Origin of the sequence: Lysinibacillus sphaericus (assembly GCF_015844675.1) — a bacterium.
GTDB lineage: Bacteria > Bacillota > Bacilli > Bacillales_A > Planococcaceae > Lysinibacillus > Lysinibacillus sphaericus_E.
In genome coordinates this window covers 1-57,671 of the sequence record NZ_LDGC01000039.1, presented here as the reverse complement: position 1 = coordinate 57,671, position 57,671 = coordinate 1, and the positions used below count along the sequence as shown (strand labels likewise).

The following is a 57,671-nucleotide window of genomic DNA, read 5'->3' as shown; positions in this document are numbered from 1 at the left end:
GGAGCGTTATCCTGAGCGTATATATGTTGTCAATGCGGACCAAAGGATTGATCGTGTTGTTGAAGATGTATGGTCATTAATACATGAAGCAATACAGTAAATGCATGAAGTTGTCTACCACAATGTGATATAATGGTAACAACTATAATCTTATTTTCATTCAGAAAATGTTTTCTGCGCGACAGTAGCGAATGTTATGAGATGAATGAAGAAGTAGTTTAATTTTAGTAGATGTTCCGAACACCTACTGAAACAGAGGAACTCTAACGTATGTCACGGAAAAGGTAACTAAAATCTATTTAGATGAATTTTATCGAAGGGGTGAGTGCGAATGAAGTTAGTCGTAGCTGTAGTGCAAGATCAGGATAGCAGCCGCTTATCGAATGCTTTAACGAAAAATCAGTTTCGCGCAACTAAATTAGCGAGTACTGGAGGATTTTTACGCTCCGGAAATACGACGTTTCTTATTGGAACGGAAGACTCTCTCATACCCAAAGTTTTAGATATTATTCGTGATAATTGTCGTGCACGAGAACAAATGGTTGCACCTGTATCGCCATTAGGCGGGAATACAGATTCCTATATACCTTATCCTGTGGAGGTAGAGGTAGGTGGAGCGACAGTTTTTGTATTACCAATTGAACAGTTCCACCATTTTTAAATTATTGCCACGTTAAATGGGAAGAAAAACACATTATAATTTAGCTTTTGTGTATTTGGTAAAGAAAGCAAGTGGGGGCGAAACAGCTTGAAGATTAATCAAGATATACGTGTCGGGTTAAATACTAATCGTAAAGAACCACTGCATAATAATAATCAAAATAACCGATTTGGAGATATGGTCGTCAAGCAAGGCACCAAATTGCAAACTGAACAGCTTACGCGATTGCTAGGGGATATTTCTACAGCAGGTGATCGTGTTGCAAGATCGCGTAATTTACGAGAGCTTGCTCGTTTTAAAATGCTTGTTAAACGATTCCTACAAGAAACAGTAGAGCATGGTATGGATTTAAAACAATCGCATTCATGGAATCGTTTTGGTGAAGGAAGACGCTTGAAAATTATTGAAACTATTGATACGCGTCTTGTGGAGCTTGCTCAAGATATTTTAGATGAAGAAAAGGAAGCAATTGATCTTCTCGATAAAATCGGAGAGATAAAAGGCTTATTAATTAATTTGTATATGTAAAACCCGTGTCTCGTTCTCTTGTAGGCGCGGGCTTTTTTCAAACTGAATGGTATGAACTCAATTCACGATGAAACTAATCTATCTGCTCTAAAACTGTAGATATTTCTGTACGAAAATTGGTTCATCACCAAAAGTTGTGGATGACTTTTATTAAAACGTCTACTATGTTAATAAGTTGATCTTCGTTACGACTGGGCGATTCCTTGGGCATTAGCGATATAGAGGAACGAAGGCTAAAATCATCACGTCCTGTGATAACGCCTTCGTGACCAACATCCTATTGGCCCGAGATCCTGGAGCGAGCGAAGCGGCACATCGGACCCCCCAATCGGGACGGAAATCAACCACACGTTTTGGTGATGATCTATAAAATTGAGCAATAGGAAACAATTATGCTATGAGTGTAATTGATATAGGAAGGAATTTAAATATATGGCCAAGAATGTTGAAGAGCTATTCGCACTGCAACCAGTCGTAATGAAGCAGCTTCAAACGATTTTTGACAAACATAGATTAGCACATGCATACATTTTTGATGGTGAAAAAGGGACAGGCAAAGTAGATATTATGCAGTTTTTTGTCAAATTAATGCTTTGTGAGCAACCAATGCAAAATGTTCCATGTGAAACATGTCGAAATTGCAGACGTGTTGATTCGGGTAATCATCCGAATATTCATCAAATTTATCCAGAGGGTCAATTTATAAAAATTGATCAAATACGTGAATTAATTGCAGAAATGAAGATGATGGGTGTTGAAGAGGGACGGAAGATTTATGTACTTCATCATGCAGACCGTCTCAATATTGCATCTGCAAACATGATTCTTAAATTTTTAGAGGAACCTGATGGTGAGGTAACTGCGATTTTATTAACGGAGCAAATGCAGTCAATTTTACCAACGATTCGCTCTCGCTGTCAGCATATTAAATTTCAAAAAATGCCTCGACATTTATTGTTAAAGCATTTACAAGATAATAATATTTCTTACTCGATGGCTTCTACAGTAAGCATGGTGACGAACGAGCTCGAAACAGCTATGATTTTAGCAAATGATGAGCAGTTTGCACATGCTCGAAAAACAGTGTTAAAATTAGTAGAGGCAATTCGTCAGAACGTACATGAAGCAATGCTTGTTGTACATGAAGAATGGTTGCCATTATTTAAAGAAAAAGGCGAGATGGAACAGGCATTAGATTTACTACTATTTGCTTACCGTGATATAGTGTCAATAAAAGCTAATCCCGAATCAGCTTGTACTTACCCAGACATGTTACAGACATTTAAAGAAGCGGCGTTACATTCGACTTATGAACGTCTATCTAGTCAAATGGAGTCTATTTTACAGGCACGTTCATCTTTACAGCGTAACATGAATAGGACGTTAATGATGGAGCAGTTAATGCTAAATCTGCAGGAGGGGTATACATTTGTATAATGTAGTGGGAGTCCGCTTTAAAAAAGCGGGTAAAATATATTATTTTGATCCAGCATCATATCTACTAGAGGACAGTCAATATGTTATTGTAGAGACAGCTCGCGGTGTAGAATATGGTAAAGTAGTTGTCCCTCAAAAGGTTGTTGAGGAAAATGATGTTGTTTTACCACTTAAACAAGTTCTACGACCAGCGGATGAACGTGATCGTATTCAAGTAGAGGAAAATGCCGCCGAATCAAAGCGTGCATTTGAACTAGCAAGTACAAAAATCATTGAGCATAATTTAGAAATGAAGCTCGTTGATGTTGAATATACATTTGATCGTAATAAAATCATCTTTTATTTTACGGCTGAAGGACGCGTTGATTTCAGAGATCTTGTAAAAGATCTAGCTTCCGTTTTTAGAACACGTATCGAACTTCGTCAAATTGGTGTACGTGATGAGGCGAAGTTGTTAGGTGGTATTGGTCCATGTGGCCGGATGCTTTGCTGCTCAACATTTTTAGGAGATTTTGAGCCTGTTTCTATTAAAATGGCTAAAGATCAAAACTTATCTTTAAATCCATCTAAAATTTCAGGTCTTTGCGGTCGTTTAATGTGCTGCTTGAAATATGAAAATGATGAATATGAGGAAGCGAAAGAGGGCATGCCAGACATCGGTGAATTAACGATGACACCAGATGGACGAGGTAAAGTTGTAGGTTTAAATGTACTGGAGAGACTCATTCAAGTATATTTACATGAGCAGGAGCGTACAGTCGAGTATACACTAGAAGAACTGCTAGCATGCGAAAAAAATCTTATATAAGATAGAGAACTGAATGAGGTGGCTTGGGTGAAGGACCGTAATTTCTTAGATACCGTTATGGAGTTCGAACAACAGCTCGAAGCAATGCAGGAGCAATTTGGTGCATTGAAACAATTTGTAGCGTTAATGATGGAGGAGCATAAGACACTCGAAACAGAAAATCATCACCTTCGTACACGTCTAGAAGAATTACTTTCTAATGAAAACTCTGAACAGACTACTGATGAGAAGAAAGAGAATCCGCTAGATATTGGCGAGGGATATGATAACCTAGCACGTTTGTACCACGAAGGCTTCCATGTTTGTCATGTTCATTTCGGAAGTTCACGTAAAGGTGAAGACTGTCTGTTTTGTCTATCATTTTTAAATAAACAAAATGTGTAATAGAAGGCTGATTCCCACTATGGTGGTGTCAGTCTTTTGTTTTGTATAGTAGGAGGAAGAAACATGGAAGAATGGTTGAAAGATGATGAACGGTTAGATTATTTATTAGCTGAGGATTTACGTATTATTCAAAGCCCCTCTGTATTTTCGTTTTCATTGGATGCAGTGCTACTTTCGAAATTTGTCAATGTCCCACACCATAAAGGAAAAATTATTGATTTATGCTCAGGAAATGGTGTAATCCCACTTTTTCTAAGTGCTAGAACAAAGGGGCATATTACAGGAGTAGAAATTCAACCACGCTTATTTGATATGGCTGAGCGAAGTATCCGTTACAATAAGTTGGAAGAGCAAATCCATATGGTCCTTGGTGATGTGAAAGAAATTCCTAAGGAGCTTGGTATTGAAAAGTATGATGTTGTAACATGTAATCCACCATATTTTTTAGCACATGAAGCTAGTGATAAAAATTTAAGTGAGCATTACGCTATTGCCCGTCATGAACTGTATTTAACGTTAGAGGAATCAATACAATCAGCAAGTAAATTATTAAAACAGGGCGGAAAGGCCGCTTTTGTTCATCGTCCTGGTCGATTGTTAGATATTGTTACGGCAATGCGAGCGAATCGTATAGAGCCTAAACGTATGCAACTTATTTACCCGAAAGAGGGTAAGGAGGCCAACACACTATTAATAGAAGGAATTAAGGACGGTAAACCGGATCTGAAAATATTACCACCCCTGTATGTGTATAATGCGGATAATGAATATACAGCAGAAGTGAGAGAAATTCTTTATGGAAAAGAACAGTAACCATTATTTTTATGTGTTAGAATGTGCCGACCAATCCTTTTACGCTGGTTACACGAATAATGTAGACAGGCGTGTCGCTGTACATAATGCTGGCAAGGGAGCAAAATATACGAGAGCACGAGGACCAGTGGAATGTATTTATGTTGAGGAATTCGATACGAAACAAGAGGCGATGCGTGCTGAATATGCTTTTAAACAGCTAACACGAACGCAGAAAATGAAATATATAGGGAGGGATGTATTATGAAATCTCAAAAAAGTACAATGCACGATCATACAGGTTGTTTATATTTAGTTGGAACGCCTATTGGTAACCTAGAGGATATGAGTGTGCGTGCGTTACGTATATTAAAGGAAGCAGATATTATTGCTGCTGAGGATACACGTAATACCAAAAAGCTTTGCAACTACTTTGATATAGCAACACCCCTGATCAGCTATCATGAACATAATATAGAGGTGGGGGGAGAGAAGCTATTAGCATTCTTACGTGAAGGAAAAACAGTTGCATTAGTTAGTGATGCTGGTCTACCGTGTATTTCCGATCCAGGTGCAGATATAGTCGAAAAAGCAATTGAGCAAGACTTTCCAGTTGTCCCGGTGCCAGGTCCCAATGCTGCAATATCAGCATTAATCGCCTCTGGATTAACACCGCAGCCATTTTTCTTTTATGGATTTTTAAATCGAGGAAAAAAGGAACGTCGACAGCAATTAGAGCAACTAAAAAAACGTCAGGAAACCATTTTGTTTTACGAGGCTCCTCACCGTTTAAAGGAAACCTTGAAAGATATGGAACTTATTCTTGGTAATCGTCGAATTGTATTAGCTCGCGAGTTAACTAAGAAATTCGAAGAGTTTTTACGTGGTACGTTGGCTGAAGCAGTGGAATGGTCACAAACAGAGGAAATTCGAGGAGAATTTTGTATTGTCCTTGAAGGAAATGAAAATGCTGAGGAAGAAAATGATGAACAAGCCTATTGGATGACAATGTCTATTGTTGAACATGTTGATTATATTATTGATCAAACTGGTGTTACATCAAAAGAAGCTATAAAAGAAGTAGCCAAACTACGTCAAGTAGCTAAGCGAGAAATCTATAATGAATACCATAGTTAATGTAAAGAAAGAGGTCGCCTTAATATAGGCACCTCTTTTTTGTATATCTAAATAGATAATTATAAAAATAGCTCATCACCAAAAAAATGGTTGATTTCCGTTCCGGCTGTGCGCTTTGTTGCTGACGCTTCGCTTTCGCACAGAGCAGAGCTTCCTGGCTCGCTCCCGGGTCTCGGGCCAATAGGATGTTGGTCACGAAGGCGTTATCACAGGACGTGATGATTTTAGCCTTCGTTCCTCTATATATCCCCAAGGAGTCGCCCAACCTCCACTCCAATCAACTTACATGGTATACGTTTTAACAAATATTATATCAAACCTTTAGTGATGGGCATTTAAACTATTTAATTGATAATAATTGTAAAAAATAGTACCCTTAACTATGAAAGGTCTGACATGGACATTATAAGGGACTTAAAAATTGGTTATATTATAGTTATCTTCTATTAAATAATAACGCCTCAGGGCGCAATTACGCTAAGGAGAAATTGATAAAAAATAAAACACCCAAATCACTGTGCTTGATTTAGGTGTGTAACAAATTATTTTTTTAAGTTAGATTGGATTTCATTCACTAACATTTCTGCGCCTTCTGGGCTTAAAATTAATTTACCGCCAACTAGACGGAAGTTATCATCAGAAACTTCACCTGTTACAGCACATGTCATGTTAGGCATATATTTTTTTAAGATGATTTTGTCGTCATCTACATAGATTTCTAAAGCGTCTTTTTCTGCAATACCTAATGTACGGCGTAATTCGATTGGAATTACTACACGACCTAATTCATCGACTTTACGAACGATTCCTGTTGATTTCATAATTATATTTCCTCCTAATGTTAAAAGTTATATTGGTATTTCGTCAAATTTCGACATAATTCCTTGTCTGATAGTTATCATACCAAGTAATGCCATAAACGTCAATTAATTAATACACTAATATTATTGTTTCGAAAAAATTTTTTGAGAAGAAAACAGATATTTTGGTTTTTTTAAAAGGTTTTTATTATATATTTTAATTTATAGTAAAAAAGCTTCTTATTTAAGACATTAAATGGATTGATTATATTATTCGACATTTTTCGCGCTTGAGAAAACTTTCAACCAATTATGCCTCGGCATAATTGCGTCCGGAATCGGCTAAAATCCTATATTAAGCTCCTCTCTGATTACGTGACACCCGCTGAAAGAAGTTGAAACGAATTTCGTACTTAGTTAGAATAGATAGTATACTGTGAAACAATGGAGGCAGTTCTAGTGAGCGAACAAAATAAAACATTCTATATAACAACCCCTATTTATTACCCAAGTGGGAAATTCCATATTGGTACAGCGTATACAACTGTAGCATCAGATACAATTGCACGTTATAAACGTTTACTCGGGTATGATGTACGTTTTTTAACTGGAATGGATGAGCATGGGCAAAAAATTCAAGAAAAAGCCGCTGAAGCGGGCAAGCATCCTCAAGAATACGTAAATGAAATTGCAGATGCTGCGAAAAAGCTTTGGGCATTAATGGACATTTCTTACGATGACTTTATTCAAACAACGCAGGAGCGTCATACGAAAACTGTCGAAAAGATTTTCCAAAAGTTTTTAGATAATGGTGATATTTATAAAGGTGAGTATGAAGGTTGGTACTGTACACCATGTGAATCATTTTTTACTGAGACACAATTAGTAGACGGTAACTGTCCAGACTGTGGTCGTTCAGTACACAAAGTTAAAGAGGAATCTTACTTCTTTAATATGAAGAAATACGCTGATCGTCTTTTAGCTTATTATGAAGAAAACCTTGATTTCATTGAGCCTGAATCTCGAAAAAATGAAATGATTAATAACTTTATTAAACCAGGGCTAGAAGATTTATCTGTTTCAAGAACATCATTTGATTGGGGCATTAAAGTTCCAGGAGATCCTAAACATGTAATTTATGTATGGGTAGATGCTTTAACTAACTATATAACATCATTAGGTTATCTATCAGAGGATGAAACATTATTCAATAAATATTGGCCGGCAGATGTACATGTAGTTGGTAAAGATATCGTTCGATTCCATACTATTTATTGGCCAATTTTCTTAATGGCACTAGATTTACCACTTCCTAAAAAAGTGTTTGCTCATGGATTTATTATGATGAAAGACGGTAAGATGTCTAAATCAAAGGGCAATGTTATTTATCCTGAAATGTTAATAGAGCGTTATGGTTTAGATGCAACGCGATATTTCCTATTACGTGAGTTACCATTCGGCTCTGATGGTGTATTTTCGCCAGAATCTTTTGTTGAACGTACAAACTTCGACTTAGCAAACGATTTAGGAAATTTATTGAATCGTACTATTTCAATGATTAATAAATATTTCGATGGCATTATTCCAACTGAAAATCTTCAATCGACAGAGTTTGACGCAGCTTTAAAAGAACAGGCTGAATCAGTTCGTATTAAATATGAAGAAAGTATGGAAAAAATGCAATTTAGTGTCGTATTAGCCGACTTATGGACGCTAGTTTCAAGAACAAATAAATATATAGATGAAACTCAACCGTGGGTGCTAGCTAAAGAGGAAACTGATAAGCCAAAATTAGGAGCTGTTATGCGAAATTTGGCGGAAAGTTTACACCAAATTGCTGTCATGTTACAGCCATTTATGACATCTACTCCTAAGCGAATTATTGAACAATTAGGGTTGGATGACAAATTCTTAGCATGGGAAACAATTGAAACATTCGGCAATACTATTCCAGCAAACATTAAAGTGGTAGAAAAAGGGATTCCGATTTTCCCTCGTCTAGAAAATGAAGTTGAAATTACGTATATTCGTGAGGAAATGCGTGGTTCAGTGAAAACTCCACAAGAAGAAGAATCAAAAGGTGAGCAGAAAGCTGCAGATATTCCAGAAATTCCTGAAATTACAATTGATGATTTTATGAAGGTGGATTTACGTGTAGCCACTGTAACAGCGTGTGAAACGATTCCGAAAGCAGACAAATTATTAAAGCTTCAAGTGGATCTTGGATATGAGCAACGACAAGTAGTTTCAGGTATTGCAAAGTTCTATTCTCCAGATGAATTAATTGGTCAAAAAGTGATTGTAGTTGCTAACTTAAAGCCAGTTAAATTACGTGGTGAATTATCGCAAGGAATGATTCTAGCTGGTGAAAAAGATGGAATTTTAAAATTAGCATCGGTGGATTCAAAACTAGAGAATGGCGCAAAAGTAAAGTAAACAATTTAAGGAAGGCCTGCTGAATAAAAAAAGTTCAGCAGGCTTTTAAAATCCATTTGAAAATGAGTAATTTATTATCTTGAAATAATTTATTTGCGGTAAAAATTAGATTTTTTTAGGTAAATAGTAACAAACGAAAGGTCTTTGGCTATGCGTAATGTTATAATACAAAATTGTTTGTAATAAATTTGTAACAGTTATGTAAAATACGAAATAATAATTTTTAATAAAATCTATGTTAGGAGAATGACGATGTTCATTGATACACATGTACACTTAAACGCAGATCAGTATGAAGAGGACTTACAAGAGGTTATAGATAGAGCTCTTGAGGCCAAGGTAGAAACGATGGTTGTTGTTGGTTTCGATCGCAAAACCATTGAAAAAACAATGCAACTAGTTGAGCAATATGATTTTGTTTATGGTGTTATAGGCTGGCACCCGGTGGACGCCATTGATTGTAGACAAGAGGATTTAGATTGGATTGAGGAATTAGCAGCACATCCAAAGATAGTGGGTATTGGTGAAACTGGGTTGGACTACTATTGGGATAAATCACCAAAAGATGTTCAACAAGCACTTTTCCGCAAGCAGATTCATTTGGCGCAAAAGTTGAATTTACCAATCATTATTCATAACAGAGATGCAACTGGGGATGTTATTCAAATTTTACGAGAAGAAAATGCAGCTTCCGTGGGAGGCGTTATGCATTGCTTTAGTGGCAGCGTGGAAACCGCACATGAATGTATTGCTATGAATTTTATGATCAGTCTTGGTGGACCGGTGACATTTAAAAACGCGCGAATGCCGAAAGAAGTGGCAACAGAAATACCAGTAGAGCATTTGATGATCGAAACAGACGCACCGTATTTAGCGCCCCATCCATATCGAGGAAAACGTAATGAACCAGCTTTCGTACCGTTAGTTGCAGAAGAAATTGCACGTTTAAAAGGTTTAACGATTGAGGAAATTGCACAGGTAACGACAACCAATGCGAAAAAATTTTTTAAGATTGACAATTAACTAGCTGAGACGCCTCCAATACTAGGTTTGTGGTTGGCTAAAAAGGCGATGTCAATTTTCTTAGAAATACATTCGGGTTGACAGTGCCAAATCTAGTACGTATAATCCAACCTTGTATATTAAGGAGGCGTTTTTTCATGTCAAATAATTCCATGAAAAACTTGTTCTTAGGATCATTGAGGAGTAAGCAAACAGTAATAAGCGTTATTTCACTTATTCTGTTTGTATCTGTAATTTCATTCGTACTTTATCAAGGTACTAAAAAAACCGTAACGCTTGATGCGAACGGTGAAGCAATCGAAGTAACAACACATGCCAAAACTGTAGAACAATTATTACAAGGTCAAAATATAGACGTAGCAGAGCATGACAAGATATCACCCTCTCTGAACACCAAAATTGTTAATGGATTAGCAATTTCATGGGAACAGGCAAAAGAAGTAACTATTTCAGTTGATGGAAATCAGTCAAAAGTTTGGACAACTGAAACACAAGTGAAAGACATTTTGAAAGAAGCGAATATTGAAGTATCAGAGCATGATTCTTTAAAACAAGGCATAGATACTGAAATAGGAGCAGACAACAAGATCGATATTCAAAAAGCGTTTCAAGTATCGCTTGTCGATGGCGTAAACAAAAGACAAGTATGGTCCACTTCGACTACGGTCGCTAACTTTTTAAAACAACAAGGAATTCAGCTAAATGAATTCGATCGTGTCGAGAATAACCTGAAGGACGTAATCGCTCCACAGAGTAAAATCACAGTAGTTCGCGTAGAAAAGGTTATCGATGTAGTGGAAGACTCTTTAGATTTCGCAATTGAAAAGAAGCAAGATGCTTCATTGCAAAAGGGAAAACAAAAAGTTGTAACAGCAGGCCAAAAAGGTTTAATGACTAAAACGTATGAAATCGTAAAAGAGAACGGCCAAGTTGTAGCTAAAAATCTACAATCTAAAAATGTTGTAAAAGAACCGCAGAAGCAAGTGATTGCAGTAGGTACTAAAACTGTAGTAGCTACTGTTGCTAGTGCATCGACTGCACCGACAGTTTCACGTGGTTCAACAGAGCCAGCTAGCGGTAAAGAATTTTATGTAACGGCAACTGCCTATACACCGTATTGTAATGGCTGCTCGGGGACATCTGCCACTGGCATTGATTTACGATCAAACTCTGGTTTGAAAGTAATTGCAGTAGACCCTTCTGTTATTAAGCTTGGCTCAAAAGTTTGGGTCGAAGGCTATGGAACAGCTATAGCAGGGGATACTGGTGGTGCAATTAAGGGTAATAAGATCGACATACTTGTACAAACGGAATCTCAAGCAAGTTCTTGGGGAGTTAGGAAAGTTCGTATAAAAGTATTAAATTAAAAAAAATGTAAAATTAATCAAAAATGTTTTTCACTTACTGGCTTTCCCGTTTTGACTGGCGGGAAAGCTTTTTTTATCTTTTTTCAGTATTTGTACTGGAGGATAAATATAGTCCTATCTACAGAAAGTAAGCTATAACATCAACTGCACGGTCTACTCGAAAGAGAAAGTACAAGCAATAGCATAAGATAAGTAGCCGTGTATTTCTGTACAATCATACAGTGCAGTTGTAAAATGGTCTGAAGATAAGGTAGAAAAGAGGGGCCTTTTTGCAAATAAAAGAATTCATCGTTGTTGAAGGGAAAGATGATACAACGGCTATTAAGCGAGCTGTACAAGCAGATACAATAGAAACAAATGGGTCGGCTATTTCAGAGGAAACACTAAAGAGAATTCAGCATGCACAGGATAAAAGAGGTGTTATTGTTTTTACTGACCCCGATTATCCAGGACGTCGAATTCGTGCCATTATCGAGGAGCATGTTAAAGGTGTAAAACACGCTTTTTTACCAAAAGCTAAAACAATTGCGAAAAACGGTAAAGGACTAGGCATAGAGCATGCAGCAGATGAAGATATTCGCGAGGCATTACGGCATGTCTATACCCCTAATGATGTTGAGCCAACCAATGATGACATTTCGCTCGAAGATTTAATGACGGCACGTTTAATTGGCCACCCACAGGCGAAAGCTCGTCGTGATCGTCTTGGAGAAATTTTGAATATTGGTACAACAAACGGTAAACAACTTTATAAAAGATTAAAAATGTTTCAAATCACAGAAAAGCAATTTGGTGCGGCAATCGCACAGGTAGATCAGGAGGAAAATGATGCATAAGGATATTGCAACACCAATTAGAACACAAGAAATCTTAAAAAAATATGGGTTTTCATTCAAAAAAAGCTTAGGTCAAAATTTTTTAGTAGATCCGAACATTTTACGAAATATTGTTAGTCACGCAAATTTAACTGAAAATAGTGGTGCAATCGAAGTTGGTCCTGGTATTGGAGCATTAACAGAGCATTTAGCGAGAAGTGCAAAAAAGGTTGTCTCTTTTGAAATTGATCAGCGATTATTACCTGTATTAGAAGACACACTTAGTCCATATAATAATGTTACGATTGTACATTCAGACATTTTAAAGGCGGATGTTGCTAAAGTAATTCAGGAAGAGATGCCAGGTATTGAGGATATTATGGTTGTAGCGAATTTACCTTATTATGTGACGACTCCGATTTTAATGAAATTACTTAATGATCGTCTGCCAATTCGCGGATTTGTTGTCATGATGCAAAAAGAGGTAGCAGAGCGTATTACGGCTAAACCTGGAACGAAAGAGTATGGTTCTTTATCAATTGCGATTCAATATTATGTGAAAGCTGATATTGCCATGACAGTGCCGAAAACTGTTTTTATGCCCCAGCCAAATGTGGATTCTGCAGTGATTCGTCTTATTAAACATGATGAACCTCCAGTAAAAGTAATTGATGAGGATTTTTTATTTGTTGTTACTCGTGCGTCGTTTGTACAAAGACGAAAAACAATTTTCAATAATTTACAATCGGGTTTACCAAATGGTAAGGTACACAAAGAAAAAATAATGGATGCTTTACAAGCAGTAAATATTGAACCAACACGTCGAGGAGAGACCTTAACCATTCAAGAGTTTGGAAAATTAGCCGATGCACTACACCCTACGTTTGCAAAGTAAAAAATTTTTGTTAACTTTTTTGAGTATACGTAAAAAAATATGGTCCTTTTATGAAAAATAAGTTGACAACGTTTATAATTGGCTGATAAAATATTATATTTTGTTGACATTTTTGGGCGTATCGCTTATACTAATAAATAGTGAGGTGTAAGCGAAAATGCCAAAAACTTTAGCGGACATTAAAAAGTCGTTGGATTGTCATTTGGGTAAACGTTTGCAGTTAAAAGCAAACGGAGGTCGCAAGAAAACGGTCGAGTGTGCAGGGGTATTGCGTGAGACATATCGCGCTATCTTTGTGGTTGAGCTTGATCAAGAAGACAATACGTGCAAGCGCGTATCGTATAGCTACACAGATATTTTAACTGAAGCAGTAGAGATTACATTTTTAGACGAAGCAAAGACTGCTATCGCAAAATAGTTTCTAGTACTTATTTCTATATTCTAAAACACTCATGTATGTTAAAAACTACATGAGTGTTTTGCGTTTTCTGGGACATACTAAAATCGTCAGTTGTAAAAGGAGGAGTTTATTATGCCTAGAAAGGGTATCATGTCACCTCGTTTAAAAGAAGAGATCGCTAAAGAGCTTGGATTTTATGATGTTGTGCAACGAGAAGGCTGGGGCGGCATTAAAGCTCGAGACGCCGGTAATATGGTCAAACGTGCCATCGAAATGGCTGAAAGAGCAAGTAATGAGCAAGAAAATAATAAGTAGCCTGAACTAGACTGCATATTAGAAGTCTCTCATCTCTATGGTGAGAGGAGTCACTTTTCAGCGGGTGTCCAGGCATCGTTGAAAGTGCCTGAGGTCCAACACCGTGTTTGCCTAATGCCTCCGGCGGACGCAATTATGCCGAGGCTTAATTGATCTTCAGCAGGGATGAAAGCTTCCTGTAGACACAACAACACAACTGACGAGAGAGAACCGTTACACCATTTAGGGGTATACGGTTCTTTTTTTCCATTTTCGCTTTCCCATTATGGTAAAATAAAATGAATTAAAAGATGAACAACAGATTTATCTTCATTCAGAAAATCTTTAATATAGCGAAAGTGAACGCCAGCTGCTGATATTTTGTAACCGAAGAATCCTACATTTAAGGTAGTGGGAGGTTCAAGTATCGACTGAATGACCTGGCGGTAATTGATAAGTGTAGCTATAAGGAGGAAGAAAGATGCTTTATGTAAAGGCGCCTGCAAAAATAAATTTAACATTAGATGTGCTTTATAAGAGACCAGATAATTATCATGAAGTAGAGATGGTCATGACGACTGTGGATTTAGCTGATCGTATCTGTTTAGAATCTCGAGAAGATGGTGTAATAGAAATAATTTCGACTGATAATTTCGTACCAAACGATCATCGGAATTTTGCTTATCAGGCAGCGCGTCTAGTTAAAGATACATACGGCATTGGACAAGGTGTATCCATTACTATAGAAAAGGAAATACCAATCGCAGCGGGATTAGCGGGTGGCAGTAGCGACGCAGCTGCTACACTGAAGGGTTTAAATGAGCTGTGGAATTTAGGGTTATCTATAGATGAGTTAGCTGAATTAGGTGCGAAAATTGGTTCAGATGTTTCGTTTTGTGTCTATGGTGGCACAGCATTAGCAACGGGGCGTGGAGAAAAAATTCAGGAATTGCCTGCACCACCAAACTGTTGGGTAGTTTTGGCTAAGCCTAAAATAGGTGTCTCTACTGCAGAAGTGTATGGAGGGCTAAAGGTTGAAGGGTTAGAACATCCAAATACGAAGCAAATGATTCGTTCTATTGAAACGGAAGATTATGAGCTACTATGTGCATCATTAGGAAATGTTTTGGAAACTGTAACATTTAAACTGCATCCAGAGGTAGTAATGTTAAAGGAACAGATGAAGCGCTTTGGAGCAGATGCAACATTAATGAGTGGAAGTGGTCCGACGGTGTTCGGTTTAGTGGATAGTGAAGCTCGAGTAAGTCGCATTTATAATGGTTTACGTGGTTTTTGCGAAGAAGTATATGCAGTTCGGATTTTAGGCGAGCGAAATACGCTTGCTTAAAACCGCAAATTTGTGTTAATTTTACCTATAAATATTCGTGTTTAGGAGAGGGTCGCATGAAATGGAAGCGTAGTGAACGACTAGTTGATATGACGTACTATTTACTAGAACATCCACATCAGCTGATCCCGCTAACTTATTTTTCTGAACTATATCAATCTGCAAAGTCCTCCATTAGTGAAGATTTGACGATTGTAAAAGAAACTTTCGAAGAAAAAGGAATCGGGTTATTGATGACAGTACCGGGCGCTGCAGGAGGAGTAAAGTATATTCCTAAAATGTCCGAAGCTGAGGTCCGTTTAGTTATTAATGATTTAAAAGCGGAGCTTGAGCATTCAGATCGTTTATTACCAGGCGGTTATTTATTTATGACGGATTTACTTGGCAATCCAGATTTAATTAATCGAGTTGGTAAGGTATTTGCATCCGCATTTGCTGATCAACAAATTGATGTCATAATGACTGTCGCTACAAAAGGTATTTCTATTGCCCATGCGATAGCAAGACATTTAAATGTACCGGTTGTTGTTGTCAGAAGAGATAGTAAAGTAACTGAAGGCTCTACAGTTAGCATCAACTATGTATCTGGTTCTTCCAGAAGAATTCAGACAATGGTATTATCAAAAAGAAGCATGAAGAGTGGACAACGAGTGCTTATTACTGACGACTTTATGAAGGTCGGCGGTACAATGAATGGCATGAAAAATCTATTAGAGGAGTTTGACTGTCAACTAGCTGGTATTGCAGTGCTTGTAGAGGCTGAGCATGCAGACGAAACTTTAGTAGATGATTATTATTCACTAGTGAAGCTTCATGAGGTCAATGAAAAAGACCGTACAATTGCATTAAGTGAAGGTAACTATTTTTCTAAAAGGGGAAATGACAAATGAAAGTAGTAGCAACAACAAATGCACCAGCAGCAATTGGACCATATTCACAAGGAATTATTGTAAATGGCATGTTTTATAGCTCAGGTCAGATTCCACTAACAGCAACAGGTGAATTAGTGGAAGGTGATATCACTGTTCAAACAAATCAAGTATTTGCTAATTTGAAAGCCGTTTTAGAAGCTGCCGGAGCATCTTTAGACAGCGTTGTTAAAACGACCGTTTTTATGAAGGATATGAACGACTTTGTTGCGATGAATGAAGTATATGCTAGCCATTTTGGAGATCATAAACCAGCACGTTCAGCAGTGGAAGTTGCGCGTCTTCCAAAAGATGTAAGTGTAGAAATTGAAGTTATTGCTATCGTTAAATAAGAAATATATTAAGCTCACTGAAAGAGAAATGATTAACTCTTTTAGTGGGCCTTTTTTATTCTCCGTTCTAAATTGTTTTTGTAGACGAAAGCAAAGTAATAGCAACAAATGCTTTCTGTGCGAAAGTGGAGCGTCAGGGTGACTGACAAACAATTGTCAAAAATTACGTAAATTAGAGAAAATTATACTAATAAGTATTCAAATTTTTTAGAAAATTTGATAGACTATAAAAAGGAAAATATTCGGTAATAAAGAATATTATATTTATATTTAGGCATCTAAGAAGAGAGGTGGTGAAAAAATGGAAGTTACTGATGTAAGGTTACGTCGTGTACAGACGGATGGTCGCATGCGTGCGATTGCTTCCATTACACTCGACAATGAGTTCGTAGTGCACGATATTCGTGTGATTGATGGCAATACAGGATTATTCGTTGCTATGCCAAGTAAACGGACGCCAGACGGTGAATTTAGAGATATTGCGCATCCTATTAATTCTACTACTCGTAATAAAATTCAAGAGATTATTTTAAACGAGTACCATAATTCAAGCGAGGAAGACGCGAATGAAAAGACAGAAGAATTAGAAGGAATTGGCGTATAGCAAAGGGAATAAGTGTAAATTAAACAACGCCAATTTATATTTATGATGAAAGTGAATAAAAAGAACTCTTCATATTTGGAGAGTTCTTTTTATTTTGAGAATAAGAGAAATCGAGCAGTTTTAAAGACATACATATTAACATTCGAGCATAAGGTGCATTTGATTTGGAAATTCATCTTTTTGTCAAGTCAACATGCCTTGAAAATAGATGGATTTTGCTATATAGTCATAAGAGAAAATGAGCGTATTGGAGGACTTACAGATGAGCAACATTTTTGCTGTCATTTTGGCTGCAGGTCAAGGTACACGTATGAAGTCCAAATTATATAAAGTGCTACATCCAGTATGTGGGAAACCAATGGTGCAACATGTGGTGGATCACATTCAAACGTTAGATGTGAAGCGCATTGTAACGGTTGTAGGACACGGTGCAGAAATGGTGAAACAACAGCTAGGCGATAAAAGCGAGTATGTTTTACAAGCTGAACAGTTAGGGACAGCTCATGCTGTACAACAGGCAGAGGCAATTTTAAGTAGCGAAGAAGGGACAACATTAGTTGTTTGTGGTGATACACCACTTATCCGCCCTGAAACGATGCAAGCTTTGTTCGAGCATCATCAAGCAAAGAAAGCCAAGGCAACAATTTTAACAGCTATTGCTGAAAATCCAACAGGCTACGGTCGCATTTTACGTGGCGACAATGGACAAGTGGAGCAAATTGTTGAACAAAAGGACGCTTCAGCTGAGCAACAACTAGTGAAAGAGATTAATACGGGCACATATTGCTTCGATAATAAGGCCTTATTTGAGACATTAAAACTTGTGAAAAACGACAATGCACAGGGGGAATATTATTTACCTGATGTCATTGAAATTTTACAAAAACAAGGCGAAGTCGTTGAAGCATATGTGACGGGAGATTTCGAAGAAACACTTGGTGTTAATGATCGTGTTGCTCTGTCTCAAGCAGAGGCGCTAATGCGTACAAGAATTAATGAAAAGCATATGCGTAATGGTGTCACAATTATTAATCCAGAAGCAACATACATCAGCGCTGAAGCAATGATTGGTCGTGATACTGTCATCCAACCAGGTTCTATGATTGAAGGTACAACTGTTATTGGTGAAGATTGTATAATCGGGCCAAACACACAAATCATTGATAGCCGTATCGGTGACCGAACAACAGTACATTCTTCTGTTGTACGTGAAAGCGCTGTAGCAGAAGACACAGCTATAGGACCGTTTGCAAATATTCGACCACTTTCTGATATAGGTAGCCATGTGAAAATTGGTAACTTTGTAGAAGTGAAGAAAAGTAAACTAGGTAATGACACGAAAGTATCCCACTTAAGCTATATTGGCGATGCTGAAATAGGAAGCAATGTCAATGTGGGCTGTGGTTCCATTACAGTAAACTATGATGGAAAAAACAAGTTCCAAACAATTATTGAAGATGATGTATTTGTAGGATGTAATACTAACTTAGTAGCGCCAGTGAAAGTTGGAAAAGGTTCATTTATTGCAGCAGGATCTACAATTACAAAAGAAGTTCCTGAGGATGCACTTGCAATTGCTCGTGCAAGACAAGAAAACAAACCGAATTATGTAAGCAAATTAAATTCAAAATAATTATCAACTAAACAGGAGGCCATCATGCCGTATCATTATGCAAACTCACAATTAAAAATATTTTCACTTAACTCTAACAATCCACTTGCTCAAGAAATTGCGCAAGAAATGGGTGTTGAATTAGGTAAATCTTCTGTTAAACACTTCAGCGATGGAGAAGTTCAAATTAGCATTGAAGAAAGTATTCGTGGTTGTGATGTGTTTATCGTGCAGTCTACTTCTGCACCTGTAAACGAACATTTAATGGAGCTTTTAATTATGGTAGATGCTGTAAAACGCGCATCTGCTCGTACAGTAAACGTTGTAATGCCTTACTATGGATATGCTCGTCAGGACCGTAAAGCAAAAGCACGTGAGCCAATTACAGCTAAATTAGTAGCAAACTTACTTGAAACAGCTGGTGCAACACGTGTTATCGTTTTAGATTTACACGCACCGCAAATCCAAGGTTTCTTCGATATTTTAATCGACCACTTGATGGCAGTACCTTTACTATCTGATTACTTCAAATCAAAAGGTATTCCAGAAGATCAAATCGTTGTTGTTTCACCAGACCATGGTGGTGTAACACGTGCTCGTAAAATGGCAGAACGTTTAAAAGCACCTATTGCAATTATTGACAAACGCCGTCCAAAACCAAACGTTGCAGAAGTAATGAACATTGTTGGTAATGTTGATGGTAAAGTGGCAATCTTGATTGATGATATTATTGACACTGCTGGTACAATTACAATCGGCGCAGACGCATTACGTGCAGCTGGCGCGAAAGAAGTTTATGCTTGTTGCTCTCACCCAGTACTATCAGGCCCAGCAATCGAGCGTATTGAAAACTCTTCGATTAAAGAATTAGTTGTAACAAATACAATCCAGCTTCCAGAAGAGAAAAAATCTCCAAAAATTACAGAGCTTTCAGTAGCTAAATTGATGGCAGATGCAATCTCTCGTGTCTATGAAAACAAATCTGTAAGTACTCTATTTGATTAATATATAAATAAGAGCCGAATTGTGGCTTATTAAGGACAAATCTACGTTTGCAAGTAGATTTGTCCTTTTTTCTAGGTTTACTTTGTTTGAATTTTCTTATAAAAGGGTATATGGTAGTTGTGACTTAATAATATTTACACTACTTTATGAAAAAAGTTTACTTCGCCTAAGGTTGGGATATTTTTTGTTAAAGCGTAAGTTATGAATAAGTTGATTGAAGTGGAGGCTGGGCGACTCCTTGGGGATTAGCGTCACAGATGAGACCCTGGAGCGAGCATCGCGAGTGAAGCGGCTCATCGGACGCCCCCCAGGAAAGCGCCCGGCTGGAACGGAAATCAACCCCACGTTATGGTGATGGGCTAAAACGGTAGTAAATATTATTATAGCCTTAACAAATGTCATTGAAAGTAGTGACATTTATAATAAGGCCTAAATAATTTTTCTTGGAAGGGGAAGTATAGATATGAGTACAGTATTAAGTGTTAAAAAGCGCGAAGCTGGGCACCGTTCGACATTAACCCAACTTAGAAAAGGGGGAGCCATTCCTGCAGTTATTTACGGCTATAAATTAGATTCTACCCCAATTTCTATTTCAGCGAAGGAATTCAGAAAATCCATTCAAAAGAATGGACAAAACGGTGTGTTTTCGGTGGATTTAGATGGAGAAAAAGTGAATGTTGTTGTATCAGAAATCCAACAATGCTCCATGAAAGATGAAGTGAATCATATTGACTTTTTAGCAATTAATATGTCCGAAGCGATAGAAGCTGAAGTGCCTATTAAACTTGTAGGGGAATCAGTTGGTGTTAGTGTGGGTGGTATATTAATGCAGCCTAACTTAGATGTGAAGATTAATGTAAAACCAGCAGATATACCAGAAGCTATTGAAGTAGATATTACTGAACTTAAAATTGGTGAAACAATTACAATAGCAGATATTCGAGATACGATTGATTTTGATATTATTAGTGAAGATGGCCATACATTGGTATCAATTATGGCTCCAGCAGTCGTTGAAGAATCGACGGTAGATAGTGAACAGGTACAAGAGTAAAAATATTTGTTAAGGAAAGGCTACTGGGAAGCTAAGCTTCTTCAGTAGCTTTTTTATTTAGCAAGAGCCTTAGCACATCATTCGTGCGTAGACTTCTTTTTAAGTCATAACCATTTCGTGATATATATATGGTTGAAGTGAGATTTTAATTAATATCAAGACGTTATTGAACTTTTACTTTCAAAAATTGTCCAAACTGCTTTCTGCGTGCATGATATGGTAAAATAATGACTATTAGATTTGAAAGAAGAGGGGTACTTATGAAAATTATCGTTGGTTTAGGAAATCCAGGTAAACCTTATGAGCATACAAGACATAATATTGGTTTCGATGTTATAGATGCATTAGCTGAAAAATGGGGTGCACCTTTAACTAATTCAAAGTTTAATGGTATGTATGCAACGGTACATCGTCCTGAAGGAAAGGTTCTACTTGTTAAACCTTTAACATATATGAATTTATCAGGGGAATGTGTTGGTCCTCTAATGAACTATTTTGATATTGATGTGGAAGATTTAATTGTTATTTATGATGATTTAGATTTAGAGACAGGTAAATTACGCCTGCGTCAAAAAGGTAGTGCAGGTGGACATAATGGTATTAAATCATTAATTCAGCATTTAAGTACACAAGAATTTAATCGCATACGAGTTGGGGTTAATCGTCCACCAGCAGGCATGAAGGTAGCAGATTACGTGTTATCAAAATTTTCAAAAGAAGATCAAGCTGTCGTTGGCGAAGCTGTTGAAAAGTGTGTAAATGCTGTAGAAGCATCTCTTTCGAATCCATTTCTTGATGTGATGAATCGCTTTAATGGATAATCGTGGATATTACAGTAGTTTAGGATGACGATTTAATTTATTTCAGCAAGTGTTTTTGTAACGAAAGCAAAGCGTCAGCTACAGGCCTAAGCACAAAGCTGACTCCCGATGCAATTATGCCGTGGTATACTCGGTGTTGTTTTTTTCTGCGACAACAGCTAACTAAATATATAGTATTAACCACAATGCAAAACTATTCTCTATTTCTAAAATGATCTCTAAGACAAAATTGGAAGTGCATAATCTTTTTTCGAAATGTCTATACTTTAAGTAGTAAGTTGCTTAAAGGAGGATGATTTGGAGATGTCAGTTCGATATCGATGTCGGCATTGTGAAGTAGAAATAGGGACGCTACCATTTGATGCAGATGATACAATTCGAAAACTACATATTTTCGAATTGGGTGAAGCGGATGATTATGTTGAGAAAGATCAACATGGACAAACGACGGTGCACTGCATTTGTGAGCAATGTGAGGATTCGCTGAAACAATATCCAGATTATCACGCTCTCAATAAATGGATTCAATAATTGGAAGGACGCTTTGGCGCACATTACGTGCGTCCAAAGCTTTTTCCGTTTAACTTCGCACAGGCTTAAGCTTAAAGCCAATTCCGGACGAAATTAAGCCAAGGTATAATGGATAAAATAAACAATAAAAATACGTATCATAGTACTAGATTACTAGTATTGGTGACGAGAATTATGCGTTGAAAGGAGCTTTTGACATTGGAAGTTTTACGACAGCTTGTGATGCAGGACAAACATATCACATCATTTTTACAGGAGATTCAGAGCGGTCATTCTGCAACACAGCTTATTACAGGGTTAACTGGAAGCGCACGCCCAGTAATGGTCGATGCTTTATTTGAATATGTAAAAAAACCTATTTATATTATATCTCCTAATCTATTGCAGGCTCAGAAAATGGCCGACGAGCTGGCGGGACTTTTAGGTGAGGAGCATGTTCATTATTATCCTGCCGATGAGTTTATTGCTGCTGATTTATCTGTTGCTTCCCCAGAGCTACGTGCTGAGCGTATCGCAACACTTGATCGTCTTGCTAGAGGTGAAAAAGCTGTTTATGTAATACCGGTTGCGGGCTTACGTAAAATGATGCAGCCTAAAGAGCATTGGCTACAGTATTTTTTACAAATAGCAGTAGGTGAGGATATTCAGATTGATGAATGGCTCCAAACGTTAGTAGAGATGGGGTACGTACGTAATTCGATGGTGACGACACCTGGAGAATTTGCGTTACGTGGTGGCATATTAGATATTTATCCTCCGTATTTAGAGTCACCGATTCGTATAGAATTATTTGATACGGAAGTGGACTCGATTCGAACATTTTCTGCGGACGATCAACGTTCTATTGATAAATTACAGAAGATTCGTATCCTCCCAGCGTCAGAAGTTATTTTGACAAAGGAAGAAAGAATGGCATTGGCAGGTCGTTTAGAAGCTGCATTAGCGACAAGCTTAAAGAAAGTCAAGAAGCAGGAGACGAAGGAGTTACTGTATCAACATATTCAATATGATATTGAATTGTTACAGCAAGGGAATTTACCGGACTATGTAAATAAATATGGTTCGTTATTGTATGAGAAAACAGCCTATTTAGGAGATTATTTTGTACACGACGGCATTGTGCTGTTTGATGAGCTCGGGCGCATTCAGGAGGTTATGGATGCATGGGAGCGTGAAGAAGATGAGTGGTTTTTATCTCTAATTGAAGAAGGGAAAATGGTGCATGATGTAAAGCCAGCATTTTCTTTAAAAGAGATTCTAGCAATGTTATCTCAGCAAAAACTATATTTCTCATTATTTTCGCGAACTTTTGCAGGTGTATCCTTTAATAAGACGACGAACTTTTCTTGCAAACCAATGCAACAATTTCATGGCCAAATGTCATTATTACAAAGCGAGGTTGAACGTTGGCTGCTCGGTAAATTTACTGTACTTATTATGGCGAGAGATAAAGACCGTGTTAAACGTATACAGCAAATGCTTGAGGAATATGATATTCATACGACAATTGGTCATCCGACAGAAGCGGGTATTTATATTGTGGATGGCTCGCTATCTAGTGGCTTTGAATTACCGTTACAGCGCTTGGTGGTAGTTACAGAGGATGAGCTTTTTAAACAGCAGGCGAAGAAAAAAGCGCGTCCTCAAAAAATGACGAACGCAGAACGTATTAAAAGCTATACAGAAATTAAACCTGGCGACTATGTTGTACATGTACATCACGGTATTGGGAAATATATTGGCTTAGAAACACTGGAGGTAAATGGTACACATAAAGATTACCTACACATTCGATATCGTGCAGATGATAAGTTGTATGTTCCAGTGGAGCAAATAGATTTAATCCAAAAATATGTAGCATCTGAAGACCGTGAACCGAAGCTACATAAATTAGGTGGAGCAGAGTGGAAAAAGGCTAAAGCTAAGGTATCCTCTGCTGTGCAAGATATTGCTGATGATTTAATTAAGCTGTATGCGAAACGTGAAGCAGAGAAGGGTCATGCATTTGCGATTGACAATGACGATCAGCGCAATTTTGAGGCTTCATTCGCTTATGAGGAAACAGAGGATCAGTTACGTTCAATTATCGAAGTGAAACGTGATATGGAACGTGAACGTCCTATGGATCGCCTTGTATGTGGAGACGTGGGATATGGTAAAACTGAGGTAGCGATTCGTGCTGCATTCAAAGCAATTCAGGACGGCAAGCAAGTAGCTTTCCTTGTACCGACAACGATTTTAGCGCAGCAACATTACGAAACGATACGTGAGAGATTCCAAGACTTTGCTATTAATGTAGGTCTCTTATCTCGTTTCCGTACAAAAAAAGAGCAAACAGCGACGTTAAAGGGCTTAAAAGAAGGGCAAGTTGATATTGTTATTGGAACGCATCGAATTTTATCTAAAGACTTATTATTCCAAGACCTTGGATTGCTTATTGTTGATGAAGAGCAACGTTTTGGTGTAACGCATAAGGAAAAAATTAAACAACTTAAGACGAATGTTGATGTATTAACACTAACGGCAACTCCGATTCCAAGAACACTTCATATGTCGATGGTAGGTGTTCGTGATTTATCGGTAATTGAAACGCCACCAGCTAACCGTTTCCCTGTACAAACCTATGTAATGGAGCATAGCGGTGCATTAGTGCGGGAAGCTATTGAGAGAGAAATGGCGCGTGGCGGGCAAGTATTCTACTTATACAATCGTGTAGAGGATATGGCTCGTAAAGTTGATGAAATTCAAACGCTTGTCCCCGAAGCACGTATCGGGCATGCGCATGGCAAAATGACGGAGTCAGAATTAGAATCTGTCATATTAGCCTTTTTAGAAGGTGCCTATGATGTGCTTGTAACAACAACGATTATTGAGACAGGTGTAGATATACCGAACGTTAATACATTGATTGTTCACGATGCTGATCGAATGGGCTTAGCGCAGCTTTATCAATTGCGTGGGCGTGTTGGGCGTTCTAATAGGGTAGCATATGCGTACTTTATGTATCAACGTGATAAAGTTCTTACAGATGTAGCTGAGCAACGATTACAGGCGATTAAAGAATTTACAGAGTTAGGTTCAGGATTTAAAATTGCTATGCGTGATTTATCTATTCGTGGTGCTGGGAATCTGCTAGGAGCGCAGCAACATGGCTTTATTGATTCTGTCGGTTTTGACTTGTATTCACAAATGCTACAAGAGGCGATTGCTGAGCGCCAAACTGGTGTGAAAAAAGAAGAGAAGCCTGACATCGAAATTTTATTGAGTATTGATGCGTATATTCCAGATGTATACATTCCTGATGGTTATCAAAAAATTCAAATGTATAAACGTATTAAAGCGATGGATCAAGTGGAGGAGTATGGCGAAATCACGGAGGAATTAGAGGATCGCTTCGGAGATATTCCAATGGAAACTGAGCGCTTACTGCGAATTGCGCGGATGAAGGTATGGGGCTTAGGTGCAGGCGTATTGTCGGTGAAAGAAAAGCAAAAAATTATCACAATATTGTTGTCTGAAGAGGGGACGGTACAAGTTGATGGCAGTAAAGTTGTTGAAGAATCCATGAAATTTGAACGAGCTGTTGGTTTTGGTATGGATGGTATGCAACTGAAATTAACGATTGATGAACGAAAATGTGGGAAATATCAACCCTTTGATATTTTAGAAGATATGATGCAGATTATTGCTAACGCAAAAAAACAAAAATGATAAAAAGCTGACCTTATCTAACTAGGATAATGGTCAGCTTTTTATTATAGAAAAACAAAACGGTTTAGGAGATCTTAATGAATGTTTACGCTGTTGCTGTGCTTACGTATAGAAAACTGTTGTTGTAGACGCTACGTTAGCACTAAGTTTACGCACAGAAAACCTTTGTTGCACGCAACGTTAGCGCTGACTCATACGCAGGAAACCCTTATTAGTTGCGATGTTAGGGCTACACTTACGCACTGAAAATATCCGATGCTGACGCTTCGTTTTCGCGCAATAAAAAATTCCTGTAAACCTACGTTAGCACTACACTTTTGCATAGAAAATATATGTTGTACACGCAACGTTAGCACTACACGTACGCACAAAAAATATTTGATGTTACTCCCTCGCTTTCGTACAGATACATTGCAGAAGTTTTGTTTTACCATTATTAACTTTGGGTGATATGCCAAAAGGTGCATGCAAATTGAAATTTTGACTGGACTGTAGATGGAGTGACTTCTCGGGTATCGTTTTTACAAATAAGACTGTCGATCTAGCCGATAGGAGCGAGGAGGTGAAAAGGATTAAATTGCGTGAAAATGCCTTTATAATAAAAATCCTTTTGACTCATTGACGCAATAATATAGGTTGGATTATTATTATTTCTTGTTAAAATTTTTTTATAAATTATTTATAAAAATTTGTTTTTGTGGTTAATCTAAGATAAGTTGATTGAAGTTAAAAATTCTACATGCTAAATATATTTGAAGTACAATAATTTAGGTTTTAAGGCCTTTTTGAAAAATATTGTTGGGTGTGAAATCCTTTTTCTTCAGTTTTTGCATAGATTGCTTCATAAAAAACCATACTAGAGTTGAAAAAAATTTTTATTGTAGCGAAAGCGAGGATTATGAATGAAGGCAACAGGAATTGTTCGTCGTATTGATGATTTAGGGCGTGTGGTTATTCCAAAAGAAATTCGTAGGACGCTACGTATTCGCGAGGGTGACCCGTTAGAAATTTATACAGACCGTGAAGGCGAAGTTATTTTAAAGAAATATTCTCCAATTAACGATTTAGGGGAATTTGCAAGAGAATATGTAGAAACATTATATGAAACATTAGGTACTCCAGCATTTGTAACTGACCGTGATGAAGTAATTGCTGTCGCAGGAATCGGTAAGAAAGAGTATATTAATCGTCGTATTACATCTTTTGCAGAAAGTTTTATGGAAGAGCGTTCAACAAAAATAGAAAAAATGGAAACAACTATCGAGATTGTTCCTGGACAATATGAGCAAGTGAAGTCTTATTGTGCAACACCTATTATGGTGAATGGTGATCCAATCGGTTGTATTATCGTTTTATCTAAGGTGCATTTTGTTGGTGAAGTTGAAGTGAAAGTTGCAGAAACAGCTGCTAACTTCTTAGCTAAACAAATGAATAGTTGATGAGAATTGAAAGTTATTGCGCTGACCTTTTTTAGGCTGAACAATAACTTTTTTTCGTACATAGTTTTAAGGTAATCCTACCTGCGCGCGTTAAACTTTTTAGATATGCTATACTATTGGCATTGTTAAAGAAGGAAAGAGGGCAATTTATGTCGGAACGTTTTGGCATGAAAAGCTACATGAAGGGCGCGGCCTTACTTACAATTGCTGCCCTTATTGTGAAGGTTCTTAGTGCAATTTATCGTGTGCCTTTTCAAAACCTTGTTGGTGATGAAGGATTTTATATTTATCAGCAAGTGTATCCAATTATATCTATTTTTGTCGTATGGACATCTAGTGGGTTTGCAGTAGCTATTTCTAAGATGCTTGCAGATAATGATTGTATTTTAGACCCGCTAGAGCGAAATCAAAAACGAAGCAGTATTATGCGTATTGTTTTTCGTTATTTAACAGTACTATCGTTGTTGTTTTTTGTTGTTTTATTTAGTGGGGCTGAAATTATTGCAAGGCTTATGGGAGATATGCAACTTGCTCCTTTAATACGGACAGGGTCATTTATTGCACTAGTCATGCCGGCTCTTGCTATTTTAAAGGGCGGCTTCCAATCTAGAGGTATTATGGAGCCAGTTGCTTATGCACAAGTCGTTGAACAAGCTGTGAGGGTATCCGTCATTATAGCGGGTACATTTATCATTATGAAGACGACAGAATCACTATATAGTGCTGGACAAATGGCTATAATAGGTACAGTTATTGGTGAAATTGTAGGTTTTATATTACTGGCGTTTATCTTTAAAAAACGTTTTGGTTTATTGAACGATAAGAAACAGTGGCGACGTATCGAAAGTTTTCCCATTATTAAAGAGGTCACATTGCTAAGTTTAAGTGTAAGCATGAGTGGCCTATTGTTACTTGGTTATCAGCTCGTTGATTCCTTTACAATTTATTCACTATTAGTAGAGGGTGGAATGGATCAGAAGGTCGCTAAGGTAACAAAAGGCGTTTATGATCGTGGGCAGCCGTTAGTGCAGCTCGGAGTTGTCATTGCTGCTTCTCTTTCACTGGCTATTGTACCGCTTGTCGCGCATATGTCTAAAAGACAGGAAGGCCGTAGTGCAATTCCGTTTATACAATTAACGTATAGAGCGTCTGTATTATTTGGGTGGGCAGCATCTTTAGGTTTAATACTAGTTATGCCTTATATTAACGCAATGCTCTTTAAAACAGATGCGCTGTCGGACGTACTTATGGTATATGTGTTACAAATCGTGCCTTTGTCGATTATTTTGACATTTACAGCTATTCTGCAAGGTTATGGGAAATTAAAAAAGCCAGCTTTATTTTTAATTGTAGGATTTATATTAAAAATAATATTGAATGTGCTGACAATTAGTTTATTTGGTGTATTAGGTGCTGCTATTGCTAATAATGTGGGTCTATTGTTTACTGCCCTCATGCTTGTCTTTTATTTAAAGAAAATAATTGCAATTCAATTAGCACCAGCTAGTTTTTATAATAAAGTTGGAATTACATCACTAAGCATGGCAGCTGTAGTGCTAGTTTGGCTACAGTTTATACCATCGTTATTAAGCCAATTTTTATCACCTCGATTTGTTGCAGTGGTAGCAGGTTTTACAGCTGTTAGTTTAGGGGCATTTGTAATGGTCACAATAATTGCTAAGTTACGTGTGCTAGGCGAAAAAGAGTGGTACTTACTACCATTTGGGCGCAAAATGGCAGTTTATCAATTATGGTTAAATCGGAAGAAGTAGGTGGATTTATTGAATACTTTAACAGTTATTGGTCTAGGTGCGGGTGATTTTAATCAGCTGCAAATGGGTGTCTATAAAAAATTAAAAGCGGCTAGAAAATTATATGTTCGTACAGTGGATCATCCGGTATTAGAAGAATTATCAGCTGAGGGCTTACAATTTGAAAGCTTTGACACGATCTATGAAAAACATAGCTCGTTCCAGCCTGTGTATGAAGAAATTGCAGAAACGCTTGTGGATGCTACTGTGATTGAAGATGTAATGTACGTTGTACCAGGACATCCACTTGTTGCGGAGCAGACTGTACAACTGCTGATTGCTGCTGCGGATGCGGGAAAAGTAAAATTAGTCATTGAAGGTGGACAAAGCTTCTTAGATCCAATATTTGGTGCGTTAAAGATCGACCCGATTGAGGGTTTTCAGCTGCTGGATGGCACTAGCTTTTCTATGCATGACATTAACATGCGTCAGCATATTTTAATTGCCCAAGTGTATGATACATTCAGTGCGTCAGAAGTAAAGCTTACGTTAATGGAGAAATATGATGACGAATACCCTGTTACAGTAGTTACTGCAGCAGGCTCAGCACAGGAAAAATTAGTGACGGTACCACTTTATGAGCTCGACCAAAGCGTTGAGGTGAACAATTTAACAACGGTATATGTGCCACCTGTGAAATCACAAGAGGAGGCTTTACGAGATTGGGCAACCTTCCGTCAAATTATTGCTGTTTTACGAGGTCCAAATGGTTGTCCGTGGGATCAAAAGCAAACGCATGAATCACTGAAAAAATATTTACTAGAAGAAGCGCACGAATATTTGGCGGCGGTAGATGCAGAGGATGACTTTGCGATGATCGAGGAGCTCGGAGATGTACTGTTACAAGTATTCCTTCATGCACAAATCGGAGAAGATCAGGGTTTCTTTACATTGGAAGATGTATTAGCTTCAATAAGTGAAAAAATGATTCGTCGACACCCGCACGTATTTGGAGATGTATCGGTAGAAGATGCAGAGGGTGTTGTAGCGAATTGGGAAGTTATAAAAGCAGAAGAAAAGGGTATAAGTGAAAAGCCACTATTGGAAGAGGAATACCGGGCGTCCTCCGCTCTACAAACTGCCTATAATTATCAAAAAAGAGCTGCGAAGGTTGGGTTTGATTGGCCCGATGTAGATGGAGCGTGGGACAAGTTTGCGGAGGAATGGCAGGAATTTCGTAATGAAGTGACGAAAGGTACAAGTGCGTCACGTCTAGATGAATTTGGAGATGTCTTGTTCACGCTTGTGAATTTAGCACGTTTCTACAAGTTAAATCCAGAAGAGGCTATGTTACATGCCAATGAGAAGTTTGCGAGACGCTTTGGTTATGTGGAGGAAAAGGTAAAGGAAAGTGGAAAGCCATTTTCTGATTATACATTAGAACAATTAGATGCTTTCTGGAATGAAGCGAAACAACTGGAAAAGGAGTAAAAGTATGCGATTAGATAAATTTTTAAAAGTATCACGGTTAATTAAACGTCGTACATTAGCAAAAGAAGTAGCGGATCAAGGCCGTATTACGATCAATGATAAGATCGCAAAGGCTAGTAGTGCTGTTAAAGCTGGAGACGAGCTAGCCATTCGTTTTGGACAAAAGATTGTGACAGCGCGTGTAGAAGAATTACGTGATACTGTGAAAAAAGAAGATGCCGCAAAAATGTTTACGATTTTGAAGGAAGAGCGTCTTGAAAAAATTGAGCCTGAATTTATTGATGACGAAGATTAAATCAATTATTCCTCTGATAAAAGTGTAGCAACTTTAATAAAGTTGTCATGCTTTTAAGGTTGTCCGCATAAAGTGAACAGAAGCTAGGACGACTAAAGGAGGAAGAAAATGACGCTACATCAAGAAAGTAATCGTTACACAATTCCATCTGGAGAGCATATTTTAACGATTCGTAATCGTAAAAGAATGGACATGACTTCTGTAAAATCAATTGAACGCTTTGATCAGGAAGAGTTTTTCATTAAGACGTCCCAAGGGCATTTGTTAATCCGTGGAGAAGAACTGCATATCGTTCATTTAGATGTTGACAAAGGGTTATTGACACTTGAAGGAACTGTAAAAACCTTACAGTATGACGAGGAGGAAAGTGGCTTCTCGAAAGGTTTCCTTCATAAGTTATTTGGATGATTGTTAGTGAACAATTTGTTCAACTATTAGTCATGGTTTTGAGCGGTATAGCAGTTGGATTCATTATTGATAGTGTAAGGCTTATTGTTTTTTCAACTCCAAAAAGGTCAAGCCTTCGAAGATGGATGATGGTATTTGAACTACTTACCTGGATTCTGCTTGGAGGCATGACATACTATTTATTATTTTGGCTAAAAGATGGCGCTTGGCGGGCTTATGACCCGCTAGCGCAAATAGCCGGAATTTTTTTGTATCAAACATTTTTTCAGACTTTTTTACGTTTCATCGCAAGGGTTTTGGTGAATATAACATGGAGACCTTTGTGGTTCATCATACGATTAATATTTGCTACCATTCGACAAATTTTTAATTTATTAATAAATATTGGAGCATTTGTTTTAAGACCTTTTGTCAAAATTTATTCGTATTTGTCCAACACTTTTTTTAAAAAATTTCGATTTATCAAGTATAATAAAAGACAACAATAACTTTCGGAGGTGCGGGCATGACTAAACGTCGTTCATCAAATGATCGCCAACAAAACTATACTAAGCTTGATAATGACTATGTCCGTAACACGGATAAAGCTATAAATCGTAAAATTGAAGGGCGGAAACGGAAAATGCGCCGCATTGCCTTTTTTGCGATTGTACCAGTCGTTATTATTGCCGTTCTCGGAAATATACTTTTGAATCAAAATGAAACGCTAGCTGCAAAAGAGCAGGAAAAGGTTGAAGCGAAGGAGCATCTTTCTGATTTGAAAGAAGAGCGAGATTCGCTAAATCTTAGAATTAAACAGTTAGAGGATCCTGAGTATATCGCAAAGTTACTACGCAAAGAGTATTTCCTTTCAGAAAAAGGTGAAGTAATTTTCATTATGCCGGATGAAAAAGATAAAAAAGGCGATGTACCAGAAAACAAAGATAAAAAAGATGATGTATCAGAAAAGAAAAGGTAAAAAAGACGACTGAAAAGCTATGTATTGTTGACACTCTTTTTTTGTTATATATAATGAAGAGAGAAACTTATTGTAGTAAAAAGTTTGATAAATTGATTACATGACTCAAAAGAGTCGCTTAATTTTTAAGGAGGAGCATTTTTTTTATGTCAATTGAAGTAGGCAGCAAGGTACAAGGTAAAGTAACAGGAATCACAAATTTTGGAGCATTCGTTGAGCTGCCAGATGGCAAAACAGGCTTAGTACACATCAGTGAAGTTGCTGACAATTATGTAAAAGATATCAATGAGCATCTAAAAGTTGGAGATGAAGTTGAAGTAAAAGTGATGAATGTTGAAGCGGACGGAAAGATCGGTCTTTCAATCCGTAAAGCAAAGCCTCAAGCAGAGAGACCAGAGCGTCCGGAGCGTCCAGAGCGTCCAGCACGTCCACGTCGCGATAATCGTAATGATCGTAACGAGCGCCATCAACCAAAAGAGAATTTTGAACAAAAAATGGCCCGTTTCTTAAAAGATAGTGATGAACGTCTAGCAACACTAAAACGTGCTACAGAATCAAAACGCGGTGGTCGCGGAGCTAGAAGAGGGTAGTTTGCTGACTGTTTTAATCGTAGAAAAAGTGTGTAAATAGAGTTGGGATTAGCTTATATTAAGCTAATCCCTTTTTTAATTATTTCTGTATACATTTCGTCTAGCCATAAGTCGTGATTACTTTTTAAATTCTTCAGTAAGTGTTTTCGTAGCGAAGGAAAAGAAATTTGTTGGCTAAAGCCTCCGAGGGTTGTAAGGATAAACGATTCTTACAACGTTGATGTCGGTCTCTTTTTCTTTTTGGGAGCAGGTACGGTTGCTTGTTCAGTAGGTGTTTCTGAAGACTTTTCGGTTGGATGAACAACCATTTTAACAAGTAAAAACACACCGTATACACTAACGGCTAGTCCAGTAAGGAGTAAAAGTATTTGTACAGCGAATGGTAAATTAATAAGAATGGATACGAGAATGATCATAGAGCCGCTTCCACAAATTAAAGCAGCTTTCGTTAATGAATTCAAAGGAAATAAACCTCCTAAATAACGCGCTTTTTTCATTATTAGTATGCCATATTTTCAAGTGCTTCACCATAACGTGGGGCTATTCTATTTCTACTGGGCGCTTTCCGATGAGTAGCAACAACAGATGTTTTTGTGCGAAAGCGAAGCGACAGCAACAACAGGGGCTTTGTCTGTGCGAAAGCGAAGCGACAGCAACAACAGCAATGGAGAGTTGTTCAAGAAGCCGTTATTATAGGATGGGATGTTTAGCCTTCGTTCCTCTAAATCTCATACTGTGAAAAATAAGTAAAGTGATATTGCTAATATGTTACTTTGTAGTTTGGAAGGCTGTTGTACTGTTACAACGACAAAAAAACAGGCGTCTCAGAAATAATTCTGAGACGCCTGTTTGAGATGACCCCTACGGGATTCGAACCCGTGTTACCGCCGTGAAAGGGCGGTGTCTTAACCACTTGACCAAGGGGCCTACTATGGTGGCGGCCGAGGGGATCGAACCCCCGACCTTACGGGTATGAACCGTACGCTCTAGCCAGCTGAGCTAGGCCGCCAATAAGATTATGGAGCGGAAGACGAGGTTCGAACTCGCGACCCCCACCTTGGCAAGGTGGTGTTCTACCACTGAACTACTTCCGCGTTTTAAACAATTTGTTTTAGCAACAAGTTATATAATACAAGCCTTTGTTACTAACGTCAAGTAATTCTTTGAAAAAAATTAATAAAAATATATGGTTTTTATTCATTAATTAAAGATTTGCTAATAAAAAGGGGGAGTATGATGGCTCATCACCATGATGCATGGTTGATTTCCGTTCCCTTATGCACTGCAATAGCTTATCTGTGACGCTAATCCCCAAGGAGTTACCTAGTCCCACCTTCGATCAACTTTATAATGAATGTCATCCACGACTTTTGGTGTTGAGCCCTTTTTATGGGAATTTTATCAAACTTTTTGTTCTTAAGTAGAAAAGTATCATCGACACTGCTGACTATCGTAATTATGACGAATAATGGAACGTTGATCGGTGAAAAAGAAAGGGTGAGAGGGCAATAGCCCGCTTGTGGCAAAGATTTTATAAAGTATCGTATACAACGAAAACGGAAATTAATTACCTAAATTTTCTGTTATTTAAAGCTTGACTTATAGAAAGCAGTGTTACTAATCTTGTACAGTTTATATTTTATGTAGAAATTGTTGCCATTTCTCGTATTTATGCATATGTATTCGTCGAAATGTTTATATTTTTTTCTGCCACCGTCAGACAATCTTTCCATACATAATTTTTTATAATAGCTCCAAAAGTGCAGAAAGGGGATAGTGAAATGACGAGTATTGAATGGTATAACACGGCAAATGTAGACGAACAAAAATTAGGAGTGAAAAAAAGGCAATTGTTAATAGGCTCTTTATTTTTTTTAACATCCTTCTTTTTAGCTCAGTCCGTTGTATTTGAAGCGGCCGTGCCTTTCTCGGTTCCTTTTTGGGCAATTATTCGAACGAAGTATAAGGAATACGCCAAGTATGTTTTGTTTGGTGGTCTGATAGGATGTTTTTTTCTGGGATTTGGGCAAGTCTTTATTTTAGCATTGCAAATCGTTATGTATGAATGTATCATGCGCTTCCGTTATTGGCAGTTGCCACAAAGTATAGCAGTCTCTTTGGCGGTACTGCTTGTGCAAATAATGTGGCAGGGAGTTATGCATCAAGGTTTACCGCCGGTGCTTGTGCAATTTTATGTAGGTTGTGAAGCGGCTTTAGCTCTTATTATGACGTTGTTTATGCAAGTATTGTTTGTCAATTCTTATGAATGGTTTACGAGTCATTGGACTTATGAGAAGTTGGGTTCTGGATTAGTTGTATTTGCTGCTATGCTTACAGGGATGCAAGCAGTTGTCATTAGCTATTTTTCACTCCCAATTTTTTTATTACAACTATTAATTTGCTTCGGTGCATTGGTAGGAAGTGTACCGTTAGCGACAGTTATCGGGGCAGTGCTCGGAACGCTTATTGGCATTGCAAAACTTTCGTTTACGGGAATGCTTTCTGTAGCCACGTTAACTGGATTGTGTGCAGGGATGGGGGCCCGCGTTGGAAGATTTGGTGTAGCAATTGGCAGTATTTTGCCGAGTGTGTTTTTTTTATTTTACGATGCAACATTGCCGTTAGATAGCGTTTATTTTACATCGATTGCAGTTGGGAGTATTGCTTTTCTATCCATTCCTAAAAAATATTCTGATAAGGTGCGGGACAAGCTGTTTCCTCAGCGTGAGGAGGTCTTACTTGCCCGTCAAAGTTGGTTAACGGAGCATGTTACGTTTAAATTAGAGCATTTTCAGCACTTTGTACAATTTATGAAGGAGCTTGTGTTTGAGCGCTTTATGACGGCCCCGATAGAAGAGGCGAAGGAAGTGTCGCCGATGAATACATGCCTAAGCTGTTTCCGCTTTGATCACTGTTGGGGAGCGCAAAATAACGGAATGGACAAGCTAATGACAGACTGGTTTCATATGAAAGGTGTTGGAAAGGATTCTGGTATGCATCGTGTAGAAGAACAAATACGTTATAAATGTGTGAAATCAACAAAAATTTTCGAAGAATTGGAAACAGAGCTGTACAGAGAGCGTATTAATGGTCAGTATTTTCATGGTAAGAAAATGATTGCCCTTCAGTTACGTGATATGAGCAATCATCTAAATCAGTTAATAGCGGAGATGAAAGAAGAGACTATTTCATTCGCTAGTGTGGAAAAGGACATTACTCGACGGTTAAAGGATGCACATATTGAATGTTTTCAACTAGATGTGTTAAGTAATAAGCCGGGAGCACGAAAAATTGTCTGCGCTTTAGCACCAGCACGCGTCAATTGGGAGGAAGACACAACATTAGCTGAACGGATGATATTGCCGATTTTATATGATATTTTTGAAGAACCATTTGAAATTGAAAAGGTAGTAGCAAGTGATATACCATTTCGTCATATTCAAGTAAGTTTTAGATCAGCTATTAGTTTTGAAGTAGAGTATGATATATATAGCATGTCTAAAGATGCGACGTTATATTCCGGTGATTCCCACGCATTATTTCAATTACATCCAGGACTATTTGCAATTTTATTGTCAGATGGTATGGGGCAGAGTAAAGAAGCACAGCATGAGAGTAGAAAGTTAATACATTTAATGCGAGAATGTTTAAATTACAATATGAACCCAGAGACTGCTATGCACACGTTGCATTATGTCATGTCCTTAAAGCAACAAAGTGATATGTATGCAACGCTTGATTTTGCACTTGTCGATTTACAACACGGTGATTTATGGTCGTGGAAGGCTGGGGGAATGTCTACGTATATTTTACGGGGGAAAGAGGTGCTAAAGGTTGAAAGCAATGCAGCTCCTGTAGGTTTTTTATCCATTTCAGCAGTAGAGGCAGAAAAAAGAAAGCTTAAGGCAGGTGATGTAATTTTGATGCACTCTGATGGATTGTTTTCAAGTGTTGATGATTGGGACGAGCAGGAAGAGACATTTTTAGCATATGCTCAGCAGGTAGCAAGCACTACTAAAACTATACAGGAAAAATTAACGACGATTATGCAATCTTTCCAGTCTTACTATGACATTGAAGACGATTGCACTGTATTGATGCTAGAGGTTACACATGTTGTCCCTACGTGGGCCGTGTTTAGACCAGTTCAGCACTCTATGAGCAATTCATGATAATAGAGAACGAAAAGGGGAGGAGAAGCGTTTGTCACTTGAATTAAAGGTCAAAAAAATTATTGAAAAAGAGCAATTATTACAGCAAGACGACCATCTTCTCATCGCCGTTTCGGGTGGAGTGGATTCTATGGCTTTACTTCATTATTTTGTAAAAACAAAAGATCAATGGGGCATTACGGTTGAAGCCGTACATGTTGATCATATGCTAAGAGGTGAAGCATCGGCCGAGGACAGAGCTTTTGTCCAAAAATATTGTGATGAGTATAGTATATACTTATATGCAAAGGCTATTCCAATACCAGAGATTATGGCTTTAGAAAATGGCAATACACAGCTTATTTGCCGTAGAGAACGTTATCAATATTTTAAAGAGGTCATGGAAAAAACGAATGCTCGCAAGCTTGTAACTGCACATCATGCGGACGACCAACTGGAATCAGTATTAATGGCCCTGACAAAAAATGCAACGATCAATGGTATGCAAGGTATACGTTCACAACGTATTTTTGAAGGAAAAACATTAATTCGTCCGTTTTTAACGGTTACAAAGTCTGAAATAAGGGAATATTTACTTAAGCAGGGGTTAGATTATCGTGAAGACGCTAGCAATTCTAAGGACACCTATGTACGAAATCGTTTTAGACATCATGTGGTGCCATTGTTGGAGGCAGAAAATCCGCGAGTAACAGAACAGGTAACCCATTTTACAAAGCAATTGCAAGAAGACGATGCCTATTTAATGAGTTTAGCGGAGGATGTATTTTCTAGAATAGTAAAAAGAATTGACGAAAATACATATAGCATGGAAATTAAGGCTCTTCAATTGGAACCACTTGCTTTACAAAGGAGGATCATTTTAATACTATTAAACTATCTTTACAAAGATTCAAATACGATACAAAGTTATGCTTTATTGACTTCTATTACAAAGCTTTTTGATACGACAGCGGGGTATGCTGAAGTTCACTTGCCAGAAAATTTTATAGCAGTTCGCCGTTATGGAAAATTTACGATTCAGAAGAAAGAGACATTAGAAGGTCAAGCTTCTCCTGAAAAAATGATAATTTCGACTGCTAATGGGTGGACAACACTGACGAATGGTGAACGTTTATGCGTAGTCGATTTGCCTAATTTATCGTCTAAAATGCTGACGGATACTGCACAACTTTTTTATTTTAACGCTAGCAAACTCAAACTTCCACTCTATGTTAGAGCGCGTAAGGAAGGGGATAGAATGCTGTTAAAAGGAATGGATCGGCCAAAACGCTTATCTCGCCTTTTTATAGATGAAAAGATTCCTTTGAATGAGCGGAATAGCTGGCCGTTACTGATTTCTCAATCTGAAGAGGTCGTAGCGGTAATTGGTGTGCGTATGGGAATGTTGTTTTCAACCTCTCCGCAACCAAACGATGATACAGTGCTCATCGTAGACTAAGGTCTTTGTAAAATTTCACCGCACATGGTTGAACATTTTTTTATACACACGAGGAGGAATCAAAATGTTACAAAATGACATCGAAAAAGTTATGATTACAGAAGAACAATTGCAAGAAAGAATTGCTGAATTAGGAGCACAATTGACAGAGGAATATAAAGATTCATTCCCGTTAGCTGTTGGTGTTTTAAAAGGGGCTATGCCTTTTATGACAGACTTAATGAAACGTTTCGATTCTTTCATTGAGCTAGATTTTATGGATGTTTCTAGCTATGGTAATGCAACTGTTTCATCTGGCGAAGTAAAGATTCTAAAGGATTTAAATACAAGCGTCGAGGGACGTGACGTAGTAATTATCGAGGATATCATTGATAGCGGCTTAACGTTGAGCTATTTAGTCGACTTATTTAAATACCGCAAAGCAAAATCCATCAAAATCGTTACATTGTTAGATAAACCATCAGGTCGTAAAGTAAACTTAGCTGCTGATTATGTTGGTTTTGAAGTGCCAGATGGCTTTGTTGTAGGGTATGGTTTAGACTACGCAGAAAAATACCGTAATTTACCTTATATCGGCATTTTAAAGCCAGAAGTTTATTCTTTCTAAAAGAAAGAAGTTAACGAAAGAACACCAGCTATGAAAAGTAAGAGCCTCCAGCGAAGGTCATAGATTTTTAGTTTTTTTACTTCCTTCAGCAGTGTTTACGTAGCGAAAGTGATACGTCAGCTACAAGGTTTTATCTGTGGGATAACAGTAGACAGCACGCCACTGAATAACCAACACCACGTTGACCTAAAGCTGATTCTGGACGCAATTATGCTGAGGCGTAATTGGTCGTAAATTTAAAAATCTAGGCACATTGTACTGAATGAAGTATCGGATACAAACGCTGGAACATAGTAAATAAATGCATAAATATGTTTTGATTTCGACAAAAATCGTACGAAACTTTTTTTATGTAGGGCTTTTCGTTGTATGATGAAATCATGATATGTTAAGATTTTACTTATAATTTTTCTGTTGTAATGAGGAGGCTGGAGATGAATCGAATATTTCGATATACCATATTCTATTTACTGATTTTCTTAGTGATTATCGGTATTTTTGGTACTTTCAATGGTGGAACTTCACCAACGAAAGAGTTAACTTATCATGAGTTTATAGAAGCTCTAGATAAGAAAGAAATAACAAGTGCTACAATTCAACCTGATAAATCAGTATACATCGTTGAAGGTACATTGAAGGGGTATGAAAAAGGAGAAAGCTTTACTGCAAACATCCCTACCAATAACCCATCTTTAATGGACCGCATCGATGAAGCTGCTAAGGATAAGAATAGTAATATTACATTTTTAACAGCGCCAGAAACAAGTGGATGGATTCAGTTCTTTACAGGAATTATTCCTTTCATCATTATCATTTTCTTATTCTTCTTCCTAATGAGTCAATCTCAAGGTGGCGGTAATAAAGTGATGAGCTTTGGTAAAAGTAAAGCCAAACTTTATGATGATCAGAAGAAAAAAGTTCGTTTTACAGATGTAGCGGGTGCTGATGAAGAGAAAGCAGAGCTTGTTGAAGTTGTTGATTTCTTAAAAGATCACCGTAAATTCACTGAAATTGGTGCTCGTATTCCAAAGGGTATCTTACTTGTAGGTCCTCCTGGTACAGGTAAAACATTACTTGCACGAGCAGTAGCAGGTGAAGCAGGCGTACCATTCTTCTCGATTTCAGGTTCTGACTTCGTAGAAATGTTCGTAGGTGTCGGTGCATCACGTGTTCGTGACTTGTTTGAAAATGCAAAGAAAAATGCACCTTGTATCATCTTTATCGATGAGATTGATGCAGTAGGTCGTCAACGTGGCGCAGGCCTTGGTGGTGGCCATGACGAGCGTGAACAAACACTGAACCAATTGTTAGTTGAAATGGATGGTTTCGGGGCAAACGAAGGTATTATTATTATCGCTGCAACAAACCGCCCAGATATTTTAGATAAAGCCTTATTACGTCCTGGTCGATTTGACCGTCAAATTACAGTAGGACACCCTGATGTAAAAGGTCGTGAAGCAATTCTAAAAGTACATGCGCGCAACAAACCTTTATCAGAGTCAGTGGACTTAGCAGCTGTTGCACAACGTACACCAGGTTTCTCGGGTGCAGACTTAGAGAACTTGTTAAATGAAGCTGCACTTGTAGCAGCTCGTAAAAGCAAACGTACAATTAATATGGCGGATATCGATGAGGCATCTGACCGAGTAATTGCAGGTCCAGCAAAAGCTAGTCGCGTTTACTCAGCGAAAGAGAAGAAACTTGTATCCTTCCATGAAGCTGGCCACGTAGTTGTTGGTTTAGAGCTAGATGAAGCAGATACAGTACACAAAGTAACAATCGTCCCTCGTGGTCAAGCTGGAGGTTACGCTATTATGTTACCGAAGGAAGAACGTTTCTTCACAACAAAACAAGAACTACTAGACCGTATTGCTGGACTTCTTGGTGGTCGTGTGGCAGAGGAAATCGTACTTGGTGAAGTATCTACTGGGGCACATAACGACTTCCAAAAAGTAACAAGTATTGCACGTGCCATGGTCACTGAATATGGTATGAGTGAAAATCTTGGTGCAATGCAGTTTGGTTCAAGTCAGGGTGGGAATGTATTCCTTGGTCGTGACTTTAATTCAGATCAAAACTACTCTGATTCAATCGCTTATGAAATTGATAAGGAAATGCAAAAAATTATCGATTCACAATATGAGCGTACTAAACGAATCCTAACTGAAAAACGTCATTTACTTGATTTAATTGCTAACACATTAATGAAAAAAGAAACATTGAATGCGCAAGAAATCGAGCATTTACGTGATCACGGTGTCTTACCGGAACCAGAGGTAGAACCGGTTGTAGAAAAAGCTCCTAAAGCTGAAGCTCAACCAATATTAGATGTAGTTGGTGAACAGGCTGTTCAAAAAGAATTGCTTAGCAATGAGCCAGATCCAACAACAGCTGATTTACCTAAAGAAGGTAGAGAGTCGATTGATACACCAAAAGGTATCGATGAGAAGCGTGACTAATATAGGAAAGACTGTTTACGATTTTTGTAAGCAGTCTTTTTCTTTGCCTTTTTTCGGTAATGGGTATTACGATAGAATCTATATTACGCAGCTGCGTATATAGGTTTTTAAATATTTAAGGACCAAAATAGATAGGAGTGTTGAAAAGTGGGAAATGTAACATTGAATAATGGTTTAGAAATGCCGTTAATCGGCTATGGCGTTTTTCGAGTACCTGAAGGAGATGACTTGGCTGAAGCGGTAAAAACAGCTATTGCAAAAGGTTACCGCAGCATTGATACAGCGCAAGTATATCGCAATGAAGAAAGTGTAGGGCGAGGAATTCGTGCAGCGATTGATGAGGGCTTAGTAACACGTGAAGAACTATTCGTAACATCAAAGGTTTGGAACGATGGACTCTCCTATGAAGAAACACTTGCAGCTTATGATAGTAGTTTAGAGAAATTAGGATTAGATTATTTAGATTTATATTTAGTTCACTGGCCGGGAATAGATTCAAATTATGTTGATGTTTATAAGGCGCTTGAAAAAGTTTATCAGGATGGACGTGTACGCTCAATTGGTGTTAGTAATTTCCATGTTCATCATTTAGAACATTTATTAAAGGAAACATCAATTGTTCCTGTTATTAATCAAATTGAATTCCATCCGCACTTAATTCAAGAGGAAGTTCGTGCATTTTGTAAGGAGAAAGGAATACAGGTAGAAGCATGGTCGCCACTAATGAATGGTTCTTTATTGGAAGAATCATTGATTCAGCAGCTAGCTTCTAAATATGGCAAAACCCCTGCACAAATCGTGTTACGCTATGATGTGCAGCATGATGTAGTCACTATTCCAAAAACAATGACTCCTGCACGAATGACAGAAAATCTAACGGTCTTTGACTTTGCATTAACAGAGGAAGAAATGGCTCAGTTAGATGCACTAAATGATGGCTTACGTTGCGGACCAGACCCAGAAAAATTTAATTTTAAATAAATTGAAAGGAGCTACCTAAGATGAGGGTGGCTCCCTTTTGTATGGTTCTTCGGCAAAACAAGGGGTTTATTTCCGTTCCGACTGGACGCTTTGTTGCTGCCGCTTCGTTATCACTACGCTTTCGCACAGAGCAAAGCTTCCTGGGGGCGTCCGATGAGCCGCTTCACTCGCTATGCTCGCTTCAGGGTCTCATCTGTGACGCTGATCCCCAAGGAGTCGCCCAGTCTCCACTCCAATCAACCAATGCGCAAAGATGTATTTTCTGGCATGGCCTAATTAAAACGAAACTTCAGCAATATTGTTTATCTGTGCGAAAGAGAAGCGTTAGCAATAACAGTTGTACAATTCCTTCCCTGTTATAAGTCGCAATATTATTCACTTTTGAAATGAATAAAATTTATAAAAATTTAAGCTATCGCTGATTGGAGTGGAAGGCTACTCGACTCCCGTGGGAAAGCGAGACAGGCGAGACCCTGCACGGAGCGCAAGCGGAGGAAGCGGCTCGACGCTCGCCCACAGGAAAGCGAGTAGCCTGGAACGGAAATCAACTTAACGCTTTAATATGAGATTTAATTTGAAAGGAGCTTCCTAATATGAGGGTGATTCCATTTTGTAGTGAGATGAATGCTATTTCGTAGGAATAAAAGTGTGGTATCATTTTCTAAAGTGTTTTAACTTCTTTCCGATTCCGGACGCAATTATACCGAGGCGTAATTGATTTTGATTTTTTGTGCATGAATATGCATTGTTTTAGTTGTATCAACCGCATAGTGACGGGTACAATTACGATGAGGGGCAGTAAATAGGAGGCATCAACCATGATTTTAGTTTTAGATGCAGGAAATTCGAATATCGTATTAGGTGTCTATGATGACAACGATCAATTGGCCTTCCATTGGCGTATGGTGACAGACCTTCATAAAACAGAAGATGAATACGCAATGCAAGTATTATCTTTCTTTAATCATGCAGGCCTTTCATTTGAACAGGTTAAAGGCATTATTATATCCTCTGTTGTACCACCAATCATGTTTTCATTAGAAGCGATGTGTCAAAAGTATTTTCGAAAAAAACCGCTCGTCGTAGGACCAGGTGTGAAAACAGGATTGAATATTAAATATGAAAACCCTCGTGAAGTTGGCTCAGACCGTATAGTGAACGCTATTGCGGCTCTTGATGATTATAAAGCACCGCTGATTATTGTTGATTTTGGTACTGCCACGACATATTGTTACTTAAACGAAAAGGGTGATTATATGGGCGGTGCTATCGCTCCGGGTATTTCGATTTCAACGGAGGCGCTTTATACACAGGCAGCTAGATTGCCGCGTATTGAAATATTGCGCCCTGCACATATTGTTGGAAAGACAACCGTATCTGCTATGCAGGCCGGAATTTTTTATGGCTTTGTTGGGCAAGTTGAGGGAATTGTTAATCGCATGAAAGCACAAAGTAAGGAAGAACCTTTAGTAATTGCTACTGGAGGATTAGCAAATTTAATTGCTGGGGAGACGCAAGCTATTGATGTAGTCGACCCGTTTTTAACATTAAAAGGCTTATATAAGCTGTATAAACGCAATCAATAAGAAATGAGGGACATTTCATTTATGAAAGACTATTTAGTACGAGGTTTAGGATTCAACGGACAGGTTCGTGTTTTTGCGGCTTGTACAACAGCGACAGTAGGAGAGGCACAACGACGTCATAATACATGGCCAGTTGTATCGGCGGCCCTTGGTCGTTCTATGACTGCTGCGGTGATGATGGGTGCCATGTTAAAAGGTGAGGAAAAAATCACTGTTAAAATTGAAGGGAACGGTCCAGTCGGTCCAATGGTAATTGACAGTAACGCGCACGGTGAAGTACGCGGCTTTGTGACAAATCCTCATGTTCATTTCGATTTAAATGAGCACGGTAAGCTTGATGTTCGAGCAGGTGTAGGAACAGAGGGTGCATTAACGGTCGTAAAAGATCTGGGCTTGAGAGATATGTTCTCTGGACAAACGCCAATTGTATCGGGTGAAATTGCTGAGGACTTTACTTATTATTTTGCTACATCAGAGCAGGTGCCTTCATCAGTTGGTTTAGGGGTTTTAGTAAATCCTGATAACACAATTCTTGCAGCTGGTGGTTTTATCCTTCAATTAATGCCAGGCTGTGAAGAAGAGACAATCAATGAAATTGAGCAGCATCTAGCTACTTTAGAGCCGGTTTCAAAAATGATTGAAAAAGGTTTTACACCTGAACAAATTTTAGAAGCTGTATTAGGAGAAGGCCATCTACAAATTTTAGACTCCATGCCTGTAGAATTTAAATGTCAATGTTCAAAAGAGCGATTTGGTGCAGCGATTTTAGGGTTAGGGACACAGGAAATTCAAGAAATGATTGAAGAGGATGGCGCAGCGGAAGCACAATGTCACTTCTGTTTAGAAACATACCGTTTCTCAAAAGAAGAGTTAGAAGGATTTATTGATGAGCTCAACGCGTAATCGAAGACCTTTATCCGCTGGAACACCTAACCAAACGCCCTTACTGCAACGCCGCCTTAAGACAAAACCAGCTTTAACAGTAATTGCAATCTTGTTATTAGGAAATATTTTATGGTTTATTACTTGGTTAATTCCTAATAAAGACCAGGAAATTGGTAGCGACGAGCAAGTCGCTGCCGTTGACGGGGAAGTTATTACACGTCAAAAGTGGATGATTGCCATGGAAGAACGCTATGGTAAAGAGACGCTACAAAATTTAGTGAACGAATCTGTAATGGAAAAGGCAGCTAAAAAATTTAAAATTCAAGTGTCGGATAAGGAGATTGATTTAGAGTTAGCCTTAATGCGATCTGCTCAAGATAAATTTGATACTGCCATGCAAAACCTTTCATCAGAGCAACTACGACAAAAAATTCGCTCACAGCTTATTTTGGATAAAGTGTTGACGAAAGATGTGGTTATAAAAAAAGGTAGTATTGAGAAATATTACGAGGAAAATCAGGCACTATATAATACGAAAACAAACTATCGTACGAATTTTATAGAGGTGGATTCAAAAAAAGCTGCTGAGGAAGCATTAAGAGAAATAAAAAATGCCTCTGATTTTTCGGTACTGGCACGTGAAATATCCGTAGACAGTGCATCGGCTAGCTTAGGTGGAGATGTCGGTTTCCTTACAGAAGACCAAGAAAATATCGATCCAGCTATTTTAAAAGCAGTGGAAGCTTTAAAAGCAGGTGAGATTAGTAAAGCGTTTAAGCTTGCTAATGGTCATTATGGAATTGTACAAGTACAAGAGATATTAGAAGGGCAATCCTTTACATATGATGATGTGAAAGAACATATTGAACGTGAGCTTGCCTTAGAGCAGTTGTCACAATCTGTTACACCAGAAGCATTTTGGTCTGAATTTAATGCAACTTGGTATTACGGTGAAGCGAAAAAAGGTAAATAACAGATTGCTCTGAAATTAGTAGCAAATATGCCTCGGCGTAATTCCGTGACATACGTCGGAGGCTTTAGGCCAACAGATGTTTTTTGTGCGAAAGCGAAGTGACAGCAAAACGGTTTTATCTGTGCGAAAGCGAAGCGACAGCAACAACAACAACGCCAGCAACAATATTGGTCACTCAGTCGTTGCCACAGGGCGTGGCGTTTTTAGACTGAGTTCCTCTATTATTTCGGCTCACCATCTAAAGAGGTGGGAGACTTCTGTATCTGTCACCTTGCTTTCGGTACAAAAACAATTGCTGAAAGAAGTTAAAGAATCTGCGAGATATCTGCGGGAAAAGTGAGCCAGGGAAACCCCTGCAGACGTTTAGCGTCAACAGAGTAACGGCCACCCGAGGATATTGAGCAGATTTTTATTTCTCTTCATTCGCAAATGTCGGTCGAAAATTTTATGACGTGATTCCGCCAAGGCGGAATTATTATAAGTTGAGGTTGGATCGGATGTAATAAATATTCTGAAAATATAAGTTATATTTATTGACAATCGAATGGAAAAATTGATAAAATCAAAAATAAGTAAAACCTATAAAATTAGTAGGGATTAGGAGTGGATTGATAAATGAGTAGATTAGCAAATTCAGTAGCTGATTTAGTTGGTAAAACGCCAATTGTTAAATTAAATCATGCAACAGGTGAAAATGAAGGTACTGTTTATGTAAAATTAGAATACTTTAACCCAGGCAGCTCAGTAAAAGACCGTTTAGCTTTAGCGATGATTGAGGCGGCTGAGAAAGATGGTACATTAAAGCCAGGTGGTACAATTATTGAGCCTACTTCTGGAAATACAGGTATTGGTCTTGCAATGATTGCTGCAGCTAAAGGCTATAAAGCGATTTTAGTAATGCCTGAAACAATGAGCTTAGAGCGTCGTAACTTATTGCGTGCTTATGGTGCAGAACTTGTATTAACACCTGGACCAGCAGGTATGAAAGGTGCAATTTCTAAGGCGGAGGAATTGTCTGCTGAGCATGGCTACTTCTTACCACAACAATTCACGAACCCAGCTAATGCTGTTGTTCACCGTTTAACAACAGGTCCAGAAATTGTAGAAGCGTTTGAAGGTTTAACATTAGATGCATTTGTTGCTGGTGTTGGTACAGGAGGTACAATTACGGGTGCAGGTGCTGTGCTAAAAGAGCAATACCCAAATATTGAAATCATTGCTGTTGAACCAAAAGATTCACCAGTACTTTCTGGCGGTCAACCGGGGCCTCATAAAATTCAAGGTATCGGAGCTGGTTTCGTACCTGAAGTATTAGATACAGATGTATACTCTACTGTATTCCCAGTTGAAAATGAGATTGCTTTTGATGTAGCCCGTAAAGTTGCGCGTGAAGAAGGCATCTTATGTGGTATTTCATCAGGTGCAGCTATTCATGTTGCGATTGAAGCAGCGAAACGTTTAGGTAAGGGTTCAAATGTTCTTGCAATCGTACCTTCAAATGGGGAACGTTATTTATCAACACCTTTATATCAATTTGAAGACTAATCCAATTATATGTATGAAGGGCTCCTTTAACGAGGAGTCTTTTTTTATGATCAATTGTGCGAAGCATAATTGATCATAAAAAAACTGCCCGTAAATGTTAGAAGCATAACTAACATCTATGGAGCAGTTCAAAAAATATGATTAGAATAGACTTCACTATACAACTGTATTACTTAAGACTTTTACGAAGCCATTGTTAGTGGCAGTATTAATTAATTGATTAATAGATTCACGTGCTTTATCAGTGAATAAATACCATTTATCCGCGGTAACATCATGAATTAAGACTTTTGGGTATCCTTTCAATTCTTCTTCCGGGAAGGGGCCATTTAAAGAATAAAGGTCAAACTGTTGAATGCTTTTATTTTCATGACTCATAAAATTATATTGTCCATTCTTATAATAGGAACCCGGAACGTCTAGGTTAATTTGCCATGAATAGTTAGCAGGGGCATCGACAACTTTTCCTTTATTTTCATTGAAAACTTTATATAAGGCTTTGTTATAGGTGTTCCCTTGGATCTGCTGTACGATCCCGCCCATCGTCATATGGTATTCATATTGGATAGCTTTTACTTTTACATTGTTTATAACCAATGGCTCAGTATTCACTGTTACTGTGGAATTTTGATAATTGACCTGACAACCAAAGGTCTCTGCAATAAATCGAATAGGAACAAATAGTCTATTGTTCTTTAAATATGGTTTGACATCAAGTAACTCTGTTTTACCGTTTTTTATGACAGTGTTGCTATTCGGCTGTAACGTTATCTGCATTTTGTTATTCGTTAGTGTTACTTTTGAGTCTTTCCAATTTACTGTTGCTCCCAAATTTTCACTGATAACACGCAAAGGTACCATTGTTCGATTATTCTTAGTCTCTGGTGTCGCATCTGTAGTAACGACAACACCATCTATCTTAATAGTACTGTGTGCCGCATATGCAGGCAGAGAAGTTAGCATGAGGATCATTGTAAGGAAAATTCCTGAAAAAACCTTTTTCAATAATAACAGCTCCTTTTTATAAAATAATTATACATAATTAGTAAATATTTCTATCTATTGTCAGTATAGCAAAAGCCCTTTTTTTAGACAATTCTAAAGTAGAATTTCATATTCAGAAGACAATTGTAGCTGACGTTTCACTTACGCTACATAAAACATTTGCTGAAAGAGTTGAATTTTACATGGCAATTGAAAAATATTCGCTTCAAAGCAATATTCAAGTTAAGATGGAATCACATCATATGACTTAAAGGGGAATAGCAACTTGAAAACAATATTTACGAAAACAATATCGATGGATGCAGACTCGTTTTTTTATAGTTATAAGAAGCAAACAGAAGCAGAACAAGCACATATATTTTTAGAAAGTGGACGTGGAGGAAATTTTACGATAGCTGCTTGGAATCCGTTAGCTACAGCACAATCGGTTGAGAATGGTTTACTTGTAAAGTGGAGAAATGGAGAGACTGAAAATTTAAACGGTGAGCCTCTTACTTTATTAGAGAAATTAGTGGAGAAATATCACGTTTCATATAATGTTGAGCTTCCTGTTTTTCAGGGTGGAGCGATTGGGTTTGTAGCATACGATTACGCTCGTAAAATTGAAGCATTGCCTAATACTGCTATAGATGATTTACATGTACCAGATATCTATTTTTATCTGTTTGATTGCTGGGCGGTACACGATGTGAAAACAAATAAAGTAACGCTTATGAAGCTAGCAGACTGTAATGTGAATTTAGAGGAATGGGCGAATGCGTGGCAAGGGGCAGCGCAAGAAGGATTGCTTACTCGTAAATTTGAAAAAGCAAGTGCTGTAGAAATCGTAAATGATGAAAGTGAACTGTTAGTATCATTTGCTGGAACGGCTTTTGAGGAAGCGGTGAGTAAGATCCAAACATACATAGCGCAAGGTGATGTATTTCAAGTGAATTTGTCAGTACGTCAATCTAAAAAGTTAAACGCAACTGCAATGGATGTATATGAAGCGTTACGTGCATTTAATCCTTCACCGTACATGGCTTATATAGAAGCACCGGATTTTGCTGTCGTTTCTGGTTCACCTGAGCTTTTGGTGAAGCGTCACGGTAACGAATTGTCTACTCGACCGATTGCTGGTACAAGACCAAGAGGAAAATCCGAGGCAGAGGATTTAGCGTTAGCGCAGGAATTGATTGATAACGATAAGGAACGTGCTGAACATGTAATGCTTGTTGATTTAGAACGCAATGATTTAGGAAGAGTATCTACGTATGGGACGGTTGAAGTGGATGAGTTCATGGTGATTGAACGTTATTCACACGTGATGCACATTGTTTCCAATGTACGAGGAGAAATAGCTGAAGGGAAAACGAATGCTGACGTTATCCGTGCCATGTTCCCAGGAGGAACAATAACAGGTGCACCGAAAATTCGCACGATGCAGATTATTGAAGAATTAGAACCTGTAAGAAGAGGATTATACACGGGTTCGATTGGCTGGCTAGGCTACACAGGTGATATGGAATTTAATATTGTCATTCGTACAGCATTTATTAAAGATGGAGTAGCACATATTCAAGCGGGGGCAGGTATTGTTATTGATTCTGTTCCGGAAAGAGAATACCAAGAATCTTTAAATAAAGCGAAGGCGATGTGGCAGGCAAAGGCAATGGCAGAGGAGCGAGCAAAATGATTTTAATGATTGATAACTACGATTCTTTTACATATAACCTTGTACAGTATTTTGGGGAATTTGGTCATGAATTAGTGGTAAAAAGAAACGATGTATTGACAGTGAAAGATATTGAGAAACTTGCACCAGATATGATTGTCATTTCTCCTGGACCATGTAGTCCGAATGAAGCGGGGGAAAGCCTGAACATTATTAAGTATTTCGCGGGAAATATTCCGATTTTAGGCGTTTGTCTTGGTCATCAAGCCATTGCTCAAGTATTTGGGGGGAATGTTATACGAGCTGAGCGTTTGATGCATGGTAAAACATCACCTGTCCTACATGCAGAAATAGGTTTGCATAAGGGGATGCCAAATCCATTTGCAGCTACTCGTTACCATTCTTTAATTGTAGAGAAGGAAACATTACCTGCATGTTTTGAAGTAACGGCATGGACAGAAGAAGGCGAAATTATGGGTATTCGTCATAAGGATTATCCAATTGAGGGAGTGCAATACCATCCTGAATCAATTATGACAGAACAAGGTAAAAAGCTTCTACGCCAGTTTATAGATTTGTATGTTGAGGGAGCGAAGTAAAATGCTGTGCTGGATGAATGGAGCCTACATAGCGGCGCAGGATTTGCGCATTTCACCATTTGATCATGGATTTTTATACGGGTTAGGCTTTTTTGAAACGTTTCGAACGTATAAGGGAAAGGTGTTTTGCTGGGAAGCACATATGGAAAGGTTGCAAAATGCGCTTACTCAATATCGTATTCATATGCCATATACGGAAGAGGATTTACTGAAGGTTGTTCAGCAATTAAATGAACAAGCCGATGGGCAGGATGGATATTTCCGAATAAATGTCTCAGCTGGAGAGCATAGCATCGGTTTACAGCCTACTGAATATAGACAACCGAATGTTATTGTTTTTCGCAAAGAATTACATGCTACACCTCGAGGTATGGAAAAAAACGCACAATGGCTTGTAACACCGCGTAACACTCCTGAAAAAGGGCTTCGAGTGAAATCGCACCATTATGGCAATAACGTTCTTGGGCGTTTTGAGATGCCATCTTTGGCGCAACAAGAAGGCTTCTTTTTAACGGAAAATGGCTTTGTTGCTGAAGGTGTAACATCAAATATCTTTTGGGTGAAAGATGATATACTATATACGCCTTCCTTAGAGACTGGTATTTTACCTGGTATTATCCGAGCGTGGGTAGTTGAGCGAGCACAATCTCTAGGGATTAAGGTAAAAGAAGGATTCTTTATTAAAGAGGATGTAGAGCAAAGTTCAGAGTGCTTTATTACTAACTCTGTACAAGAGCTTGTTCCAATTCTTAAATTAGAGAGCAAGCAGTTATTAGGCAATAAAGGGCCTGTTTATTCGCGTTTACATGAAGCATTTGTCAATGAAGTGGAACAAGAATAGAAGGAGAGTTAACATGCTAGAAAACTATACAACAACATTAACTATTAACGGGATCACGTTAGACTATACAGCAGAAACTTTTGTGATGGGTATTTTAAATGTCACACCGGATTCATTTTCAGACGGAGGAAAGTTTAATAATGTTGAAGCGGCTGTTGAACAAGCGAAAAAAATGGTAGCTGATGGTGCTAAAATTATTGATGTTGGCGGAGAATCAACACGACCAGGTTATGAACGTATTTCCGATGAAGATGAAATTGCACGCATTGTGCCAGTTATTCAAGCGTTAGTAGCTGAAGTGCCGGCAGTTATCTCGGTTGATACGTATAAAGCGAACGTAGCTCGAGCGGCTATTGAAGCTGGTGCGCATATTATTAACGATATTTGGGGAGCAAAAGCTGAACCTGAGATCGCTCAAGTGGCTGCAGATTTAAATGTACCAATTATTTTAATGCATAATCGAGAAAATACTGATTATGGTATTGATTTCTGGATGACGGCTAAGAGCGACTTAGAAAAGAGTATTGCTATTGCCCGAGATGCAGGTGTACCAGATAATCATATTATTTTAGATCCGGGCATAGGTTTTGCGAAAACTACCGCTCAGAATATAGAAATGATGCAGCATTTAGATGAATTGGTAGCAATGGGTTACCCTGTTTTGCTAGCGACTTCACGTAAATCAATGATTGGTAATGTCTTAAAGCTGCCTGTTGAGGAGCGTATAGAAGGTACAGGTGCGACGGTTGTTTACGGGATTGAAAAGGGCTGTCATATGATTCGTGTGCATGATGTAAAGGAAATGGCACGAGCGACACATATGGCTGATATTTTAGTAGGTAAGCGTATCTACAAGGAGGAAGCGTAATGGACTATATTCATTTAAAGGATATGCAGTTTTACGGTTATCACGGTGTTTTAGCAGCGGAAACAACACTCGGTCAACGCTTTCGTGCCAATGTTTCACTTGCTGTAGATATGACAAAGGCTGGAGAGACGGATGACTTGGATTATACGGTAAACTATGCAGAGGTTTATGCGTTATGCCGTGATATCGTAGAAGGCGAGCCTTTCAAGCTTATTGAAGCACTTGTTTCAAAAATAGCAAACAGTATTTTAGAGACGTACTCAGAAAAGGTTAAGGGTGTACGCGTGGAGCTTATTAAGCCGGACCCACCGATACATGGTTATTATAAAGAGGTGTCAGTAGAGGTAACGAGAGGTGATTACTAATGAATGATGTGTATTTATCGATTGGTACAAATATGGGTGAGCGATTTGAAAACCTACAACATGCTGTTAAACTGTTAGAGGGCAAAGATGAAATTGAAGTTGTGCAAATTTCTTCAGTTTATGAAACAGCAGCGATAGGCTACACGGACCAAGCAGACTTTTTAAATATTGCTGTTCATATTAAAACGAGTTATTCATCTTCCGAAATGCTGAAAATTTGCCAATGGGTTGAAGGTGAACTAGGGAGGGTACGTGAATTTCGATGGGGCCCACGAATCATTGACCTTGACATTTTGCTCTACAATCACGAAAATATTGAAACTGAAAGCTTAATTGTTCCACATCCAAGAATGTATGAGCGAGCTTTCGTACTAGTACCACTCATAGAAATTACGCCTGCACCAGTTGGAGAACAGCTGAGAAGGGTACACGATATAATGCAACAGATGGATAGTGAAGAGGAAGGCGTAACTTTATGGCAAGCATCAGTGAAGTTAAACATGGTGCAGTCCGTTAATTAGGTTTCCAATCCTTAAAATTAAAGCCTCCTGCGGTTGCTTTTATATAGAAATAGGTGAAAACCTATAGAAGGGGGAAAACAACGTTGAGTCAGACAACTGAGAAGCCGTTTCAAATTGGAAATATTGTCATGGACAACCGTGTCGTATTAGCACCAATGGCTGGAATTTGCAACTCTGCTTTCCGTTTAACTGTTAAGGAGTTCGGGGCAGGGCTAGTGTATGCAGAAATGATTAGTGATAAAGGGATTGTCCAGAAGAACGAAAAAACATTGGGCATGCTTTATATCGATGAGCGTGAAAATCCACTTTCATTGCAAATTTTCGGTGGTGATAAAACAACACTAGTGGAAGCAGCTAAGTATGTAGATGAAAACACAACTGCCGATATTATCGATATTAATATGGGCTGCCCGGTTAATAAAATTATTAAATGTGAAGCGGGCGCTCGTTTACTTTTAGATCCGAATAAATTATATGAAATGGTAGCGGCTGTTGTCGATGCAGTAAAAAAACCTGTCAGCGTAAAAATGCGTATTGGTTGGGATGACGAGCATATCTTTGCTGTTGAGAACGCACAAGCTGCTGAACGTGCTGGTGCTTCAGCAATAGCTGTTCATGGACGTACACGTGTACAAATGTACGAAGGAAAAGCAAACTGGGACATCATTCGACAAGTGAAGGAAAATGTGAAAATCCCTGTGCTAGGTAATGGTGATGTAGAAACTCCTCAAGATGCAAAACGTATGCTTGATACTACTGGGGTAGATGCAGTAATGATTGGACGCGCTGCTTTAGGTAATCCGTGGATGATTTATCGTACAGTTCAATACCTTGAAACTGGTGAGCTAAAGGAAGAGCCAAGTGTACGTGAAAAAATTGATGTGTGCTTGCTTCACTTTGAACGCCTTATGCAATTAAAAGGAGAGAGTGTGGCAGTGCGTGAAATGCGTAAACATGCTTCATGGTATTTAAAAGGTATTCGCGGTAATGGTAAAGCGCGTAAAGCGATTAACCAAACAGAAACTGCGGTAGAGCTTCGTGCTCTATTAAATGGACTTGTACAAGACTATGAAGAGCTTGAATCTACATTAATAATTCCAGAAGCAAAAGAATTAATTCTATAACTTCTTTCAGCGGGTGTCTAAAGACCGGATGAAATAGAGGAATTTAGTGTAAGCGAAGCGGCAATTATGCTGAGGCATAAATGATTACATTAAAAAGGCGTCTCATTGTTTTTGAGACGTCTTTTTTTCTGTCAGTATCAATTTTTAGAATTATTAATTATTTTTTCTCTTATGGAAATTAAAGCGAAACAGATGATTACAGCAATAAAATTGTGTACAATAGAAATATTATGGATTTAAAAGCAACGCGGACATTTTAATAAGGAGTGAATCAAGTGTCAAACATAGAAGAATTAAATGATCAGCTTTTGGTGAGACGCCAAAAAATGACGGCTATTCGAGAAAATGGTCAAGATCCATTTGGTAGTCGTTTTGAACGTACGCATTTATCACCAGAAGTACATGAACAATTTGCAGATCAAACAAAAGAGCAGCTAGAGGAAAACCTACAAGAGGTAATTATTGCGGGTCGTATTATGACGAAGCGCGGTAAAGGAAAAGCTGGCTTTGCACATATTCAAGATTTAGGTGGTCAAATTCAAATTTACGTTCGCCAAGATCATGTTGGTGAAGAAGCATATGAATTATTTAAACAAGCTGACCTAGGTGATATCGTAGGTATTCGTGGTAATGTATTCCGAACACAAGTGGGAGAGCTTTCTGTAAAGGCTGAAGAGTTTACATTCTTATCAAAAGCGCTACGCCCTATGCCGGAAAAATTCCACGGTTTACAAGATGTTGAACAACGTTACCGTCAACGTTATTTAGATTTAATGACGAATGAGGAAAGTAAAACAACATTTATTACGCGTTCTAAAATTATCCGTGCTATTCGCAATTATTTAGATAATGTAGGATATTTAGAAGTAGAAACACCAATGCTTCATACAATTGCTGGTGGTGCAGCAGCTCGTCCATTTATTACACACCACAATGCACTTGATATGGAATTATATATGCGTATTGCAATCGAACTGCATTTGAAACGTCTAATCGTTGGTGGACTAGAGAAAGTGTATGAAATTGGTCGTGTTTTCCGAAATGAAGGGATCTCAACACGTCACAACCCTGAATTTACAATGATAGAGCTGTATGAAGCTTATGCGGACTACAAAGATATTATGTCTCTAACAGAAAACCTTATTGCTCATGTAGCGCAAGAAGTTCTTGGGGCAACTACAGTTCAATACGGTGAAGATGAAATTAATCTTGCTGTAGGCTGGAAACGAGTTCATATGGTAGATGCAGTAAAAGAAGCTACAGGAGTAGACTTCTGGCAGCCTATGACTAAGGAACAAGCTCAAGCACTTGCAAAAGAACATGGAGTAGAAGTTAAGGAAACACATGAGGTAGGGCATATTATTAACGAGTTCTTCGAGCAAAAGATTGAAGAAACTCTAGTTCAACCTACATTTGTTTATGGTCATCCGGTAGAAATCTCACCTTTAGCTAAGAAAAATCCAGAGGACGAGCGTTTTACAGACCGTTTCGAACTATTCATCGTTCGTCGTGAGCATGCAAATGCCTTTACAGAATTAAATGATCCTATTGACCAACGTGAGCGCTTTGAAGCTCAATTAGTTGAAAAAGCAGCCGGTAATGATGAAGCACATGAAATGGACAATGATTTCATTGAAGCGTTAGAATACGGTATGCCTCCAACAGGTGGACTGGGCATTGGTATCGACCGTTTAATCATGCTTCTTACAAATTCACCATCAATTCGTGACGTATTATTATTCCCTACAATGCGTCATACTACTAAATAGTTGTTTTAACTTAATTGATAGAGGATATAGCACGACTACTACTCAGCATAAAAAAGCGGTAATCGAACTAGAAAAGAACAGCTTTGTTAAGAGGTAATCGTGAAAAAGCAGGAGTCGAGGTGTAGGAGAAGCACTAAGACTCCTGTTTTGCGTTTTCTATGATGAAATAGACATGTTTGAAAAGTTTAAATTAGAAAGAATGAAGTAGAGTATTTAAATGATGAATGAATATAAGGTATACTTTTAGAGTTCTGTAATTTGCAGATAAAATAGAAATAGACATTATAGAAGTATTATTGGAGGCTTATAATGAATTATAAAATCTTTAACAAACTAGTATTTGAACAGGCGCAAGTACGCTCGGTTTCAGATGTTCTGTTTACTGAGGAAGAGCTTGAAAATGGCATGAAATTAGCGGTTTCTAAGTTGGAACCGACTTTAGCTTTATATTTAGTGGATATAGACGGTCAGAAGAAGTTCGATGTCCGTTGGGATGATTCCTCTGAAGTTTTCAGTGGCTGGTATTCGGCTTGGGATAATTTCTCTTGGTGCCTAGATGTAGTTGAGAAACAAAATAACTAATTTTAGAATTAGTAGATTCTTTATATTTTAATTTTGAAAACACACTTTTAAATTTGAATTCCGCATTTGAAAAGCGAACATAATATATTCTTCTTTCTTTTTTGTTATTATGTGCGGAACAATAAAGTTAAAAAGTAATAAACATGAATAAGTAGGAGTCGAGGTGTAGGAGAACACTTTGACTCCTTTTTTCTATTGTTTATTTGTTAGAGTGATGGTGTAAGAGGGGGGGACGCATTTTATTGTGTAGATCTTAGATGATTTTTCAAGAAAAGTTTAAGAAAGCATCTTTTTCAAAAGGTTATTCTTTAATAGAAGTAAGACTCTTCTTATTTAGTTTGTTGAGATTTTTAAGAAAGAGATGTATAGTAAAACAAATAAAGTGATAGATAGAAGGTTATAAGAGTTATTTAGTTCTCGAAAAAACGCAAAATAACTCGATAATTCACTATTTATAAAAAAGAAGATTTTATAGTAAAAAAACACTTGCGATTGTAGTAGAATCATGATAAATTATTACTTGTCGTTAAGACGACGCGAGAAACAAAATGAGTTCGAAAAAAACATCAAAAAAAAGATGTTGACATCGAAAGTTAAGAATAGTATTATATAAGAGTTGCTGCTTTTGAAATGAAGTAAAAAAACTTCTAAAAAAGAGTTGACAACGAAAAACAAAAAATGTTATACTATAAAAGTTGTTGAAACAAAACGACAACAAAATGAACCTTGAAAACTGAACAAGCAAAACGTAATCAATAAAGTTTTTAGTAGCTAACCTTGAGTTAGTGAACGAAACAAAATTTTGGACATCAAACATGATGCCAGCAAAACAATTTGAGCTTATCAAATTTCTTTTATGGAGAGTTTGATCCTGGCTCAGGACGAACGCTGGCGGCGTGCCTAATACATGCAAGTCGAGCGAACAGAGAAGGAGCTTGCTCCTTTGACGTTAGCGGCGGACGGGTGAGTAACACGTGGGCAACCTACCTTATAGTTTGGGATAACTCCGGGAAACCGGGGCTAATACCGAATAATCTATTT

At 38.0% G+C, this 57,671-nt stretch carries 55 protein-coding genes, 3 tRNA genes and 1 rRNA gene (1 of these 59 running past the window's edge); 53 read left to right on the top strand and 6 right to left on the bottom strand.

Going from position 1 to position 57,671, the window contains the following annotated elements; genetic code table 11:
- The 9 genes from tmk to rsmI form a co-directional block, all read left to right on the top strand.
- A protein-coding gene (tmk, locus tag ABE34_RS11925; RefSeq protein ID WP_197142778.1) for a dTMP kinase crosses the window boundary here: on the top strand, window positions 1–100 show its final stretch. It extends 530 nt beyond the left edge of the window; only the last 100 of its 630 coding nucleotides appear in the window; its start codon lies beyond the left edge, outside the window; it ends in the stop codon at window positions 98–100.
- Window positions 101–331: 231 nt separating this feature from the next.
- Window positions 332–661, top strand: coding sequence for a cyclic-di-AMP receptor (locus tag ABE34_RS11920; RefSeq protein WP_049667342.1), 330 nt, complete (start codon window positions 332–334; stop codon window positions 659–661).
- An 87-nt stretch (window positions 662–748) separates the two neighbouring features.
- On the top strand, window positions 749–1,189 hold the full coding sequence (locus tag ABE34_RS11915) for a YaaR family protein (RefSeq protein ID WP_079563665.1): 441 nt from the start codon (window positions 749–751) through the stop codon (window positions 1,187–1,189).
- A 432-nt stretch (window positions 1,190–1,621) separates the two neighbouring features.
- Window positions 1,622–2,626: a DNA polymerase III subunit delta' gene (holB, locus tag ABE34_RS11910; RefSeq protein WP_197142776.1), complete on the top strand. Its 1,005-nt coding sequence runs from the start codon at window positions 1,622–1,624 to the stop codon at window positions 2,624–2,626.
- Window positions 2,619–3,434, top strand: a complete 816-nt coding sequence (locus tag ABE34_RS11905; RefSeq protein WP_197142774.1) for a PSP1 domain-containing protein — start codon at window positions 2,619–2,621, stop codon at window positions 3,432–3,434. The genes holB and ABE34_RS11905 overlap by 8 nt, the downstream gene beginning before the upstream one ends.
- A gap of 27 nt (window positions 3,435–3,461) precedes the next feature.
- Window positions 3,462–3,818, top strand: a complete 357-nt coding sequence (yabA, locus tag ABE34_RS11900) for a DNA replication initiation control protein YabA (RefSeq protein ID WP_079563668.1) — start codon at window positions 3,462–3,464, stop codon at window positions 3,816–3,818.
- 63 nt (window positions 3,819–3,881) lie between these two features.
- Window positions 3,882–4,631 (top strand): tRNA1(Val) (adenine(37)-N6)-methyltransferase, encoded by a 750-nt coding sequence (locus ABE34_RS11895; protein WP_197142772.1) that lies wholly within the window; start codon window positions 3,882–3,884, stop codon window positions 4,629–4,631.
- Window positions 4,615–4,878 (top strand): GIY-YIG nuclease family protein, encoded by a 264-nt coding sequence (locus ABE34_RS11890; protein ID WP_197142770.1) that lies wholly within the window; start codon window positions 4,615–4,617, stop codon window positions 4,876–4,878. The genes ABE34_RS11895 and ABE34_RS11890 overlap by 17 nt, the downstream gene beginning before the upstream one ends.
- The gene (gene rsmI, locus ABE34_RS11885) at window positions 4,875–5,747 is read left to right on the top strand and encodes a 16S rRNA (cytidine(1402)-2'-O)-methyltransferase (protein ID WP_197142768.1); all 873 of its coding nucleotides are present in this window, start codon (window positions 4,875–4,877) and stop codon (window positions 5,745–5,747) included. Before ABE34_RS11890 ends, rsmI begins: the two co-directional genes overlap by 4 nt.
- Before the next feature lie 542 nt (window positions 5,748–6,289).
- Here the strand turns inward: rsmI and ABE34_RS11880 are convergent.
- Complete coding sequence (locus tag ABE34_RS11880; protein WP_079563673.1) at window positions 6,290–6,568, bottom strand: AbrB/MazE/SpoVT family DNA-binding domain-containing protein; 279 nt, start codon at window positions 6,566–6,568, stop codon at window positions 6,290–6,292.
- A 438-nt stretch (window positions 6,569–7,006) separates the two neighbouring features.
- On the opposite strand from ABE34_RS11880, the gene metG reads away from it, so the two are divergent.
- The 25 genes from metG (at window position 7,007) to ABE34_RS11755 (ending at window position 32,656) form a co-directional block, all read left to right on the top strand.
- Window positions 7,007–8,983 (top strand): methionine--tRNA ligase, encoded by a 1,977-nt coding sequence (gene metG, locus ABE34_RS11875; RefSeq protein ID WP_197142766.1) that lies wholly within the window; start codon window positions 7,007–7,009, stop codon window positions 8,981–8,983.
- 252 nt (window positions 8,984–9,235) lie between these two features.
- The gene (locus tag ABE34_RS11870; protein WP_197142764.1) at window positions 9,236–10,006 is read left to right on the top strand and encodes a TatD family hydrolase; all 771 of its coding nucleotides are present in this window, start codon (window positions 9,236–9,238) and stop codon (window positions 10,004–10,006) included.
- Window positions 10,007–10,143: 137 nt separating this feature from the next.
- Window positions 10,144–11,373, top strand: a complete 1,230-nt coding sequence (locus tag ABE34_RS11865) for a G5 and 3D domain-containing protein (RefSeq protein ID WP_197142762.1) — start codon at window positions 10,144–10,146, stop codon at window positions 11,371–11,373.
- A 269-nt stretch (window positions 11,374–11,642) separates the two neighbouring features.
- Window positions 11,643–12,209 carry a ribonuclease M5 gene (gene rnmV, locus ABE34_RS11860; RefSeq protein WP_197142752.1) on the top strand — a complete coding sequence of 189 codons (567 nt, stop codon included), beginning with the start codon at window positions 11,643–11,645 and terminating at the stop codon, window positions 12,207–12,209.
- Window positions 12,202–13,083, top strand: coding sequence for a 16S rRNA (adenine(1518)-N(6)/adenine(1519)-N(6))-dimethyltransferase RsmA (gene rsmA, locus ABE34_RS11855; protein ID WP_197142750.1), 882 nt, complete (start codon window positions 12,202–12,204; stop codon window positions 13,081–13,083). The genes rnmV and rsmA overlap by 8 nt, the downstream gene beginning before the upstream one ends.
- Before the next feature lie 157 nt (window positions 13,084–13,240).
- Window positions 13,241–13,501, top strand: coding sequence for a biofilm formation stimulator Veg (gene veg / locus ABE34_RS11850; protein WP_197142748.1), 261 nt, complete (start codon window positions 13,241–13,243; stop codon window positions 13,499–13,501).
- 114 nt (window positions 13,502–13,615) lie between these two features.
- Window positions 13,616–13,798, top strand: coding sequence for a small, acid-soluble spore protein, alpha/beta type (locus tag ABE34_RS11845; RefSeq protein ID WP_206700644.1), 183 nt, complete (start codon window positions 13,616–13,618; stop codon window positions 13,796–13,798).
- A 460-nt stretch (window positions 13,799–14,258) separates the two neighbouring features.
- Window positions 14,259–15,125: a 4-(cytidine 5'-diphospho)-2-C-methyl-D-erythritol kinase gene (gene ispE, locus ABE34_RS11840; RefSeq protein WP_197142746.1), complete on the top strand. Its 867-nt coding sequence runs from the start codon at window positions 14,259–14,261 to the stop codon at window positions 15,123–15,125.
- A gap of 56 nt (window positions 15,126–15,181) precedes the next feature.
- A complete protein-coding gene (gene purR, locus ABE34_RS11835; RefSeq protein ID WP_142510485.1) occupies window positions 15,182–16,015 on the top strand; it encodes a pur operon repressor in 834 nt (277 codons plus the stop codon).
- Window positions 16,012–16,386: a RidA family protein gene (locus ABE34_RS11830; RefSeq protein WP_079563682.1), complete on the top strand. Its 375-nt coding sequence runs from the start codon at window positions 16,012–16,014 to the stop codon at window positions 16,384–16,386. Before purR ends, ABE34_RS11830 begins: the two co-directional genes overlap by 4 nt.
- Before the next feature lie 301 nt (window positions 16,387–16,687).
- Window positions 16,688–16,990, top strand: a complete 303-nt coding sequence (spoVG, locus tag ABE34_RS11825; RefSeq protein ID WP_197142744.1) for a septation regulator SpoVG — start codon at window positions 16,688–16,690, stop codon at window positions 16,988–16,990.
- Between the two features lie 262 nt (window positions 16,991–17,252).
- Window positions 17,253–18,623: a bifunctional UDP-N-acetylglucosamine diphosphorylase/glucosamine-1-phosphate N-acetyltransferase GlmU gene (gene glmU, locus ABE34_RS11820; protein ID WP_079563684.1), complete on the top strand. Its 1,371-nt coding sequence runs from the start codon at window positions 17,253–17,255 to the stop codon at window positions 18,621–18,623.
- 24 nt (window positions 18,624–18,647) lie between these two features.
- Window positions 18,648–19,607, top strand: coding sequence for a ribose-phosphate diphosphokinase (locus ABE34_RS11815; protein ID WP_197142740.1), 960 nt, complete (start codon window positions 18,648–18,650; stop codon window positions 19,605–19,607).
- Between the two features lie 463 nt (window positions 19,608–20,070).
- Window positions 20,071–20,661, top strand: a complete 591-nt coding sequence (locus tag ABE34_RS11810; protein ID WP_197142739.1) for a 50S ribosomal protein L25/general stress protein Ctc — start codon at window positions 20,071–20,073, stop codon at window positions 20,659–20,661.
- A 260-nt stretch (window positions 20,662–20,921) separates the two neighbouring features.
- Window positions 20,922–21,482 (top strand): aminoacyl-tRNA hydrolase, encoded by a 561-nt coding sequence (pth, locus tag ABE34_RS11805; protein WP_197142738.1) that lies wholly within the window; start codon window positions 20,922–20,924, stop codon window positions 21,480–21,482.
- Between the two features lie 303 nt (window positions 21,483–21,785).
- Window positions 21,786–22,013 carry an anti-sigma-F factor Fin gene (locus ABE34_RS11800; RefSeq protein ID WP_004229176.1) on the top strand — a complete coding sequence of 76 codons (228 nt, stop codon included), beginning with the start codon at window positions 21,786–21,788 and terminating at the stop codon, window positions 22,011–22,013.
- Window positions 22,014–22,211: 198 nt separating this feature from the next.
- A complete protein-coding gene (mfd, locus tag ABE34_RS11795; protein ID WP_197142737.1) occupies window positions 22,212–25,724 on the top strand; it encodes a transcription-repair coupling factor in 3,513 nt (1,170 codons plus the stop codon).
- A gap of 902 nt (window positions 25,725–26,626) precedes the next feature.
- Window positions 26,627–27,163, top strand: a complete 537-nt coding sequence (spoVT, locus tag ABE34_RS11790) for a stage V sporulation protein T (protein ID WP_197142735.1) — start codon at window positions 26,627–26,629, stop codon at window positions 27,161–27,163.
- Between the two features lie 149 nt (window positions 27,164–27,312).
- Complete coding sequence (locus tag ABE34_RS11785; protein ID WP_197142733.1) at window positions 27,313–28,935, top strand: putative polysaccharide biosynthesis protein; 1,623 nt, start codon at window positions 27,313–27,315, stop codon at window positions 28,933–28,935.
- 9 nt (window positions 28,936–28,944) lie between these two features.
- Complete coding sequence (gene mazG / locus ABE34_RS11780; protein ID WP_197142731.1) at window positions 28,945–30,405, top strand: nucleoside triphosphate pyrophosphohydrolase; 1,461 nt, start codon at window positions 28,945–28,947, stop codon at window positions 30,403–30,405.
- Window positions 30,406–30,409: 4 nt separating this feature from the next.
- Window positions 30,410–30,700, top strand: coding sequence for an RNA-binding S4 domain-containing protein (locus tag ABE34_RS11775; protein ID WP_197142729.1), 291 nt, complete (start codon window positions 30,410–30,412; stop codon window positions 30,698–30,700).
- A gap of 108 nt (window positions 30,701–30,808) precedes the next feature.
- A complete protein-coding gene (yabP, locus tag ABE34_RS11770) occupies window positions 30,809–31,108 on the top strand; it encodes a sporulation protein YabP (RefSeq protein WP_004229167.1) in 300 nt (99 codons plus the stop codon).
- Entirely contained in the window at window positions 31,105–31,596 is a 492-nt protein-coding gene (gene yabQ / locus ABE34_RS11765) for a spore cortex biosynthesis protein YabQ (protein WP_197142727.1), read from the top strand. The genes yabP and yabQ overlap by 4 nt, the downstream gene beginning before the upstream one ends.
- Window positions 31,597–31,613: 17 nt before the next feature.
- Window positions 31,614–32,066: an FtsB family cell division protein gene (locus tag ABE34_RS11760; protein WP_197142725.1), complete on the top strand. Its 453-nt coding sequence runs from the start codon at window positions 31,614–31,616 to the stop codon at window positions 32,064–32,066.
- Window positions 32,067–32,212: 146 nt separating this feature from the next.
- Window positions 32,213–32,656 carry a S1 domain-containing RNA-binding protein gene (locus ABE34_RS11755; RefSeq protein ID WP_197142723.1) on the top strand — a complete coding sequence of 148 codons (444 nt, stop codon included), beginning with the start codon at window positions 32,213–32,215 and terminating at the stop codon, window positions 32,654–32,656.
- Between the two features lie 209 nt (window positions 32,657–32,865).
- Here the strand turns inward: ABE34_RS11755 and ABE34_RS11750 are convergent, their stop codons facing one another.
- The 4 genes from ABE34_RS11750 to ABE34_RS11735 all read right to left on the bottom strand — a co-directional run bounded on the left by ABE34_RS11750 (window position 32,866) and on the right by ABE34_RS11735 (window position 33,750).
- Window positions 32,866–33,117, bottom strand: coding sequence for a hypothetical protein (locus ABE34_RS11750; RefSeq protein WP_197142721.1), 252 nt, complete (start codon window positions 33,115–33,117; stop codon window positions 32,866–32,868).
- A 394-nt stretch (window positions 33,118–33,511) separates the two neighbouring features.
- Window positions 33,512–33,583, bottom strand: a tRNA-Glu gene (locus ABE34_RS11745).
- Window positions 33,584–33,588: 5 nt separating this feature from the next.
- Window positions 33,589–33,665, bottom strand: a tRNA-Met gene (locus ABE34_RS11740).
- A gap of 10 nt (window positions 33,666–33,675) precedes the next feature.
- A tRNA-Gly gene (locus ABE34_RS11735) sits at window positions 33,676–33,750 on the bottom strand.
- A 687-nt stretch (window positions 33,751–34,437) separates the two neighbouring features.
- Between ABE34_RS11735 and ABE34_RS11730 the strand changes: the two genes are divergently transcribed.
- From ABE34_RS11730 to cysK, 9 genes are all read left to right on the top strand, one after another.
- Complete coding sequence (locus ABE34_RS11730; protein WP_197142719.1) at window positions 34,438–36,828, top strand: SpoIIE family protein phosphatase; 2,391 nt, start codon at window positions 34,438–34,440, stop codon at window positions 36,826–36,828.
- A gap of 31 nt (window positions 36,829–36,859) precedes the next feature.
- On the top strand, window positions 36,860–38,266 hold the full coding sequence (tilS, locus tag ABE34_RS11725) for a tRNA lysidine(34) synthetase TilS (RefSeq protein WP_197142717.1): 1,407 nt from the start codon (window positions 36,860–36,862) through the stop codon (window positions 38,264–38,266).
- Window positions 38,267–38,330: 64 nt separating this feature from the next.
- A complete protein-coding gene (gene hpt, locus ABE34_RS11720; protein WP_079563700.1) occupies window positions 38,331–38,873 on the top strand; it encodes a hypoxanthine phosphoribosyltransferase in 543 nt (180 codons plus the stop codon).
- Between the two features lie 434 nt (window positions 38,874–39,307).
- The gene (ftsH, locus tag ABE34_RS11715; protein ID WP_197142710.1) at window positions 39,308–41,332 is read left to right on the top strand and encodes an ATP-dependent zinc metalloprotease FtsH; all 2,025 of its coding nucleotides are present in this window, start codon (window positions 39,308–39,310) and stop codon (window positions 41,330–41,332) included.
- A gap of 147 nt (window positions 41,333–41,479) precedes the next feature.
- Window positions 41,480–42,313 (top strand): aldo/keto reductase, encoded by an 834-nt coding sequence (locus tag ABE34_RS11710; protein ID WP_346655553.1) that lies wholly within the window; start codon window positions 41,480–41,482, stop codon window positions 42,311–42,313.
- Between the two features lie 818 nt (window positions 42,314–43,131).
- Window positions 43,132–43,899, top strand: a complete 768-nt coding sequence (locus ABE34_RS11705) for a type III pantothenate kinase (protein WP_197142701.1) — start codon at window positions 43,132–43,134, stop codon at window positions 43,897–43,899.
- 21 nt (window positions 43,900–43,920) lie between these two features.
- Complete coding sequence (gene hslO, locus ABE34_RS11700; protein WP_197142699.1) at window positions 43,921–44,802, top strand: Hsp33 family molecular chaperone HslO; 882 nt, start codon at window positions 43,921–43,923, stop codon at window positions 44,800–44,802.
- On the top strand, window positions 44,786–45,757 hold the full coding sequence (locus tag ABE34_RS11695) for a peptidyl-prolyl cis-trans isomerase (RefSeq protein WP_197142697.1): 972 nt from the start codon (window positions 44,786–44,788) through the stop codon (window positions 45,755–45,757). Before hslO ends, ABE34_RS11695 begins: the two co-directional genes overlap by 17 nt.
- Before the next feature lie 615 nt (window positions 45,758–46,372).
- Window positions 46,373–47,302 (top strand): cysteine synthase A, encoded by a 930-nt coding sequence (gene cysK / locus ABE34_RS11690; RefSeq protein WP_197142695.1) that lies wholly within the window; start codon window positions 46,373–46,375, stop codon window positions 47,300–47,302.
- 156 nt (window positions 47,303–47,458) lie between these two features.
- Here the strand turns inward: cysK and ABE34_RS11685 are convergent, their stop codons facing one another.
- A complete protein-coding gene (locus ABE34_RS11685; RefSeq protein ID WP_197142693.1) occupies window positions 47,459–48,307 on the bottom strand; it encodes a copper amine oxidase N-terminal domain-containing protein in 849 nt (282 codons plus the stop codon).
- A 265-nt stretch (window positions 48,308–48,572) separates the two neighbouring features.
- On the opposite strand from ABE34_RS11685, the gene pabB reads away from it, so the two are divergent.
- The 10 genes from pabB to ABE34_RS11635 all read left to right on the top strand — a co-directional run.
- Complete coding sequence (gene pabB / locus ABE34_RS11680) at window positions 48,573–49,982, top strand: aminodeoxychorismate synthase, component I (RefSeq protein ID WP_430982163.1); 1,410 nt, start codon at window positions 48,573–48,575, stop codon at window positions 49,980–49,982.
- Window positions 49,979–50,560, top strand: coding sequence for an aminodeoxychorismate/anthranilate synthase component II (gene pabA / locus ABE34_RS11675; RefSeq protein ID WP_197142691.1), 582 nt, complete (start codon window positions 49,979–49,981; stop codon window positions 50,558–50,560). Before pabB ends, pabA begins: the two co-directional genes overlap by 4 nt.
- A gap of 1 nt (window position 50,561) precedes the next feature.
- Window positions 50,562–51,401, top strand: coding sequence for an aminodeoxychorismate lyase (gene pabC / locus ABE34_RS11670; protein ID WP_197142689.1), 840 nt, complete (start codon window positions 50,562–50,564; stop codon window positions 51,399–51,401).
- Between the two features lie 13 nt (window positions 51,402–51,414).
- Complete coding sequence (gene folP / locus ABE34_RS11665; protein ID WP_197142687.1) at window positions 51,415–52,269, top strand: dihydropteroate synthase; 855 nt, start codon at window positions 51,415–51,417, stop codon at window positions 52,267–52,269.
- Window positions 52,269–52,634, top strand: coding sequence for a dihydroneopterin aldolase (gene folB / locus ABE34_RS11660; protein WP_079563711.1), 366 nt, complete (start codon window positions 52,269–52,271; stop codon window positions 52,632–52,634). The genes folP and folB overlap by 1 nt, the downstream gene beginning before the upstream one ends.
- Window positions 52,634–53,155: a 2-amino-4-hydroxy-6-hydroxymethyldihydropteridine diphosphokinase gene (folK, locus tag ABE34_RS11655; protein ID WP_197142685.1), complete on the top strand. Its 522-nt coding sequence runs from the start codon at window positions 52,634–52,636 to the stop codon at window positions 53,153–53,155. Before folB ends, folK begins: the two co-directional genes overlap by 1 nt.
- 83 nt (window positions 53,156–53,238) lie before the next feature.
- Window positions 53,239–54,279: a tRNA dihydrouridine synthase DusB gene (gene dusB / locus ABE34_RS11650; RefSeq protein ID WP_197142683.1), complete on the top strand. Its 1,041-nt coding sequence runs from the start codon at window positions 53,239–53,241 to the stop codon at window positions 54,277–54,279.
- A gap of 266 nt (window positions 54,280–54,545) precedes the next feature.
- On the top strand, window positions 54,546–56,048 hold the full coding sequence (gene lysS / locus ABE34_RS11645; protein WP_197142681.1) for a lysine--tRNA ligase: 1,503 nt from the start codon (window positions 54,546–54,548) through the stop codon (window positions 56,046–56,048).
- 309 nt (window positions 56,049–56,357) lie between these two features.
- On the top strand, window positions 56,358–56,630 hold the full coding sequence (locus ABE34_RS11640) for a hypothetical protein (protein ID WP_197142679.1): 273 nt from the start codon (window positions 56,358–56,360) through the stop codon (window positions 56,628–56,630).
- An 853-nt stretch (window positions 56,631–57,483) separates the two neighbouring features.
- A 16S ribosomal RNA gene (locus ABE34_RS11635) occupies window positions 57,484–57,671 on the top strand; the annotation flags it as partial.

Excerpts from the sequence above, each read along its gene's own strand:
- ABE34_RS11920 (WP_049667342.1), top strand. The coding sequence starts at position 332 with ATGAAGTTAGTCGTAGCTGTAGTGCAAGATCAGGATAGCAGCCGCTTA.
- holB (WP_197142776.1), top strand. The coding sequence starts at position 1,622 with ATGGCCAAGAATGTTGAAGAGCTATTCGCACTGCAACCAGTCGTAATG.
- ABE34_RS11895 (WP_197142772.1), top strand. The coding sequence starts at position 3,882 with ATGGAAGAATGGTTGAAAGATGATGAACGGTTAGATTATTTATTAGCT.
- ABE34_RS11890 (WP_197142770.1), top strand. The coding sequence starts at position 4,615 with ATGGAAAAGAACAGTAACCATTATTTTTATGTGTTAGAATGTGCCGAC.
- rsmI (WP_197142768.1), top strand. The coding sequence starts at position 4,875 with ATGAAATCTCAAAAAAGTACAATGCACGATCATACAGGTTGTTTATAT.
- ABE34_RS11880 (WP_079563673.1), bottom strand. The coding sequence starts at position 6,568 with ATGAAATCAACAGGAATCGTTCGTAAAGTCGATGAATTAGGTCGTGTA.
- ABE34_RS11870 (WP_197142764.1), top strand. The coding sequence starts at position 9,236 with ATGTTCATTGATACACATGTACACTTAAACGCAGATCAGTATGAAGAG.
- ABE34_RS11865 (WP_197142762.1), top strand. The coding sequence starts at position 10,144 with ATGTCAAATAATTCCATGAAAAACTTGTTCTTAGGATCATTGAGGAGT.
- rsmA (WP_197142750.1), top strand. The coding sequence starts at position 12,202 with ATGCATAAGGATATTGCAACACCAATTAGAACACAAGAAATCTTAAAA.
- veg (WP_197142748.1), top strand. The coding sequence starts at position 13,241 with ATGCCAAAAACTTTAGCGGACATTAAAAAGTCGTTGGATTGTCATTTG.
- ABE34_RS11845 (WP_206700644.1), top strand. The coding sequence starts at position 13,616 with ATGCCTAGAAAGGGTATCATGTCACCTCGTTTAAAAGAAGAGATCGCT.
- ispE (WP_197142746.1), top strand. The coding sequence starts at position 14,259 with ATGCTTTATGTAAAGGCGCCTGCAAAAATAAATTTAACATTAGATGTG.
- purR (WP_142510485.1), top strand. The coding sequence starts at position 15,182 with ATGAAATGGAAGCGTAGTGAACGACTAGTTGATATGACGTACTATTTA.
- ABE34_RS11830 (WP_079563682.1), top strand. The coding sequence starts at position 16,012 with ATGAAAGTAGTAGCAACAACAAATGCACCAGCAGCAATTGGACCATAT.
- spoVG (WP_197142744.1), top strand. The coding sequence starts at position 16,688 with ATGGAAGTTACTGATGTAAGGTTACGTCGTGTACAGACGGATGGTCGC.
- glmU (WP_079563684.1), top strand. The coding sequence starts at position 17,253 with ATGAGCAACATTTTTGCTGTCATTTTGGCTGCAGGTCAAGGTACACGT.
- ABE34_RS11815 (WP_197142740.1), top strand. The coding sequence starts at position 18,648 with ATGCCGTATCATTATGCAAACTCACAATTAAAAATATTTTCACTTAAC.
- ABE34_RS11810 (WP_197142739.1), top strand. The coding sequence starts at position 20,071 with ATGAGTACAGTATTAAGTGTTAAAAAGCGCGAAGCTGGGCACCGTTCG.
- pth (WP_197142738.1), top strand. The coding sequence starts at position 20,922 with ATGAAAATTATCGTTGGTTTAGGAAATCCAGGTAAACCTTATGAGCAT.
- ABE34_RS11800 (WP_004229176.1), top strand. The coding sequence starts at position 21,786 with ATGTCAGTTCGATATCGATGTCGGCATTGTGAAGTAGAAATAGGGACG.
- spoVT (WP_197142735.1), top strand. The coding sequence starts at position 26,627 with ATGAAGGCAACAGGAATTGTTCGTCGTATTGATGATTTAGGGCGTGTG.
- ABE34_RS11785 (WP_197142733.1), top strand. The coding sequence starts at position 27,313 with ATGTCGGAACGTTTTGGCATGAAAAGCTACATGAAGGGCGCGGCCTTA.
- ABE34_RS11775 (WP_197142729.1), top strand. The coding sequence starts at position 30,410 with ATGCGATTAGATAAATTTTTAAAAGTATCACGGTTAATTAAACGTCGT.
- yabP (WP_004229167.1), top strand. The coding sequence starts at position 30,809 with ATGACGCTACATCAAGAAAGTAATCGTTACACAATTCCATCTGGAGAG.
- yabQ (WP_197142727.1), top strand. The coding sequence starts at position 31,105 with ATGATTGTTAGTGAACAATTTGTTCAACTATTAGTCATGGTTTTGAGC.
- ABE34_RS11760 (WP_197142725.1), top strand. The coding sequence starts at position 31,614 with ATGACTAAACGTCGTTCATCAAATGATCGCCAACAAAACTATACTAAG.
- ABE34_RS11755 (WP_197142723.1), top strand. The coding sequence starts at position 32,213 with ATGTCAATTGAAGTAGGCAGCAAGGTACAAGGTAAAGTAACAGGAATC.
- ABE34_RS11730 (WP_197142719.1), top strand. The coding sequence starts at position 34,438 with ATGACGAGTATTGAATGGTATAACACGGCAAATGTAGACGAACAAAAA.
- hpt (WP_079563700.1), top strand. The coding sequence starts at position 38,331 with ATGTTACAAAATGACATCGAAAAAGTTATGATTACAGAAGAACAATTG.
- ftsH (WP_197142710.1), top strand. The coding sequence starts at position 39,308 with ATGAATCGAATATTTCGATATACCATATTCTATTTACTGATTTTCTTA.
- ABE34_RS11705 (WP_197142701.1), top strand. The coding sequence starts at position 43,132 with ATGATTTTAGTTTTAGATGCAGGAAATTCGAATATCGTATTAGGTGTC.
- hslO (WP_197142699.1), top strand. The coding sequence starts at position 43,921 with ATGAAAGACTATTTAGTACGAGGTTTAGGATTCAACGGACAGGTTCGT.
- ABE34_RS11695 (WP_197142697.1), top strand. The coding sequence starts at position 44,786 with ATGAGCTCAACGCGTAATCGAAGACCTTTATCCGCTGGAACACCTAAC.
- cysK (WP_197142695.1), top strand. The coding sequence starts at position 46,373 with ATGAGTAGATTAGCAAATTCAGTAGCTGATTTAGTTGGTAAAACGCCA.
- pabA (WP_197142691.1), top strand. The coding sequence starts at position 49,979 with ATGATTTTAATGATTGATAACTACGATTCTTTTACATATAACCTTGTA.
- pabC (WP_197142689.1), top strand. The coding sequence starts at position 50,562 with ATGCTGTGCTGGATGAATGGAGCCTACATAGCGGCGCAGGATTTGCGC.
- folP (WP_197142687.1), top strand. The coding sequence starts at position 51,415 with ATGCTAGAAAACTATACAACAACATTAACTATTAACGGGATCACGTTA.
- folB (WP_079563711.1), top strand. The coding sequence starts at position 52,269 with ATGGACTATATTCATTTAAAGGATATGCAGTTTTACGGTTATCACGGT.
- folK (WP_197142685.1), top strand. The coding sequence starts at position 52,634 with ATGAATGATGTGTATTTATCGATTGGTACAAATATGGGTGAGCGATTT.
- ABE34_RS11640 (WP_197142679.1), top strand. The coding sequence starts at position 56,358 with ATGAATTATAAAATCTTTAACAAACTAGTATTTGAACAGGCGCAAGTA.